Source organism: Streptomyces avicenniae (assembly GCF_000719135.1).
In the GTDB taxonomy this organism is placed as follows: Bacteria; Actinomycetota; Actinomycetes; order Streptomycetales; family Streptomycetaceae; genus Streptomyces; species Streptomyces avicenniae.
Genome location: NZ_JOEK01000017.1, coordinates 113,211 through 167,038, shown reverse-complemented (window position 1 = coordinate 167,038; position 53,828 = coordinate 113,211). Strand labels below are relative to the sequence as shown.

Genomic DNA, 53,828 nt, shown 5'->3' with positions numbered 1-53,828 from the left:
GGACGCGGCCGGTGGCGTCCTCGTCGTCGTCCTCGGCTTCGCCGCGTCGCACGCCATCGACCGCGCCCTGACGGCGCGCGCGGCGGCGGCCGAGGTGGGGGAGCCGCCTGACCGCGCGGACCGGCTTCCCGTCAGGGCCTGACCGGGCGCGGGTCGTTGCCTGACGGCCGCGGCCCCGGGGCGAGGCGCGCGTGCCGGTCGATGGCGGCGCGGACGCCGTCGAAGTGCTCCTTGGTCCGTGCGGGCACCGGCTCGTGGACGGTGGCCCAGCTCTCCCAGAGCCCGCCAGGCACCAGCAGCGGCCCCGCGTGGTCGCTGCCCAGGACACCGTCGAGGTGGAGCAGCGCGCCGATCGCGAGGTACTGGTCGAAGCGGCGGTCGGGCCGACGGAGGTAGTGCTTCAGGTAGGCCAGGAGCAGGGCGGCGTCCTTGCGCGTGCCGAGCAGGGCGAGGGCGGAGCAGTGGCTCCACCCGGCGTCGTCCCGCTCCTTGGCGGTGCGCAGGAACGTGCCGAGCCGGTCGCGGAACCGCTCGCGGCGGTCCACCCCGATCATCCACGCCGCGACCGTGCGGGCGTCCGGGTCGGGCGACCTGAGCAGAAGCTCCACCTCGGCGTCGGTGATCCGCCGCGCGTCACGGCCGAGGTCCTGGAGGAACGGGGCCAGCTCCTGGTCCGGCAGCGCGTCGAGGTGGCGGAGGACCAGGTACCTGGGGGAGTCGAACTCGGGCGATCCGTCCACGTAGCGGCGCAGCGCGGCGGGTTCAGGACCGTCCACCGACGGCGGGAGGGGCATCGCGCGATCCTGTCACGGCCGGGCCGGGGCCCCGTCACAGGGCCCCGGCCCGGCCGGTCGCGCGCCCGCCCGTCAGGCCAGGCGGTCGTACGTGTCCGCGCGGATCGCGTGCTCCAGCGCCTCGCCGCGCGCGAACCGCTCGATCTCCCGCACCACGATCGCCCCCTGCGTCCTGCGCGAGTGCCGCGTCGCCGCGCCGATGTGCGGGGTCAGCGTCACGTTCGGCAGCGACCACAGCGGGTCGCCCGGCGGCAGCGGCTCCTCGTCGAACACGTCGAGCGCCGCCGAGATCCGCCCCGTGCGCAGCTCCGCGACGAGCGCGGGCCCGTCGATCAGCGCGGACCGCGCCGTGTTGACGAGGACGCCGCCGTCCGGGATCAGCGCGAGCCGCCGCGCGTCCAGCATCCCGCGCGTCTCGTCGGTGACCGGCGCGTGCAGCGCGACGACGGGGCACGTCGCCAACAGCTCGTCGAGCGGCGTCAGGACCACGCCCAGCCGCTCGGCCTCCGCCTGCGGCAGGTACGGGTCGTACACCGGCACGGTCGCCCCCAGCGCCCGCACCAGCTCGACGTACACCCGCCCCACCCGGCTCGCGCCGATGACGCCGATCCGCGTGTCCGCGACCGTCGTGCCCAGCGGCACCGCCTGCGCGGCGGCCCAGTCCTGCCCGCCGCGCATCGCCCGCTCCACGCCGTGCAGCGACCGCAGATGGCCGATCGTGAACCACAGCGCCAGCTCCGCGACCGACCTGGCCATGCCCGCCGCCGCGTGGCTGAGCTGCACCCCGTCCGCCACCAGCGACCTCGGCACGAGCCGCCGCACCGTCCCCGCGCTGTGCGCGACGAGCCGCACGCGGCCCAGCGCCTCGCGCCGCTCCGGCAGCGGCGGCGTGCCCCAGCCCGTCACCAGCACGTCGGCGCGCTGGCGCACGGCCGGGTCGCCGCTGCCGTCCGTCCGCAGCACGACGCCCACGGCGTCGAGCCTGGCGCGCAGCGCCGCGTCGAACAGGTCGTCGGCCAGCTCGTCCCGCAGGTCGAGGGCGATCGTGATCCGTCCCGCCATGCCCGTCACCGCCACGCCGCGACCGCGACGGCGGCCACCGCGTCCATGTCCAGCACGGTGTCCGCGCGGCCACTCGCCCACACGACGCGCACCCGCCCGCCGTCCACCTCGACCCGCGCGCCCGCGTCCTGCGCGGACGGTGCGGCCGTGGCCTCCTCCGTGTCCAGCGACGCCAGCGCGACGTACACGCCGTCGCCCGCCGCGCCGTACAGCTGCGGCACGACGGCCCACGCCCCGTACGCCGTCCCCGCGGGCGCGATCTCGGTGCGCGCCTCGGTCCAGCCGTGCAGCGCGGTCAGCCGCGACGCCAGCGGCGCCCCGTCCACGACCGCCGACACCGCCACCGACGCGTCGCCCAACTCCGTGACCAGCGACTCGGGGTCCGCGCCCGCCACCGCCCAGCCCGACAACCGCACGGGCACGCCAGGCGGCACGTTCCACAGCCGGTGCACGCGCACCTCCCACGCGCCGTCCACCGCCACCGCGCTGTCGATGCGCACCGAAGGCAGCACGGGCCCGCCGGGCGCGTCCGGGCTCGCGTCGAACGGCGCGAACTCCGCGAACCGCGGGCTGTGCCAGGACGCGGCCCAGTTCTCGCCGCCCCCCGCCATGTGGATGCGCCGCCGCACGCTCCAGAGCCCCCGGTAGCGCACGGCGATGTCGTTGTCCGGCGCGTTGTGCAGCGGCGTCGGCCCGGTCCTGGTCGAGTACGCGAGCCGCGCGTACAGCGGGTCGGGCGCCCCGGAGTCCGCCTGGTGCGGCTTGATGTGGTCGCTGCCGTGGTTGTGGACGCGCACGAGGCCGTCCCGCGCGGTGCGCTGCACGAGCAGCCCGGTGGGGACGACGCCGCGCACGAAGTCCTGCCGCTCGTACTCCGGCGCCTCCTCCGTCGCCGTCCACAGGCCGTGGTCCGCCGGGAGCATCAGCGCGGCGAAGCCCTTGGACGCCCAGTAGGGCGAGCCGGGACCCGAGTAGCGCTGGAGCGTCGGCTCGGTGTGCGGCCCGTGCCAGCCGAGGGTGAAGACGCCGTCCGTCGTCGCGCCCCGGTCGAGGAAGTAGCGCAGCCCGGCGGACAGGACGCGCCGCGACTGGCCGTGGCCCAGCGGCGTGCGCCCGGTGTACGCGCCCATCGCGACGGCGGCCAGCGTGCCCGTGCGGTACGTCAGCGACCGGCCGTAGTGCAGGGGCGCGCCGTTGCGGTCGAACGTGGGGGCGTAGCTGCCGAGGAACTCCTCCAGGCGGTCGCCGAGGCGCGTCAGCAGCGCGTCGTCGCCGCGCAGCCCGGCGTGCAGCAGCGGGTAGAGGTGCAGGGCCCAGCCGACGTAGTGGTCGAACGCCTGCCCGTCGCCGTCCGAGTACCAGCCCTCGCCGCGGTACCACTGCTCGATCAGGCCGAGGCCGCGCTCGATGACGTACCGCGTCTCGTCGTCGGGCCGCCCGACGCCTTCGAGGAAGCTCGCGATGGTCAGCGGGAACAGGTACCAGTTGTTGGACGAAGGCTCGTGCCGCAGCGCGTGGCGCAGCCAGGCGTCGAGCCGGTCGCGCTCGTCGGGGGAGAGGCGGTCCCACGAGTCGGCCTTGGTCAGGTGCATGCTCAGCGCGACGGACGCCGCCTCCACGTGCGGCTGCCCGTGCCGCCCGATGTGGCCGATGACCGGCCAGGAGTCGGTGTCGTCGCGGCCCGGGTGCCTGGTGCCCGCGACGACGCCCTCCAGGTAGCGGTCCAGATGGCCGTACGGGTCCGCGCCGCCCTCGCCGACGTGGCGGAACGCGGCCAGCAGGAACGTCCTGGCGAAGCCCTCGATGCCGTCCGTCCGCACGCCCTGCTGGGACGTCGTGCCCGGCAGGTCGATGCGCGCGCCGCCCGGCGAGCGGTAGCGGGCCGCCGACAGCAGCAGGTCGTCCGCCGCGGCCAGCCAGTGCGCGCGGGTCAGGCCGGTGTACGGGCTCAGCTCGCGGTCCTCCGGCGGCGACGGCACCCGGGTCAGCGCGGCGGAGAAGCGGTCGAGTCCTGGCAGTTCGAGCGGCGTCGGGGTCATGCGGGAGGTTCCTCCGGGAGATCGGTCAGGAGCGGCGCGGCCCAGGACCGCGCCGTGGTCAGTGCCTCGTCGAGGCCGGGCAGCTCCGGGTGCCACATCAGCTCCCATTCCAGGGAGAGCGGGCCCGCGTAGCCGTCGGCGCGCAGGGCGGCGGCGAGCGCGTCCACCGGATAGCCGCCCGCGCCCAGTGGGACGGGGACGGGATCGGCGGCCGAGCGCACGTCCTTGATCTGCGCGTACGCCAGCCAGGGCCGCAGCAGCGCGAGGCTTTCCGCGGGCGTCTCGCCGTGCGCCCAGGTGTGGGCGGTGTCCCACACGACGCCGCAGCCGTGGCCCGGCGCGCGCCGGTCGAGGTGGGCGAGGAAGCGGGCGGCGCGGTCGGCGCGTGCGTGCGAGTCGTGCGTCTCGAGGGCGACGGTCACGCCCGCCGCGGCGGCGCGCGGCGCGACGCGCGCCAGGCGTTCCAGCGCGCGCCGCTCCCCCTCGGTCGGGGTGTCGCCGCCGTGCGGCTCCTCGTCGTTCATGAAGACGCGCACGGCGCGCGCCCCGGACGCGGCGGCCAGCTCGACGTGGGCCAGCAGCGCGTCCTCCTGGTCGTCGCCAGGCCCTGCCGACGGCACGCACAGCCGCACGTAGCTGTTCAGCGCGAGCAACGCCACGCCGGACGCGTCCAGTTCCTCCCGCACCCGGGCCACCCGCGCGGCGGGCAGCCCGGTGTGCAGGATCTCGCCCTCGGCGGCCCGCAGTTCGACGTACGGGCAGCCGTGCCGCCGTGCGAGTGCGATCACCTCGGCCAGCGGCGCGCCGGGGCAGCCGAGCGTCGCGAAGCCGAGCCGGTCGCGCGCCGCGCGGGGCGCGGGCAGCGGGGTCATCCCTTCAGGCCCGTGTTGGCCAGGCCCGCGATGAAGTAGCGCTGGCCCAGGACGAACAGCAGGATCATCGGCAGCGTCGCCACCGCCGACATCGCCATCAGGAACGGCCACTGGATGTCGCCGCTCTGCGCGAACGTCGCCAGGCCGAACTGGAGCGGGCGCAGGTCCTCCGAGGCGGTCGCCACCAGGGGCCACAGGAAGCCGTTCCACGCCGACTCCATGTTGAACAGCGCGATCGTCACCAGCGCGGGCTTCGCCAGCGGCATCATGATCCGCAGGAAGATGCCCAGTTCGGACACGCCGTCCACGCGGGCCGCGTCCGCCAGCTCGCCTGGCAGCGAGATGAAGAACTGCCGCGCGAGGAAGACGTACATCGGTCCCGAGACGAACGGGATGATCAGCGCCCACCAGGTGTTGATCCAGCCGGTGCCGCCCGTGCCGAAGATGTCGTTGCCCCCGGCCAGCGGGATGTGGCGCACGACGTGGAACAGCGGCACGATCAGGACCTGGAACGGCACCGTGAGCAGCACGATGAAGTAGTTCAGGAACGTCCTGCTGCCCTTCACCGGCAGGTGCGCCAGCGCGTACCCGGCGGCCGTGGACAGGATCAGCACCGGGATGGTCTGGCCGATCACGACGATGACGCTGTTGCGGAAGTAGGTGCCGAACGGCGCCGCGTCCAGCGCGTCGGTGTAGTTGCGCCACTGGATGCCGTCCGGCAGCCAGGAGAACGCCTCCACCTCGCTCATCGACTTGAAGGACGTCAGCACCATCCACAGGAACGGCGCGACCATCAGCAGTCCGCCGACGGTCAGGGCGACGTAGAGCAGGGCCCGCCCGACGCGGGCGCTCGGGGGCCGGTGCGAGACCGGCTTCTGGGACGGCCGCCCGGCCGTCCGCGCGGGCGCCTCGGTGAGTGTCGCCATGTCGCTACACCTCCTTCCGGTCGCGCTGGGTGAGGCGCCCGATGTAGACGAAGGCGCCGACGATGAGGAGCATCACCACGGTCTCGGCCGCCGCGTAACCGGTGTCGAGCCGCTGGAAGGCGTTGAGGAAGATGTCGAACGCCAGGACGTTGGTCGCGTTGGCGGGACCGCCGTTGGTGGTGACGAACACGAGGTCGAACACCTGGAACGAGGAGGCGATCGAGGTCACCAGCACGAAGAAGTGCGCCGGGGCCAGGGCGGGCCAGGTCACGTTCCAGAAGACCTGCCAGCGGTTCGCGCCGTCCAGGCGCGCCGCCTCGACCAGCTCGGGCGACACGTTCGACAGGGCGGCCAGGTAGAGCACCATCTTGGCGCCGAGGCCTTGCCAGATGCCGATCGCCATCAGCGCGGGCAGCGCCGAGTCGGGATCGGTCAGCCAGCCGGAGCGTGACAGGCCGAGGAAGGACAGCACCTCGTTGCCCAGGCCGCTCGACGGGTTGTAGATCCACAGCCACACCGAGGCCACGGCGACGGTCGAGGTGACGACCGGTATGTAGAAGAGGGTGCGGAAGAGCGCGCGCCCCCTGATGTTCTGGTTCAGGCCGATGGCCACCAGGATGGCGATGGCCATCGCCACCGGCACGACCGCGATCGTGTAGAGGACGGTGTGCCCGACCGCCTTCTTGAACAGCGGGTCGTCCAGCAGCTCGGTGTAGTTGGACAGGCCGATCCACGAGCCGCCGCCGATCACCTTCGTGTCGGTGAAGCTGAGCACGACGACGGTCACGGCCGGGATGGCGATGAAGACGATGGAGTGGAGGAACGCGGGCGCCAGCAGGAACCAGCCGGCTCGGGCCCTTGCCCTCTCCACCCCGCCACGGCGGCGGCGCCGCCGGGCCGGTGAGGAAGCGTTGACGACAGACACGGGGGAAAGCTCCGAACCGGTGGTCATGTTCTGGTCCGAGAGAGGTCGGCCAGTGCGGAGAGGGCGTCTTCGGGGGATGTCTGGCCGAGGAGCGCCTCGTCCAGGGCCCAGCCGCCCGCGGAGCGGAACTCAAGGAAGTTGGTTCCGCCGTATTCCATGATCGCGGAGTCCAGGTGGTCCACCGCGTACGTGCTCGCGGGGTTGCCGCGCACGAAGTCCGAGTCGGCGGCGGCCTTGTCCACCGGCACGCCGACGTCCATCACGGAGATGGCCTCCTGGGTCGCCGGGTCCTGCATCGCGCGGATGAACGCGGCGGCGGCGTCGGGAAGCTCCGACTGCGCGCCCATGGCGGCGATCCGGCCGCCGGTGAACATGGCGCTCTGCTCGTCCTCCAGGCTGAAGTACACGAGGTCGTCGCACTTGTCGGCGCCGATCCCGCCCTCGCCTTCGGAGCAGTCCACGTACGGGCTGGCGAAGCCCATCCCCGCCTGGCCCGCCGTCACGAGCGCGGTCTGCGCCGTGTTCTGGTAGCCGTACTGCGAGGAGCCGTCGGCGATGAGGTCGCGCATCGTGCTCAGCGCGCGTTCGCCCTCGGGGCCGTCGAACCGCGGCTCGGTGTCGTCGAACAGCGTGCCGCCCGCGGCGCCGAGGAAGGCGACGAACTGCTGCCGGTAGCCGCTGGGCTTGGCCCAGAAGTCGAAACCGGCCTGCGTGATGTTGCCGTCCGCGTCGTGCTCGGTGAGCGCCTGCGCGTCCGCCACCAGTTCGTCGAAGTCCCGCGGCGGGCTGTCCGGGTCGAGCCCGGCCGCCTCGAACGCGCTGCGGCTGTACGCCAGCACGCGGGGGTTGGCCACGATCGGGACCCCGTACAGCTCGCCGTCCTGGAGCATCGGCGGGATGAACGAGGGGTACACCGTCTCTTCGAGCTGCTCGGTGCTGAAGCCGTCGTCCTCCAGGCTTCCGATGGCACCGAGTCCGGCGAGCGGCTGGATCCAGCCGACACCGGCGGAGATCACGTCGTAGGTCGTGCCGGCGGCCAGCGAGGTGGCGATCTTGGCGTTGAGGTTGTCGTACGGGACGAAGTCCGCCTCGACCTTCACGTCGGGGTACGACTCGTGGAATATGTCCACGATGTCGTCGTAGACGGCCTGACCTTGATTGTTCGCCGGGAAGTTGGCCAGCAGAACACGGAGAGTGTCGGAGTCTCCGCGGTCCGCCGAGCAGCCGGTCAGCGTCGTGGTCACCGCCGCGAGGGTGGCGAGCACGGCGGCCAAAGCCCTGCCTGACATGCAGTTTCCACCTTCCCAGGGGTGGCGCTTGCCCCATAGCAAGCGCTTTCCGTGGAAGCTAGCACCACGCTTCCCGGGTTTACAAGGCCGTAGCACTCTCGACTTTTACACAGTCCTTTCGATTACTGTGTGACACTGCATGGGGAGAGGTAGGGGCGGGATCGCCCCACCTGGCGGGGCCTCGGACGGCGGTTTCCGGCCGTTTCGAGCCGCGCCGCAGCCGATGCCGGATCCGGTGGGCGGGCCGGCCGAGACAGCGAGGGAGGCGAGGGCGCGATGCGGATCACCTCGGCGCTCACGACCGTGGGGAACGCCCTGATCCTCCAGCTCACGTTCCTGGTCTGCGCGCTCCCGCTGGTCACCTACGGTCCGGCCGCCGTCGCCCTCCAGCGGCAGCTCGCCGAGCAGCGCGACGGGCGGGTGACCGGCGTCGGGAGCTACCTGCGGGAGTTCCGCGCGGCCTGCCGTGAGGCGTGGCCGCTGGGCGTCCTGGTCGCCGCCGCGTCCCTCGGATTCCTGGCGGGCATACCGTTCTGGTACGCCGTGGACGGCCCGCCCGGCGCCGTCGGGCTCGTGCTCCTGGTCGCCCTGCTGGGGCTCGCCGTCGCCTGCTGGCTGGGGCTCCTCCAGGCCGCCGAGCAGCGGCGCGGCACGCACTGGCGCACCTGGCTCGCGCCCGCCGCCGGGCACCTGGCGACCCGGCCGCTGCACTCCGCGTGGGCCGTCGTCCAGTTCCTGACCTGGCTCGCCCTGATGGCCTTCGCGCCCGCCCTGGTCCTCGTCGGCGCCGGGCTGATACCCGCCCTGATCGTCCACTGGACGCTCGGCCAGGACCGGGCCCGCGCCCGCGAGCTGTCCGCCGACTGACCCCGCGCGTGCTCCGGGGAGCGGGTCGCCCATGCCAAGAATTGAACTCACCAGTTCAGTTCAGCTAGCCTGTCGGTTCTCGACGGACGCCTGGCCGGTTCATCCGCCGCGCGTCCCCGCCGACCGGAGGGCAGTTGCGCATGAGCAGGACCTACGTGATCCAGGGCGGCACGGACGGGATCGGCGCCGCCCTCGCCAGGGCGCTGTTCGCGCGCGGCGACCACGCGATCGTGCTGGGCACCGACGCCCGCAAGGGCGCGCTCCTGCTGGCCGAGGCCGCCGACGCGCCCGGCGGCGCCTCGTTCGTGCAGGCCGACCTCGCCCTCGTCGCGAACAACCGCCGCGTCGCCGCCGAGCTGGCCGAGGCCCACCCCGTCATCGACGGCCTCGTCCTGTGCGCGCGCTTCTTCCGCAGCCGCCGCGCCGTCACGGCCGACGGCTTCGAGGACAACTTCGCGCTCTTCTACCTGAGCCGCCTCCTCCTCGGCGAAGGGCTGCGCGCCCCGCTGGAGCGCGCCGCGCGCCCCGTGATCGTCAACGCCGCGGGCCCCGGCCACCCCACCCCGATCGACTGGGCCGACCTCCAGAGCGCCCACGCCTACGACGGCGTCCGCGCGATGTTCCTGACGGGCCGCCTCAACGACCTGCTCGGCGTCACCTTCGCCGAACGCCACGGCGACCGGATCGCGTACGTGCTCTTCCACCCGGGCACGACGGCCACCGGCTTCCGCGGCGCCTACGACGCGCCGACGGCCCGCTTCATCGAGCAGCAGAAGGCGCTCGCCAAGCCCGCGACCGACGTCGTCCCCCCGCTGCTGCGGCTGCTCGACGCGCCCCCGGCCGCCCCGCTCAGCGCCTTCCACCTGGACGCCCCGCTGCCCCTGCGCCCCGACCTCTTCGCGCCCGCCGACGCGGCACGCCTCGCCGAGCTGACCGACGCCCTGCTGCGCGAGATCCCCGCCCGGGGGCCGCGCTCCACGCCGCGTGACGACGGGCCGCCCGCCGTTTGACCTGGTGCGCGCTCCAGGGGGCACGCTGGGAGGCATGAACGAGCTGATCGTCCCGGAGGTCCCGGTCGAGGTCCCGGACGGCGGGCTGTCCATCGGCGACGCCGCGACGGCCTGCGGGCTGAGCATCGACACGCTGCGTTACTACGAGCGGGAGGGGCTCACCCTGTCACCGGCGCAGCGCAACGCCGCCGGGCAGCGCCGCTACGGCGCGGACGACCTCCGCTGGCTCGCCGGTCTCGTCATGCTGCGCGGCACGGGGATGCGGATCGGCGACATCCGCCGCTACACCGAGCTGGCCCGCCGCCCCGGCACCGAGGCCGAGCGCCTGGCGATCCTCGAACGGCACCGCGAGCACGTCCTCGCCCGGATGGCGCAGACCGGCGCGCACCTCGCGGCCGTCGAGCGCAAGATCGCCGCGTACCGGGCGGTCGGCTCCCCGACCGGCAAGGAGAACAGCTGATGAGAACCACCGCACTGGGCAGCCAGGGCCTCACCGTCTCCCGGCAGGGCTTCGGCGCCATGGGGATGAGCGCCTACTACGGCACGGCGGACGAGGCCGAGTCGGTCGCCACGCTGAACCGGGCCGTGGACCTCGGCGTGACGTTCATCGACACGGCCGAGGCGTACGGGCCGTTCGAGAACGAGAAGCTGATCGCCCGCGCCCTCGGCGCGCGCCGCGCCGAGATCGTCCTCGCCACCAAGTTCGCCACCGACTTCGACCAGGAGGGCGCGGCACGTCGGCTCGACGGCCGCCCCGAGCACGTGCGCCGGGCCGTCGAGCGGTCGCTGCGCCACCTGGGGACGGACGTCATCGACCTGTACTACCTGCACCGCGTCGATCCCGGCGTGCCGATCGAGGACACCGTGGGCGCCATGGCGGAGCTGGTCGCGGCGGGCAAGGTCCGCGGCATCGGCCTGTCCGAGGCGTCCGCCGCGACCATCAGGCGCGCACACGCCACGCACCCGCTGACCGCCGTCCAGTCCGAGCTGTCTCTGTTCAGCCAGGACCTGCTGACCAACGGCGTGAAGGACGCGCTGGACGAGCTGGGCATCGGCCTCGTCGCGTTCTCGCCCCTCGGGCGCGGCTTCCTCAGCGGCGCCATCCGCAGCGTGGACGACCTGGCCCCCGACGACGCCAGGCGCGGCCTGCCCCGCTTCTCGCCGGAGAACATCGCGGCGAACCTCGCCCTCGTGGACAAGGTGCGCGACCTGGCCGCCGCGCGCGGCGCCACCGCCGGGCAGATCGCCCTCGCCTGGGCCACCGCGCAGGGCGCCGTCCCGATCCCCGGCACCAAGCGGCGGACGTACCTGGAGGAGAACGCGGCGGCCGACGTGATCGATCTCACCCCGGACGAGCTGCGCGCGCTGGCCGACGCCGTCCCCGTCGAGGCCGTCACCGGCGCCCGCGACACCCCCTCCGGCCTGGCAGCCACCGGCCGCTGACCTGCTCATCGACGGCGACGTTCCGCGAGGCGAACGCGCCGGTTGCGGACCCTGCCCCCGGCTCGTGAGCTCGCCGGGGCCGTCTCCGACGTCGCCCGCGACCAGCTGACCGGCCTCCGCGCGACGGGGGCTTCGCGAAGCGGCTCGTCGGCGCCGACGAGATGGTCCCGTCCACCACCCTCCGGCAGACGCTCGCCGTCTTCCCCGCCCTCCACAGGACGCTGCCCCTCGTCCACGACCGCGTCCGCGAACAACCCACCGACCGGGGATGTCAGTTGTTCGTGCAAGGGGAGCTGTCCGGGGGCGGCACATCTGACACGTCGGCAGCGGGGCCACACACCGTCAGGCCCGGACGGCGACGGCGCCCTCCTCCTCGGCGCCTCCCCGAAGGGCGAGGCGCGCTGTCGGCGTCCGATCAAGCGCGGGAAGGACTTCACGCAACGCCGATAACCGCCAGGGCCCGGGAACTCCCTTGCCGCCGCCCGCCCCTCATGGAAGAGGCCCGCTCGCTCTCCTGGTGGAGGCGGCAGGCCAAAAGGGGGTGTGGGGCGGGTGGGACTCGAACCCACGGCCGACGGATTATGAGTCCGCTGCTCTAACCGGCTGAGCTACCGCCCCGTGACGGCGTGCCGCGTACATCTGTACGCGCCGTCTGCCGCAGCATAGCTGCTCATACGATCTCCCGCCCGGGGCGGGTGCGTCGTACACAGCAAGGGACTACGGGTACGGGGTGATCGGTTCCCGGAGTTCGGGGAGAGATGCGTGAAAACAGCAGAAGGGCCCCGGATGGGGCCCTTCGGTGTAATCCCTGACGATGCTCCCCCGACTGGACTCGAACCAGTAACCTGCCGGTTAACAGCCGGCTGCTCTGCCAATTGAGCTACAGGGGACTGCGCCGCTCGGGTCCGAAGTCTCCGGGGACCGGGGATCGCCCTCGCCGCGCCGCTTACATTAGCGCATCCGCGGGGGTGCTTCGAAATCGGTATCCGGGACATCCGGTTGCCAAGGGCGCGGCACGCCGCGCGAGGATTCGGACCAAGCGAGAAGAGGAGCATCCCATGCGCAAGCTGACATTCATCGCCGGTGCCGCGGTCGGATACGTGCTCGGCGCCCGCGCCGGGCGGGAGCGGTACGAGCAGTTGCGGGCCGCCGCGCGGCGGTTGGCCGAGAACCCCGCCGTGCGCAACGGCGTGGACACCGCGGCGCAGAGCGGGCGGCAGGCCGCGGCGCGCGCGGCCGGTGCGGTGGCGGAACGCGCGGGCGACCGGCTGCCCGACCCCGTCACCAACCGGCTCCGCGCGGTCGGGGAGCGGCGCGGCTGACCCGGCGTCCGGCGCCCGGCGCGCCCCGTCCGGTGCCGGACGATCCGGTCGTTGCCCGCCATGAGCGCGGTGACTACCTTGTCATCGGCAGGAGCGGTGGTCGGCCCGGGACGCGGTGGGCGTGACGCCGGGCGACGGAGCGGCTCGGCCGTGACGGGCCGTGGTGGGTGTAGGGAAGAGACCATGATCGAAATCGCGGTGGCCGCGCACGCCGAGCTGGGCGCGGGGCCGACCTGGGACCCGGTGGCGCGGCGCCTGATCTGGGTGGACGTCCTCACCGCCCGCGTCCATCTCTCCGACCCCGCCACCGGCCGCCAGACGGTGCTCGACACGGGGCAGCACGTCGGCGCCGCCAAGCCGCGCGAGGGCGGCGGCCTGGTGGTCAACCTCCGTGACGGCGTGGGCCTGTACGACGCGTCGGGCGGGTTCTCCTGGCTGGCCGAGGACGCGGTGCCCGGCAGGCGGGGCAACGGCGCGGCGGTCGCCCCCGACGGCGCCCTGTGGGCCGGGACCGTGCGCGACGACGAGGAGAAGGGCGGCGGCGCGCTCACCCGCGTCGCGCCCGACGGCACGGCCGAGACGGTCGTGCCGGACGCGACCGCCGCGGGCGGCACCGGCTGGAGCCCGGACGGCTCGCTGATGTACTGGACCGACAGCCCGACCCGCCGCATCGACGTCTTCACCGTGACCGACGACGGCCGGGTCCGTGACCGCAGGCCGTTCGTGGACACGGCCGACCTCACCGGCTCGCCCGACGGGATGACCGTGGACGCCGAGGGCTGCGTATGGGCCGCGTTCCGCAACGGCGGCGCCGTCCACCGCTTCACCCCGGACGGCGCGCTCGACCTCACGGTGGAGGTGCCCGTCTCGCGCCCCACCGCCTGCGCGTTCGGCGGCACCGACCTGACGGACCTGTACATCACCACCGCCCGCACGGGTCTCGCGCCGGGCGCCGAGCCCGCCGCCGGTTCGGTGCTGGTGCTGCCCGGCGCCGGGCAGGGGCTGCCGCAGCCCGCCTTCCGCGGCTGAGCCGCCCGGCACTCGACCCTCCGTCGGCAGATCGTCTGTCAGTAGATTATTTGCGTGCCGCTCATCGACTTTATATGCTCACCGATCATCTGCGGACAGACAGTCCGCGCCAAGATGGAGGTCTGGCATGGACAAGCCGGCTGGCCGCCGCGGGGCGGCTCTGCTGCTGCTGTGCACCGCGGTGTTCCTCGACTCGATGGACCTGTCGCTGATGGGGGTCGCCCTCCCCGCCATCGGACGCGACCTCGCGCTCTCGGAGGGCACGCTCCAGTGGCTGGTGTCCGGATACGCCGTCACCTACGGCGGGTTCCTGCTGCTGGGCGGACGGCTGGCCGACCTGTTCGGCCGCCGCCGTGTCTTCCTGCTGTCCCTGGCCGTCTTCGCGGCGGCGAGCCTGGTCGGCGGCCTGCTGTCGGACGGCTGGCCGCTGGTCGTCACCCGGGTCGTCAAGGGGCTCGCCGCCGCGCTGACCGCCCCCGCCGCCCTGTCGCTGATCACCACGACGTTCCCCGAGGGAGCCGCCCGCAACCGGGCCCTCGGCGTGTACGCGCTGGCGGGCGCCAGCGGCTACAGCGGCGGGCTCATCGCCTCCGGGCTGCTCACCGAGGTCAACTGGCGCCTCGTGTTCTTCCTGCCGGTGCCGATAGCCCTGCTGGTCCTGGCCCTCGCCCCCTCGGTGCTGCCGGGACGCGACCGCCCCACCGGCGCCCGTGACTTCGACGCCGTCGGCGCCGCCACCGTCACCGGGGGCGTGCTCCTGCTGGTCTACGCGCTCACCGAGACCTCCTGGCAGGCGGGCCTCGGCGCCGCCGCGCTGCTGGGCGCCTTCTTCGCCGTCGAACGGCGGCAGCGCCACCCGCTCGTCCCGCTGCGGGTGTTCAGGTCCCCGGCGCTCACGACCGCCAACCTCGCCGCGCTCGCCTGGGCCTGCGCCACCATCGGTTGGCAGTTCACCGCCGTCCTCTACCTCGAACAGGTCCTGGACTACGGCCCGTCGGGCACGGGCCTCGGCATCGTGCCGATGGGCCTCGCCATCGTGGTGACGGCCAACCTGGCCGGGCGGGTGATCGCCCGCTGGGGGCTCGGGCGCACCGCCGCCGTGGGCATGCTGGTCCAGGCCGCCGGGATCCTGCTCTTCCTGCGGGCGGGCGACTCCGCCGACTACGCGACCGTGCTGCTGCCCGCGCTGCTGGTGCACGGCATCGGGAACGGCCTGTCCTTCCCGAGCCTGAACATCGCCGCCGTGGGCGCCCTGCCCGCCGAGCAGCAGGGCCTCGCCTCCGGCCTGATCACGTCCTCCCTCCAGATCGGCGCGGGCATCGGCGTGGCCGTGCTCGCCGCGCTCATGGCGGCGGGCGGCCCCGGCATCGACGGCTACCGGCTCGCCTTCCTCGCGGCGGGCTGCTTCTCGCTCGTGGGCGCCGTCCTGGCCTACGCCGGACTGCGCCCCGCCCGCACCACCACCGCCACCGCCGGTGAGGCACCCACCCCCGCGTGAACGGCCGTACGCGCGCCCCGGCCGGGGTCCGCGGGGCCATGATGGGTGAACCAGCGTTCACCCGCCCCCCCCGACCCCAGCCGGAGGCACGCCATGACCGCCACCCCGCCCGCCACCACCCGTGCCTGGCATCTCGTCTCCCGCCCGCACGGCTGGCCGGCGCCGGAGAACTTCGCCCTGCGCGAGATCCCCGTCCAGCCCCCGGGCCCCGGCGAACTGCTCGTCAGGAACGTCGTCATGTCCGTCGATCCGGCCATGCGCGGCCGGATGAACGACGTGAAGTCCTACGCCCCGCCGTTCCGGCTCGACGAGCCGATGTACGGCGGCGCGGTCGGCGAGGTCGTCACCTCGGAGGACCCCGACTTCGCCCCGGGCGACCACGTGCTGCACCAGTTCGGCTGGCGCGAGCACGCGACCCTGCCCGCCCGGCAGGCCACGAAGGTCGCCGCCGCGGACGGCGTGCCGCTCAGCTCCTACCTCGGCGTCCTCGGCACGACCGGCCTCACCGCCTACGCCGGGCTGCTGGAGACCGGCGGGCTGCGCCGGGGCGACCGCGTCTTCATCTCAGGCGCGGCCGGGGCGGTCGGCAGCCAGGCCGGGCAGATCGCCCGCCTCAAGGGCGCCGCACGCGTCATCGGCAGCGCGGGCTCGGACGACAAGGTGCGGGTGCTGCTGGACGAGTACGGTTTCGACGCCGCGTTCAACTACCGCAACGGGCCGGTGGCGGAACAGCTCGCCCAGGCCGCCCCTGACGGCATCGACCTCTACTTCGACAACGTCGGCGGCGACCACCTGGAGGCCGCCATCGGCGCCCTGACGGTCCACGGACGCGCCGTCATCTGCGGCATGATCGCCCACTACAACGCCACCGAGCCCCCGGCGGCGCCGCGCAACCTCTCCCAGGTCATCGGCAAGCGGCTGCGCCTCGAAGGCATGCTCGTCCTCGACCACCTCGCGCTGCGGCCCACGTTCGTCGAGGAGGTCGGCGGCTGGCTGCGCTCCGGCGCGCTGGTGAGCCACGAGACGCGGCGTGAGGGCATCGACCGGGCCGTGGACGCCTTCCTCGGCATGCTGCGCGGCGAGAACACCGGGAAGATGGTCGTGGGCCTCTGACCGGACCCTCGGGTCATTTCCGGCCAGCGGGGCCGGAATCCGGACAGGCGATCGGTGGCTCCCCGACCGGTGGGCAACACCTGGCGTTCACACGGCGCGAACAGAGTGCGTGCGGCAGAAGTACAGCCATGAACCACTGGGAGCGCGCCATGGGGCACGGACACCACCACCACGACCACGACCACGAGCACCCGCACGGCCACGACCACGAGCACCCGCACGGCCACGACCACGGTCACAGCCACGACCACGACACCGGCCCGCTGCCCGCGGCCTTCGACACCTCCGTGCCCGACAGCGAGCTGACGCCCGACCAGCTGTCCCGCCGCGGCATGCTGCGCCGCGCCGGTCTGCTGGGCGCCGGTGTCGCGGGCGCGGGCGTCCTCGCCGGAACGGGCGCGGGCGCGGCCTCCGCGCACGGCCGGGGCAACGGTGGCGGCGGCAACCGTCTCCAGTGGCTCGCGGGCGACCACCACATCCACACGCAGTACAGCCCCGACGGCCAGTACCGCGTCGTGGACCAGGTCGGCAACGGCGCCCGCTACGGCCTCGACTGGATGGTCATCACCGACCACGGCAGCGTCACGCACAACCGCATCGGCGTCGAGAAGGTCAACCCCGACATCAAGCGGGCGCGGGACACCTACAAGGACACCCTGGTCTTCCAGGGCCTTGAGTGGAACATCCCGGCCGCCGAGCACGGCACCGTCTTCGTCCACCCGGGCGACAACGAGGTCGAGGTCCTCAAGCAGTTCGAGGCCGGTTACGACGGCAGCGTCATGAACGCCTCGGCGAACACCCCGGCCAACGAGGCGCTGGCCATCTCCGGCCTGAACTTCCTCGCCCGCCAGGTCCAGCGCCGCAAGGTCAAGGACGCCCTCATGCTCGCCAACCACCCGGCGCGCCAGGGCGTGGACTCCCCGCACGAGATCCGGGGCTGGCGCGACGCGCAGCCGAGCATCGCCGTCGGCTTCGAGGGCGCGCCGGGGCACCAGGCCGCCGGTATCCCCGCCCCGCACGGCGCCGGGAGCGGCCGTGGCTTCTACAGCGGCAGCCCGGGCGCCAACTCCTTCCCCGGCTACCCGGCCGAGAGCTACCGCACCTGGGGCGGCTTCGACTGGATGACGGCGACCGTCGGCGGCCTGTGGGACAGCCTGCTGTCCGAGGGCAAGCCCTGGTGGATCACCGCCAACTCCGACTCGCACGTCAACTACGCCGACACCTCGGACCGTCCCGACGACACGAACTTCGACCGCGACGGCTTCCACGGCGCCCCGGTCTACCGGGGCAGCGGCCTGAACCTGACCGCGGGCGACTTCTGGCCCGGCCAGTACAGCCGCACGCACGTCGGCGCCTACGGCTTCTCCTACGCCGCCGTCATGCAGGGCATCCGCGAAGGCCGCGTCTGGGTGGACCACGGCGGGCTGATCTCCGGCCTGAAGGCCGAGCTGCGCTCCGGCAGCCGCTCCGCGACGCTGGGCGGCACGCTCCACGTCCGCCGCGGTTCGCAGGTCGAGCTGAGCATCGAGATAGCGCTGACCTCCTTCCCGAACGCCGCGCAGTTCGTGCCCAAGCTGGCCCGCGTGGACGTCATCCGCGGCCTCGTCACCGGCCGCGCCCGCGACCGTGACACGTTCCACGCCCCGGAGACCAAGGTCGCGAAGTCCTGGGAGGTGGACAAGGAGCAGGGCGTCCTGCGCCTCACCCACCGCCTCGGCCGCGTGGACCGCCCCGGTTACGTCCGCCTGCGCGGCACCGACGGCAAGCGCAGCCAGCCGGGCCTGAACGGCGCCGCCGTGGACCCGGCGGGTCCCGCGCTCGACGTCCTCGGCGACGCCGACCCGTGGCTCGACCTGTGGTTCTACTCCAACCCGATCTGGGTCGTCACCGAGTGACCGCCGTCGGCCTCACCGGCGGGATCACCACCCTCCAGCGGGCCGACCACCTGCTGCACCGGCTGGCGGGGCACCTCCCGCTGCCGGTCGGCGCGTACGCCTCGACGCACCTGGTGCGCGACCCGGACCCGGGCGTCGCCCTGGCCCTGGTGCTCCCCGGCGCCGTCCCCGGCCGTCTGGCCGGGGCGGCGGCCGAGGAGGGCCTGACGGTCGTCACCGACGCGCCGTGGCTCACCGACGCGGCGCGCCGCACGGCGGGCAGGGCGGTCGTCTTCCCCGGCTCCGACACGCTGACGGGCAGCCTCACCCTGGCCGACCTGTACGCGACCACCGCCGTGGACCGCGCCGAGGTCCTGGGCGGCGGCGTCCCCGACCCCGAGGCGTTCCTCGACACCCGCGACCACGTCAGGCCGCAGTGGGAGGGCGACGGGCTGCTGCTGCGGCTCATGCCCGCGCGCGGCGGCCGGTACGTGCCCTTCGAGATCCCCGACCCGCATCCGTGCTGCGGCGGGCACGGCTGACCCAACCCGGGGTCAGCGCCGCCCGCCGAGCAGGCCAGGCAGCGAGGCGAGGGCGGCGTCCAGCCCGGACACGGGCAGGCCGCCGCCCTGCGCCACGCCCGCGTTCCCGCCGCCACGACCGTCGCCCGCCGCCCGTCGTGCGCGCCGACCGCGACCACGCCGGGCTCGTGCCCAGGCAGCCGCCCGAGCACGGCCTCGGCCAGCGGGCGCGCCCCGGCCGCCCCCACGTTCTCCACCGCCGTCACCAGCAGCACGCCGCCCACCGGCCGCGCGGCGGCGGCCAGTTCACGGGCCCGCGCCGCCGTCGCCCGCCCGGCGAGGCGCACGGCCCTGCGGTCGGCCTCCTTCAGCCGTTCGAGCAGCGCCCCGACGCGCTCGGCCAGTTCGGCGCGCGGCGCCCGTACCTGCGCGCGCGAGGTAGGCGAAGCCCTCGAAGCCCGTCGCCGCCTCCAGCCGCCGCAGCCCGGCCCCGACCGACGACTCGCCGGTCAGCGCGACGACGCCGATCTGCGACGCGTGCGCGACATGCGTGCCGCCGCACAGCTCCCGCGACCACGCGCCGCCGATCTCCACGACCCGCACGTCCTCGCCGTACGTCTCGCCGAAAAGCGCCAGCGCCCCGATCCGCCGCGCCTCCGCCAGCGGCATCCGCCGCACCTCGCCCTCCTGCCTGGTGGCGGCCGACAGCGCGCCGCGCCACGGGAGGTCGAGCCGCAGGTAGCCGGGCCGGTTGTACGCGCCGGGCTGGAGGGCGGCCGGGCCGAGCACCTGGCGTACGGCGGCGTGCAGGACGTGCGTGCCCGAGTGGGCCTGCCGCGCGCCGAGCCGCCACTCGGGGTCAACGGCGGCCGTGACCTCGTCGCCAGGCGCCAGCTCCCCGGCGAGCACGCGCACCTGATGGGTGACCAGGCCGGGCAGCGGGCGCTGCACGTCCAGCACCTCGGCCTCGGCCGACGCCGCCGTGAGCCGCCCGGCGTCGCTGTCCTGGCCGCCCGACTCGGCGTGGAACGGCGTGCGGTCGAGCACCACCGTGACGCTCCGCCCCTCGGCCGCCGACGCCCTGTTCCGCGGCCATCTCCAGCGTGAGATCGACGGGGAAGCCGTACGTGTCGTGCAGCAGGAACGCCCGCGCGCCCGGCAGCGTCGTGCCGCCCGCGCGCCGTACCTCGGCGACGGTCGTGTCCAGCATGGCCATGCGTTCGGCGCCCATGCCGGTGTCGATGCTGCGGCGTGGCAGGTCGCCGAGGATCGGGAAGCCGGTCCTGCCCGCGCCTTCGCCGCGCTCGTACTCCATGAAGACGAGGTTCCAGAACTCCATGAACCTGTCCTCGTCCACGGCCGGGCCGCCCTCGGGGCCGAACGCCGGCCCCGGTCGTAGTTACAGCTCGGAGCACGGCCGCAGGGCCCCGGCACGCCCATCGACCAGAAGTGGCCCTCGTCGCCCCGGCGCACGATCCGCTCCGGCAGCAGCCCGGCGATCCGCCGCCACAACTCGGCCGCCTCGTCGTCCGCGTGGTGCGCGGTCGCCGAAGGAGAAGTTGCCGTTCATCTGGAAGAACGAGCCGTGCCGCGTCGTGCGCCCGACCTCCTCGACGCGGTGAGCACGGTCAGACGGACCTTCCCATGGCGGCGGCCGGGGCCGGGTGGAGCGCGGCCCGTTCGAGGGGCGCCGAGGGATCGACGGTGACGGCCAGCGGGTCGGGCGCGGGCGGTTCCCCCGCCCGTACCAGGAGGTCGCCGACGGCGGCGATCATCGCGCCGTTGTCGGTGCACAGCGACGGCGGCGGCACGCGCAGGGCGATCCCCGCCGCCGCGCAGCGCGCCGCGGCCAGGGCGCGCACCCGCGAGTTGGCCGCGACACCGCCCACGACGACGAGCGTCCCCACGCCGTGCGCGCGGCAGGCGGCGACGGCCTTGCGCGTCAGCACGTCGGCCACGGCCTCCTGGATCGCGGCGGCGCCGTCGGCCAGCGGGAGCGGCGTGCCCGTGGCGTGGTGCCGTTCTGCCCAGCGCGCGGCGGCGGTCTTCAGCCCCGAGAAGGAGAAGGCGTACGTGTGCGCCGCCTCGCCGCCACCGCCGCTGCCGCCGCCCGTCAGTGGCCTGGGGAACGCGACCGCCGCCGGATCGCCGCCGCGCGCGGCCAGGTCGATGGCCGGTCCGCCGGGGTAGGGCAGCCCGAGGACGCGGGCCACCTTGTCGAAGCACTCGCCCGCCGCGTCGTCCAGCGTGTCGCCGAGGTGGTCGATACGGTCGCGCGCCAGGTCGCGTACGAGCAGCAGCGACGTGTGCCCGCCCGAGACGATCAGCACCACGCACGGGTCGGGCAGCGGCCCGTGCTCCAGCGTGTCGGCCGCCACGTGCCCGGCGAGGTGGTGCACCCCGTACAGCGGCACGTCCAGCGCGTACGCCAGCGCCTTGGCCGCCGACACCCCGACGTGCAGCGCGCCCGCCAGGCCGGGCCCCGCCGTGACGGCGACGGCCCCGACGTCCCGCAGGCTCAGGCCCGCGTCGGCCAGGGCGCGGTCCACCACGGGCGTCATCGCCTGGACGTGCGCGCGGGCCGCGATCTCGGGGACGACGCCGCCGAACCTGACGTGCTCCGCCATGCTGCTGGCGACGGCCTGCCCGAGCAGGCGGCCGTCCCTGACCAGCCCTGCGCCCGTCTCGTCGCACGACGACTCGATGCCGAGCACCACAGCGCCACCCATACGCGCCCGCCTCCTGCGCTCTGTTTGTTGTTGCACATTCTATGCAACAAGGCCGGAGGCGGGGGCGCGCGGGGTCAGCGCACGGCGAAGGCGTACACCGTCGCCGAGGAGTACGTCTCGCCGGGGCGCAGCACCGTGCTCGGGAACGCCGGGTGGTTCGGGGAGTCGGGGAAGTGCTGCGTCTCCAGGCACAGCGCGTCGCCCTGCCGGTAGGCGCGGCCCGAGGGGCCGGTCAGCGTGCCGTCCAGGGAGTTGCCGCTGTAGAGCTGGAGGGCCGGTTCCGTCGTGGCGACGGTCAGGACGCGGCCCGAGCCCGGGTCGTAGAGCGTCGCCGCGTGCTCGGGCGCCGCCGTGACGCCCTTGTCGAGCACGAGGTTGTGGTCGTAGCCCTGGGCGCGCAGCAGTTGGGGGTGGCCCGCGCGCAGGTCGCGGCCGAGGGGCTTGGCGCGGCGGAAGTCGAACGGCGTGCCCGCGACGGGGGCGACCTCGCCGGTCGGGATCAGCGTCCCGTCCACCGGCGTGTAGTGCGCCGCGGCCAGCCCGAGGCGGTGGTCGGCGACACTGCCGCCGCCCTCGCCGCCGAGGTGGAAGTAGACATGGCTCGTCAGGTTGACGACGGTCGGCGCGTCGGTGGTGGCGCGGTAGTCGATGCGCAGCTCGCCCTCGGGGCCGAGCCGGTACTCGACGCGCACGCGCAGCGTCCCGGGGAAGCCCTGGTCGCCGTCCTGGCTGGTCAGCCGCAGCGTGAGCCCGTGCTCACCGGCCGGTTCGACGTCCCAGACGCGGCGGTGGAAGCCGTCGCCGCCGTGCAGGGTGTTCGGCCCGTCGTTGACCGGCAGCCGGTGCTTGTCGCCGTCGAGCGTGAAGCTGCCCCCCGCCACCCGGTTGGCGTAGCGGCCGATGAGCGCGCCGAAGTAGGGCGAGACCGTCGTGTACGGCTCCAGGTCGTCGAAGCCGAGCGACACGTTGGCCGACTGCCCCGCGCGGTCGGGGCGTTCCAGCGTCTGCACGATGCCGCCGTAGCTCAGCACCCGCAGCAGCGTGCCGCCGCGCTCCAGGGTCCAGCGGTGCACCTCGGTGCCGTCGGCCAGTGTGCCGAACACCTCGCGCCGTGGCGCGCTGCCGGGGCCGTCGGGGGTCGTGGACATGGGGCGCTGCTCCTTCGGGGGACGACGCGGGAGGCGGGGCGACGGGGGGTACGTCACGCGCGGTGGTCCGACCGTAGCGCCCCCGTGTCCGCCGCCCCGAGGCGCCCCCTGACCTGGGGACGCCCCCGCGCCGCTGTCCTTGTCCACCCTTCCGGTGATCCCGCGGGGGCGCGGCGCCCCCGCCCGGGTCACTCGGCGGTGACCTGCGCGTAGGCCAGCGCCGCCAGCTCCGACTGCCCCTCGCGGCTGGGGTGGAACCAGTCCCAGTCGCTCAGGTGGTCGGGCGTGAACGGGTAGTCGAAGACGGCGCCCCCGTCGTAGCGGCACAGGTCGTCGGCCGCACAGACCTCTTCGAGCACCGTGTTGTACTCCCGCACCCGGTCCCGTACCTCGTCGCGCCGCTCGGTCGCCGCGACCTCGTCCTCCCCGTCGGCCGCCAGCATCGACGGGCAGATGTCGGCCAGCCGCCACACGGCCCGTGCCATCGTCGAGCCGTTGCCCTCGCTCCACAGGCGCAGCAGGTCGGGGACGCTCGACATGTACACCTGGGTGTCGGGCAGCTCCTCCCTGACGATCTCCATCGACCGCTCCAGGTCGGCCCGGAAGTCGGCGGTCGGCGTCATGCCGTCCAGGTCGGCGGCGCAGGCGTCGTTGGCGCCGATCAGGACGGTGACGAGCGCGGGGTCGTGCGCCACCGCCTCGCGGACCTGGGCGGGGAGGTCGGCGGCCCGCGCGCCGGTCTCCGCGAGGTTCCACGTCCGGGTGGTGAGCGCGGCCTCGTCGCCGTCGAGCAGTTGGCTCGCCAGGCTGGCGACCCCTGCGTCGGTGCCGGTCGCCCAGGACACCTCGGGGCAGTCGGACAGGACGGTGCAGGCGTCGAACGCGCGGGTGATCGAGTCGCCCACGGCGGCCACCGAGTCCGGGCGCGTGTCCCACACGGGGCCCTGCCTGGCGGCCTCGTCGGGCGACCGTCCGCCCGAGGGCGTCCCCTCGCCCGAGGCCGTGCAGGCGGCCAGCGTCAGGGCCGCGACGACGGCCAGGGTGACGGCGTGCGGGCGGCGGCTGACCTGCATACGGGTACCTCGGAGTCGTGGTGAGGGCGGCGAACCGGTGACGGCGGGGCGGCGGGTGTGCCGCCGGGGGGTAGCTTGGGTCCTTGCAGTGACGGACGCGCTGGGCGATGCGTGGCGGGTGTCTCGGACAAGAGTAAAAGATGACTCCACGTCACCGACTGTCCATTTCGACCGAAAAAGCCATAAAAGCGGCAATGGTGTGGATGTGGTCGCGCGGTATTCCGGGAGCACGGGGGGCGCTCCGGGGGCCGCCGCGGCGCTGGTGAGGCGATGACGGGCGCAGGTACGCGAAAGTGGAGGTCCCGGTGACGACACGTGGTGTTCTGTTTGTGCACTCCGCCCCCCGCGCGCTGTGTCCGCACATCGAATGGGCCGTCGCCGGTGTCCTCGGCGCCCGCGTCGGGCTCGACTGGACGCGCCAGCCCGCCTCGCCGGGCACGTGGCGCGCCGAACTGTCCTGGCAGGGCGAGAGCGCCACCGCCTCCAAGCTCGCCTCCGCGCTGCGCGGCTGGCACCTGCTGCGCTTCGAGGTCACCGCCGAGCCCTGCCCGACCGCCGAGGGCGAGCGCTACAGCTGCACCCCGCAGCTCGGCATCTACCACGCCGTCACCGGCATCCACGGCGACATCATGATCCCCGAGGACCGGCTGCGGGCCGCCGCCGCCCGCTCGGCGCGCGGCGAGAGCGACCTGCACGCCGAGGTCGCCCGCCTCCTCGGCAAGCCGTGGGACGACGAGCTGGAGCCGTTCCGGCACGCCGGTGAGGGCGCGCCGGTCCGCTGGCTGCACCAGGTGGTCTGAGCCTCTAGCGTGCGGCCATGACACCACAGCTCTCCGTCAGCGTCCTCGGCACCGGCATCATGGGCGCCGCGATGGCCCGCAACCTCTGCCGCGCCGGGCACGACGTCCACGTCTGGAACCGCACCCGCGCCAAGGCCGAGCCGCTGGCCGAGGCGGGCGCCGCCGTCGCCGACAGCCCGGCCGAGGCCGTCGCGGGCGCGGACGTCGTCCTCACCATGCTCTACGACGGCGACGCGACCCTCGCCGCCGTCCGGCAGGCCGCCGGGGCGTTCCCGTCAGGGGCGGTGTGGATGCAGAGCACCACGACCGGCCCTGACGGGCTCGAACCGCTCGCCGCGTTCGCCCGCGAGCAGGGCCTCACCTTCGTGGACGCGCCGGTGCTCGGCACCCGGCAGCCCGCCGAGGACGGGAAGCTCGTCATCCTCGCCGCGGCCCCCGAGGCGGTCCGCGCGCGCCTGGCCCCCGTCCTCGACGTGCTGGGCGCCCGTACGGTCTGGGCCGGGACGGAGCCAGGCGCGGCGTCCCGGCTCAAACTGGTCTGCAACAGCTGGATCTTCGCCCTCACGCACGGCGCGGCCGAGGCGCTGACCCTCGCCGAGGGCTTCGGCCTCGACCCGCACCTCTTCCTCGACGCGGTGGACGGCGGCCCGATGGACGTCGCCTACCTGCGGACCAAGTCGGCCGCCATGCTGTCGGGCGACCTGACGCCCAGCTTCCAGGTGGACACCGCCGCGAAGGACAGCCGGCTCATCGTCGCCGCCGCCGAGGCCGCCGGGGTGCGGCTCGACCTCGCGCGCGGCGGCGCCGACCGCTTCCGCCGCGCCGCGGAACAGGGCCACGGCGGCGAGGACATCGCGGCGACCTACTACGCGAGCTTCGACGGGCCGAAGTCCTGACCCGCCGGGGCTACGCGCGGCAGGCCGGGTCGTGCGCGGGGAGCCGCCCCGTGCGCAGGTAGGCGTTGACGCGCCCGTCCACGCAGGCGTTGCCGTACTCGCCGTACAGGCCGTGCTGACGGGCGCCCGTCACGGTGAGCAGCCGCGCGCTCGGCCACTGCTCGCGCAGCGCCAGCGCGCCGGAGTAGAGGGTGCGCGGGTCGCCGGTGGCGGAGACGAGCAGGGCGGGCACGTCGTTGTCGATCACGGTCGGCGCCTCGGCGGGCCGCTCCCAGAACTCGCACGGCGTGATGTTCTCCGCCATCGGCCCGGTGAGGGGGGACCGCGCGCGCGACGCCTCGACCGCGCGCCAGTAGCTCGCGACGCCCTGCCGCTCCGCCACGTCGCCGCACAGGATCGCGGCCATCCGGCTGGACGGGCCGGAGCCCGCGCCGGTCAGCAGGAACTCCAGCTGCCCGGCGAGCGCTTCCGACGGCTCGACCGGCTCCCGGTCCGCGGCCCGCGCCAGCACGCGTACGGTCGCGGCCAGGTCGGCGCGCCGCGCGTCGAGGTCGCTGGCGAGGCCGCCGACGAGGAGGGCGGGCAGGACGTGCTCGTCCAGCGTGTACGTGTCGCCGATCCGCAGGGGCTCCTCGGCCGCGGCGTCGGCGATGCGCTCCACCGTCGCGAGGACCCGCTGGCGCGTGGCGCCCAAGCCGTACGTGCCGTGCCGTGCGGCCGTCCAGGACGCCCACGCGCGCAGCGCCGCGTCGTTGGCCGCCTCGGCGCCGCGCAGCAGGTTGGGCCGGTAGCGCTCCGGGGGGTTGGCACTGTCGAGCACCATGCGGTCGGTGCGGCCGGGGAAGAGCTGGCTGTAGACCTGGCCGAGGTAGCCGCCGTAGGAGTAGCCCAGGTAGGAGAGGGTGTCGGCGCCGAGCGCGGCGCGGATGACGTCCATGTCGCGCGCCGTGTTGCGGGTGGTGACGTACGGCAGGACGTCGCCGTGCGCGCGCTCGCAGCGCTCGGCCATGTCGCGCGCGGCGGCGACCTCCGTGCGGTACGCCGCCAGGTCGGAGCCCGCGGAGCGCATGAAGGCGGAGCCGTGGTCCCAGCCGCAGTCGAGCGGCGTGCTGCGGCCGACGAAGCGCGGGTCCATGCCGATCAGGTCGAAGCGGTCGGCGACGTCCCCCAGCACCTCCGCCTTGGTCAGCGGCATGTGGAGGCTAGGACCGGCCGGGCCGCCGTCGTTGAACAGCAGCGGGCCGACGCGGTGGGCCGTGTCGGTGGCCTTCAGCCGGGAGAGGGCGACGGTGAGGGTACGGCCGTCGGGGTCGGCGTAGTCGAGCGGCACGGTGACGTCGGCGCAGTCGGCGCCCGCGGCGTCCAGGGCGGTGCCGAGTTCGTCGTCCTCGCCGAGGGCGCAGGCGTGCCAGTCGAGGTCCTGGCCGTGGAAGCGGGCCAGCGGGTCGCGGTCGCCCGCGGTGGCCGTGGCGGTGGTGACGGCCGACGCGGTGACGGCGAGCGCCGCCGCGCAGGCCGCAAGTACTTTGACGTAGCGCGTTGTTGACATGCCGGGCACGCTAGGCGCGCCCGGCACCCCGGCGCCTCGGGGAAGATCCCGGAACCGGCCAGGAAGATCCCCGGAGCGATCCCCCACCGCCGACCCCGAGAAACAGCCGCCCCAGGCGTCACACATCACAGGTCACGCGATCCAGCGCGGCCCCCGCGCGGCGGGGCGCGGCCCCGGGCCTTCGGCGAGCGCGGCGGCCAGCCGCCGTACGGCCTCCCGCAGCGTGTCGGGCGGCAGCGTGTACGGGACGCGCAGCCGCTGTTCGAAGACGCCGGGGTCGGCGCCGAAGTACGCGCCGCCCTCGATCCGCACCCCGTACTCCCCGGCGCGTTCCGCCAGCGCCGAGGAGACGGGCTCGCCCAGGTCCACCCACAGCGACAGCCCGCCGGGCGGCAGGCGCCAGCTCCAGTGCGGCAGGTGCTCGGCCAGCGCCCCCGCCAGCGCGGCGCGCCGCTCGCGCGTCCGCTCCAGCCGGGGCGGCAGCAGGGCGTCCGTGCCGGAGAGCAGGTCGAGGGCGAGCAGCTGGTCGAGCACGGGGCCGCCCATGTCGGTGGCGACGCGCTGCCCGGCCAGCTCCGTGACCAGCCGCGCGGGCGCCCGCAGCCAGCCGACGCGCAGGCCCGCCCAGTGCGTCTTGCTCATCGAGCCGACCGTGACCACCTGGCCGGTCGCGCCCGGCGCGGCGTGCGAGGCGAACGGCGCCGGGGGCGGCACGTCGAGCGCGAGGTCCGTCAGCGTCTCGTCGATCACCAGCCAGCTGCCGCAGCGCGCGGCGGCCCGCAGGAGGCGGGCGCGGTGCTCGTCCGGCATGAGGTGGCCGGTCGGGTTCTGGAAGTCGGGGACGAGGTAGGCCAGCGACGGCACGGCCTGCCGGAACGTCGCCTCGGTGATCCCCACGTCCCAGCCGTCGTCGGCGACGGGCACCGGGACGAGGCGCAGCCGGGCGCGGCGCAGGGCGTCCAGGGCGTTCGGGTAGGACGGGTTCTCCGTCAGCGCGCGGTCGCCCGGCCGGGCGAGCAGCCCGAGGACGAGCGACAGCGCGTGCTGGGCGCCCGAGGTGACGAGGATCTGGTCGGGCAGCGTGGCGAGGCCGCGTCGGGTGAACCGTTCGGCGAGCGCGGCGCGCAGCCCGGGGAGGCCGTAGGGGTGGTAGCCGGGGGTGTGGGCGTGCTCGGCCAGCAGGGGCGCGACGCGGGCGAGCGCGGCGGTGAGGGCGCGTTCGGGCAGTTCTGGCGCGGCCCGTGCCAGGTCGATGGCGGTGTCGGGGGCGCCGAGCAGCCGGGTGACGCCGCGCGGGGCGTGGTCGCCTGGCAGGTCGGTCCATGTCCCGGCGCCCCGGCGGCTGTACGCGAAGCCGCCCTCGCGCAGCAGGTCGTACATGGCGGTGACGGTGGCCCTGCTGGTGGCGAGGGCGGTGGCCAGGTCGCGTTCGGCCGGCAGGCGGACGTGCAGGGCGATCCGTCCGTCGAGGATGAGCGCGCCGGTCGCCCGTGCGAGGGAACGGTACGCGGGCCGCGCGTCCGCCGCGTCGGCCAGCAGGGCGGCGAGCTGCCGGGCGCCCAGCGTGCCACCGGTCCGTGCGGCCATGCCACCTCCACCTGATTGGCCGGGTATCGCGGGCCGATCACTCTACAGACTGCCGGAAGTGGCCTGGTCGGGTCGCGGGACGGTGGGGAGGCGGCTGTGGGGCGGACGACGGTGGCGGGCCTGGGGTACGTGCGCCTCGGCGAGCGCCCGCTCCGGCGGCTGCCGCAGCTGTTCGCGGGCCTGGCGCTGTACGGCCTCAGCCTCGCGCTGCTGGTGCGCGCGTCGCTCGGCGCCAACCCGTGGAGCGTCCTCTACGACGGGCTGACCCGCCGTACGCCGTTGAGCTTCGGCGCGATCAGCGCGGTCGTCGGGGTGCTCGTGCTGCTGCTGTGGGTGCCGCTGCGGCAGCGGCCGAGGTTCGGGACGGTGGCGAACGTCGCCGTGCTCGCGTTCGCCTCCGACCTCGGACTCGCCCTGCTGCCGCGGGACTTCGGGCTGCCCGCGCGCTGCGCCCTGCTGGTGGGCGGGGTGCTGCTGAACGGGCTGGCGGTCGCCGTCTACGTCGGCGCGCGCTGCGGCCCCGGGCCGCGTGACGGGCTGATGACCGGGCTGTCCGCCGTGATGGGGTGGTCGGTGCGGCGGGTACGGACGGGACTTGAGGTCGCCGTGCTGGCCGTGGGCTGGCTGCTCGGCGGGGGAGTGGGGCCCGGGACGCTGCTGTACGCGCTGGCGGTCGGGCCCGTCGTCCAGCTCTTCCTGCCGTGGTGCGCCTACCGGCGCGGGGTCACCCGGCCAGGAGCCGGTCGATGGCGCGGCGGGCGCGCACGGCGGCCGACCGGTCGCCGTTGAGCTGGATCGTGTGGTTGAGGCTCATCATCACGCCGTACAGCTCGAAGACGAGCTGCGCCGGGTCGGTGTCGGCCGGGAGGTCCCCGGCGCGGACGGCCGCGCGGATCTCGGCGGTCAGCCGTCCGTCCCAGGCGTGGAACTGCCGCTTCATCAGCGCGTGGACGGCCCCGGCGCGGCCGTCGTACTCGAACGTCGCGCTGACGAACAGGCAGCCGCCGGGGAAGACCTCGCGCTCCAGGTAGGAGATCCAGGCGGCGCACACCGCGCGCAGCCGCGGCAGCCCTGGCGCGGCCGGTTCCGCGGGCGCCCAGATCTCCGCGTTGAAGATCTCGGCCGCGCGGCGCAGCGCGGCGATCTGGAGCGCCTCCTTGGTGCCGAAGTGGCCGAGCAGCCCTGACTTGCTGAGGCCGAGGTCGGACGCGAGCCGCCCGATCGTCAGCCCTTCGAGCCCTTCGAGCGACGCGAGGTCCACGCTGCGGTCGATGATCCGGTCACGGGTGCGGAGGGCTTCGGCGGCCGAGCGGCGCGGACTCATGCGCCCACTATAAGGCGGCCCCGCTATACCGACCGATCGTTCGGTCGCTATAGTGCGGCGCATGACGCGCATCCTGGCCCTGGGCCACCACCAGCCCGCGCACGTGCTGACCAACGACGACCTCGCCGCCATGGTCGAGACCGACGACGCGTGGATCCGGCAGCGCACCGGCATCGTCACCCGGCGCATCGCGCGCGAGGAGACCGTCACCGACCTCGCCGCCGGGGCCGCCGGGAAGGCCCTCGCCTCCTCCGGGCTCGACCCCGCCGACATCGGCCTCGTCACGGTCGCGACATGCAGCGCCATGGACCGCGTGCCGTCCGTCGCCGCGCAGGTCGCCGGGCGGCTCGGCATCCCCTCCGCCGTCACGTTCGACCTCAACAACGCCTGCGCCGGGTTCACCACCGCGCTCGCCACCGCCGACCACACGGTCCGCGCGGGCGCCGCCCGGCACGCGCTCGTCGTCGGCGCCGAGAAGATGTCGGACGTCACCGACTGGACCGACCGCGCCAGCTGCATCCTCCTCGGCGACGGCGCGGGCGCGGCCGTCATCGGCGGCGACGACGCGGGGGAGGCGGGCGACGGCGACGGCATCGGCCCCGTCGTCTGGGGCTCCGACCCCACGCGCAAGGACACCGTGCTCCTGAACGACGACTGGCACCCGCGCTTCACCCAGCAGGGCCAGGCCGTCTTCCGCTGGGCCACCACCGAACTCGCCCCCGTCGCCCGCGCCGCCTGCGAGCGCGCCGGGATCGCCCCGGCCGCGCTCGGCGGCATCGTCACCCACCAGGCGAACCTGCGCATCATCGAGTCCCTGGCCCGCCAGATCGGCGCGCCGGACGCCGTCGTCGCCACCGACGTCACCGAGTCGGGCAACACGTCGGCCGCCTCCGTGCCGCTCGCGCTCGCCAAGCTGGTCGAACGCCGCGCGATCCCGGCCGGGGCGCCCGTGCTGCTCTTCGCGTTCGGCGGCGGCCTCTCCTGGGCGGGCCAGGTCGTCCGCTGCCCGTGACACGCCGCGGCCCCGGGGGCGTGGCAGGCATGCCCCCGGGGCCGCGCGGGTAGCGGAAAAGGCGCGGACGGCCCACTCCTTCCCGCTGGGCGCGCAGCGGGGGGAGGGGCCGTCCGCAGTCTCGGGGACGGTCAGACCGTCCGCATGGCCAGCACCACGTTGTGGCCGCCGAAGCCGAACGAGTTGTTGATCGCCGCGATCGTGCCGCTCGGCAGCACCCGGGCCTCGCCCCTGACGACGTCGGCGTCCACCTCGGGGTCCAGCTCGTCCAGGTTGATCGTGGGCGGCGCCAGCCGGTGGTGCAGCGCGAGGACGGTGGCCACCGTCTCGATGCCGCCCGCGCCACCGAGCAGGTGACCCGTCATCGACTTGGTGGCCGAGATCGCCACATGGTCCAGCTCCTCGCCCAGCACGCGGCGCAGCGCCTTGACCTCCGCCACGTCACCCTGCGGGGTGGACGTCGCGTGCGCGTTCAGGTGGACGACCTGCTCCGGCTTCAGGTCGCTGGAGTCCAGCAGGTTCTGGAGCGCCGTCGCGATGCCGCGGCCGGTCGGCTCGGGCTGCGCGATGTGGTGCGCGTCCCCGGACAGGCCCTGCCCCAGGATCTCGCAGTACACCCGCGCCCCGCGCCGCGCCGCGTGCTCGGCGGACTCCAGCACGACGACCCCGGCGCCCTCGCCGAGGACGAAGCCGTCACGTCCCTTGTCGTAAGGGCGCGAGGCGCCCTGCGGGTCGTCGTTGTTCTTCGACAGCGCCATCATGTTGGCGAACGCGGCGATCGGCAGCGGATGGATCGCCGCCTCCGTGCCGCCCGCCACCACGACGTCCGCGCGGCCCGTACGGATCATCTCGACCGCGTAGCCGACCGCCTCGGCGCCCGAGGCGCACGCGCTGACCGGCGCGTGGGCGCCCGCCTGCGCGTTGATCTCCAGGCCGACGTTGGCCGCCGGGCTGTTCGGCATGAGCATGGGCACGGTGTGCGGGGAGACCCGGCGCGCGCCCTTCTCCTTCAGCACGTCGTACTGGTCGAGCAGCGTCGTCACGCCGCCGATGCCCGAGGCCACCACGGCGCCCACCCGCGTCGGGTCGGCGGCGGCGTCGTCGCCCGCCCGCGCCGTGAAACCGGCGTCCGCCCACGCCTCCCGGGTCGCCAGCAGGGCGAACTGGGCCGAGCGGTCCAGCTTGCGCGCCACCGGCTTCGGCAGCCGCTCCAGCGGCTCGACCGCGACACGCGCCGCGATCTTCACCGGGAGCTCCTGCGCCCACTCCTCCGTCAGGACACCCACGCCGGACCGACCGGCGACCATGCCCTCCCACGTCGTCGCGCTGTCGCCACCCAGCGGTGTGGTGGCGCCGACACCGGTGACAACCACCGTTCGATTGGTCGCGTTCACGGTAATTCGTTCTCCGCTAGTCGGGGTTGATCGCAGCGTCACCCCACGCGGGTGACGACAGCGCTTGCGTGCGAGCCGTCACGGACAGGCCGTGACGGGGAGACCACTCAGCTCTGGTGGTCGGTGATGTAGCCGACCGCGTCGCCGACGGTCTTCAGACCCTTGACGTCGTCGTCCGGGATCTTGACGCCGAAGCGCTCCTCGGCGGCGACGACCACCTCGACCATGGACAGCGAGTCCACGTCCAGGTCGTCGGTGAACGACTTCTCCTCGGTCACCTCGTCGTTCGGGATACCGGCGATCTCGTTGACGATCTCGGCGAGACCCTCAAGGATCTCTTCCCTGCTGACAGCCATTGCGGCGCTCCTTCTGTGTTGCGGTGGGGTACCGCGTTGTGTGGTGATCCGCGGGGGCGCGGATCTGCTTAGGGGAGGGTAACGACCGTGGCGGCGTACACCAGACCCGCCCCGAAGCCGATGACGAGTGCGGTGTCGCCGCTCTTCGCCTGTCCGGTCTCCAGCATCCGCTCCATCGCGAGCGGGATGGAGGCGGCCGACGTGTTGCCCGTCGTCTCGATGTCGCGGGCGACCGCGACGTGGGCGGGCAGCCCGAGCGTCTTCACCATCGAGTCGATGATCCGCATGTTGGCCTGATGCGGTATGAAGACGTCCAGCTCGTCCGCCGTGATCCCGGCCGCGTCCAGCGCCCGCTGCGCGACCTTCGCCATCTCGAAGACGGCCCAGCGGAAGACGGTCTGCCCCTCCTGGCGCAGCGCAGGGAACTTGACGTTGCCCTGCGAGTCCACCGGCAGTTCTGCGACGTCGCCGAGCGCGAACCGGTCCCAGGGCACCGTCTGCGCGATGACCTGCGCCTTGTCGCCCTCGGAACCCCACACCGTCGGGCCCATCGCCGGTACCTCGGACGGGCCCAGCACGACCGCGCCCGCGCCGTCACCGAACAGGAAGGCCGTGGAGCGGTCCTCCTTGTCGGTCAGGTCGGACAGCCGCTCGACGCCCACGACCAGCACGTGCGTCGCGCTGCCCTCGACGACCAGGCCCTTGCCCACGGTCAGGCCGTAGCCGAAACCGGCGCAGGCGGCCGAGATGTCGAAGGCGGCGGGCTTCCCCGCGCCGAGCCGGTGCGCGATCTCGGTGGCGACCGACGGCGTCTGCATGAAGTGCGACACGGTCGAGATGACCACCGCGTCCACCTGCTCCGCGGTGATCCCCGCGTCGGCGATGGCCTTGCCCGAGGCCGCGAGCGCCATCTCGGCGACGGTCTCGTCCTCGCCTGCCCAGTGCCGCGTCACGATGCCCGAGCGGGAACGGATCCACTCGTCCGAGGAGTCGATGTGCTTGAGGATCTCCTCGTTGGGCACCACACGGACCGGCCGGTAGCCGCCCACGCCCATGATCCGGGCGTGGGGAGCGCCGCGGCTCGGCTTCAGTTTGGCGGACATTCCCACTCCTATTCGGCGGTGTCCGCGGCGTGCTCCGCGAGCAGCTCGCGGGCCGCGTCCAGTTGATCCGGGGACTTGACGGCCAGCTGCGCGACACCCTTCAGGTTGCGCTTGGCCAGTCCGGCGAGCGTGCCGCCGGGGCACAGCTCGATCAGCGCCGTCACGCCGAGCCCGCGGAACGTCTCGGTGCACAGGTCCCAGCGGACCGGGCTCGACACCTGCGTGACCAGGCGGCGTACGACCTCCCGGCCGTCGCCGACGACCTGGCCGTCGGCGTTGGAGACGAACGGCACGCCCGGGTCGGCGACGGTGACGTCCTGGGCGGTGGCCTCCATGGCCTTCACGGCGGAGGCCATGTGGTGCGTGTGGAACGCGCCCGCCACCTTGAGCGGTATGACGCGGGCGCTCTCCGGCTTGTCGGCCGCCAGCGCGGCCAGCTGCTCCAGCGTGCCCGCCGCGACTATCTGGCCGCCGCCGTTGTTGTTCGCCGGGGTGAGGCCGTGCTGCTCCAGCTTCGCCGCCACCTCGTCCGGGTCGCCGCCGAGCACGGCCGACATCCCGGTCTCCGTGACGGCCGCGGCCTCCGCCATGGCGGTCGAGCGGCTGCGGACCAGCGCCATCGTCCCGGCCTCGGTCAGCACCCCCGCGACGGCCGCCGCGGGCAGCTCGCCGACACTGTGCCCGGCGACGGCGCCGAGCCTGGACGCGGCGGCGAAACCGTCGCCGAGCAGCGCGTGCGCCGACAGCAGCGCACCGGCCACCAGCAGCGGCTGGGCGACGGCGGTGTCACGGATCGCGTCCGCGTCCGCCGCCGTGCCGTAGTGGACGAGGTCGATGCCCGCGATGTCCGACCAGGCGCGCAGCCGGTCGGTGACACCGGGGAGTTCGAGCCAGGGACTGAGGAAGCCAGGCGTCTGGGAACCCTGGCCGGGAGCGACGAGTACGAGCACGCTCTCACTCTCTCCCGGCCATGGGGTGCACCGCCGGTGGCGACGAGAACCAAGAACGGTCAAGGGATTTGTAGACCTCGAACAAACGTCATGCCGGATGCGTCTCGTCGGCCAGTCGCCCCAGCATGAGCGCGACGCGGAGAGTGAAGGCCGACCTGACGTCGGAGGGTGGCCAGCCGGTGACGTCCGTCACACGCCTGAGGCGGTAGCGCACGGTGTTGGGGTGGACGAACAACATCCGCGCCGCCCCCTCCAGGCTGCTCGCCTGCTCCAGATAGACACTCAGCGTCTCCAGCAGCGCCGAGCCCGCCTCCTGGAGCGGTCTGTAGATCTCCTCCACCAGCAGCGTCCGCGCGGCCGGGTCGCCCGCCATCGCGCGCTCCGGCAGCAAATCGTCCGCCAGTACGGGGCGCGGCGCGTCCGGCCACGCGGCGCACGCCCGCAGCCCCGCCGCCGCGGCCTGCGCCGACCGCGTCGCCTGCAACAGGTCGTTCACCACGGGCCCCGCCACGACCGGGCCCGACGCGAACGGGCCGATCAGCGCCTTGGCCGCCTGCACCGGGTCGTCGCTGCCCCCGGCGATCACCACCAGGCGTTTGCCCAGCACACCGGTCAGCACCTGCAACTTCGCGTAGCGGGCCGCCCGGCGGATCGCCTCCACCGTCAGCTCGCTGTCGCCGTTCGGCGCGTTCCCGAGGACGACGGTCACATGGTCGGGCGAACTCCAGCCGAGGGCCGCCGCGCGCGACAGGTCGCTCTCGTCCGCCTCGCCCGACACCACCGCGTTCACGACCAGCGATTCGAGGCGCGCGTCCCACGCACCGCGCGCCTCGGCGGCCTGCGCGTACACCTGCGCGGTCGCGAACGCGATCTCCCGCGCGTACACCAGCAGCGCGTTGCCGAGCGCCACCTCGCCCCCGGGCGGCGCCAGCTCGTCCACCGCCGACTCGACGACCTCGATGGTCGTGCGCACCATCTCCACGGTCTGCCGCAGCGTGATGGCCCGCGTCAGCTCGCGCGGCGCCGTGCCGAACACGTCGGTGCTGATCGCCTGCGGCATCCCCGGGTGGCGGTACCACTCGGTGAACGCGGCGATACCGGCCTGCGCGACCAGCCCGATCCACGAGCGGTTCTCCGGCGGCATCGCGCGATACCAGGACAACTGCTCGTCCATACGCGCGATAGCGGCGGCGGCGAGCTTCCCGGAGGACTGCTCAAGACGGCGCACGGTCGCGGCGTGCGCTTCCTTCTCATCGGCATCGGACACGGGACCAGCCTGCCTCATTTCTCCGCGACCCATACCCGGCGGGGGTGACCCCGGGCGGGAACCGTACGGATTCCGTGCCCCGCGCGCCGCTCCCTCCCCGCGCCGCGCACGGCTTCGCCACGGGCGTACGGGCGTGTACGGCGTGTCCGGGACGCGGCGGGCGCCGGTCGGTACGGTGGGGCCCATGCTTCAGGTGACGCGGGCGGGCGAGCGCTACCGGGGCGGCGAGCCGTCCGCCGGGATCGACACCCGGCACGCGTTCTCCTTCGCCGGTTTCTACGATCCCGCGAACATCCGCTTCGGCCCGCTGACCGCGTGCAACGAGGAACTCCTCGCCCCTGGCGCCGGGTTCGCGCCCCACCCGCACCGCGACCTGGAGATCGTCACGTGGGTGCTTGAGGGCGAGCTGACGCACGAGGACGGCGAAGGGCGCGCCACCGTCGTGCGGCCAGGCGACGTCCAGCGCCTCACCGCCGGGGCGGGCGCGGTCCACGGCGAACGCAACGCGGGCGCGGTGCCGCTGCGCTTCCTCCAGATGTGGCTGATCCCCGACGACCCCGGCGGGCCACCGGAGTACGAGGTCGTGCGCGGCATCGCCGACGGGACCCCGTACGCCCTGCCGCGCACGGCGGCCGAGCTGCACGTACGGCGTCTGCCCGACGGGGCGCGGACCGCCGTGCCCGCCGCGCCGCGTGTGTACGTGCATGTGCTGCGGGGCGCCGTGCGGCTCGCGGACGGCGGCGAACTCGCCCCGGGGGACGCCGTGCGGCTGACGGACGGCGGTGAACTCGCCCTCCAGGCGCGGGGGGAGACCGAGGTGTTGATATGGGAGATGGGCGGGCTGGGATGACGGGCGGCGGCGCGGTCGGTTCCGGCGGCACGGTCGCGTTCGGCGGCGATGTCGCCACCTACTACGCCGCCTACCGGCGCGGCTACCCCGAGGCGCTGCTCGACCGCGTCGGCGCCGCGCTCGGCCTCTCGGCGGTGGACGGCACCGTGCTCGATCTCGGCTGCGGCACCGGCCAGTTGGCCCTGCCCATGGCCCACAGGGCGCGGGCCGTCATCGGCATGGACCCGGAGCCCGCCATGCTGCGGCTCGCGGCGGAGGCAGGGGCGCGGCAGGGGCTGGCGAACGTGACGTGGGTCCTCGGCGCTGACCGTGACGTCCCGGCGCTCGGCGCCCTGCTCGACGGCCCGCGCCCGCTCGCCGCCACCGTCATCGGCACGGCGCTGCACTGGATGCGGCCCGCCGAGCTGTTCCCCGTCCTGCGCGCCCTGACCCGGCCGGGCGGCGGCGTCGCCGTGCTGTCGGGCGGCGCGCCGCTGTGGCTGCACGGGACGGACTGGTCGCGGGCGCTGCGTGCGTTCCTCGAAGACCACTTCGGCCGCGAGCTGCGCGCCACCTGCGGCACGGACGACGCCGATCTCGCCCGCTACCGGCGGGAGTTCGCGGACGCGGGCTTCGCCTCCGCCACGCTCCTTGAGCACGCGTACGAGGACCTGCTGACGTTCGACCGGCTCGTCGGCGGCCTCTGGTCGGCGTTCCCGCCCGACGCGCTCCCGGCCCCGGGGGACCGCCCTGCGTTCGCCGCCCGGCTGCGCGCGGCGCTGCCGCCAGGCGACCGGTTCGCCGAACCGGTACGCGTCACCGCCCTCGTGGCCACAGTCGGCCCGGCGGAACGTTAGGGCACCAGGACGATCTTGCCCTTCACCCTGCCGGTCTCGCTCAGCTCGTGGGCCTTGGCCGCCTCCGCCAGCGGCAGGACGTGAGCGACGGCGGCCCGCAGGCTCCCGCGTTCCACCAGGGCCGTCACCTCCTCCAGATCGGCGCCCGACGGCGTGAACCCCGACTCGGCGAACCGCAGGCCGCGCGCCTCCGCCTGCTCCCTGACGGCCGTCCGGTCGGGGCCGGTGCCCCGTACGTCCACGAGGAGGCCGCCCGGCGCGAGGGTGTCCAGCGACCGGGGCCCGTAGGCGTCGCTGATCGGGTCGAGCACCACGTCGATGTCCCGCACGGCCGCCGCGAAGTCGGCCGTCGTGTAGTCGATCAGCTCGTCGGCGCCCAGGCCGCGCAGGAACGCGTGCCCGTCGCGCCGGGCCGTGCCGACGACGTACGCGCCGCGCGCCTTGGCGATCTGCACGGCGAGATGGCCGAGCCCGCCCGCCGCCGCGTGGACGAGCACCCGCTGCCCGGCGCCGACGTCCGCGACCCGCGCGAGCGCCCGCCAGGCGGTGAGCGCCGCCACCGGCAGCGCCGCCGCGTCCACGTGGTCCATGCCCGCCGGGACGGCGGCCAGCGCCTCCACGGGCGCGACGGCGTACTCGGCGTAGGAGCCCCGGGGCGGGAACGCGCAGCCGTACACCTCGTCGCCCGGCCGGAACCGCGCCGTCCCCTCGCCGACCGCCGCCACCACGCCCGACACGTCGATCCCCAGCGTGAACGGCGGGTCGCCTGCCCTGCGCACCAGCCCCGAACGCATCTTCCCGTCCGCCGGGTTCACCCCGGCGGCGTGGACGCGCACCAGCGCCTCGCCGGGGCCCGGCGTCGGCACGGCGGACTCGACGGCCTCCAGCACGTCGGGGCCGCCGTAGCCACGCTGACTGATCGCACGCATGCGGGTGGTCATGGGAACACGCTCCTCGGGTCGTGATCACCATCCTCGGCGGCGACGGTTTCCGTTGTGAAGAAGGCACCTCGGTGATATCCAGGTACCTCATGGATACCGATACAGGTCAGGCCGCCCCTGACGGCGGCGCCACGTACCGCCGCGACTGCCCCTCGCGCACCGTGGTCGAGTCGCTGGCCAACAAGTGGGTCCTGTACGTCCTGGGGGCGCTGCGCCTCCACGACCGGCCGCTGCGGTTCAGCGAACTGCGGCGCCTGCTGGACGGGATCACGCAGAAGATGCTGACGCAGACCCTGCGCGCGCTGGAGCGCGACGGCCTCGTGCACCGCACGGTCTACCCGACCGTGCCCCCGCGCGTGGAGTACGGGCTCACCGAACTCGGCGTCGAGGCGGGGGAGTTGACCAGCGCCATCAGCGCGTGGTCCGTGGAGCACGCCCAGCGCATCCTGGCGGCTCGCCGGGACTTCGACGCGCAGGCCGCCCTGCCGCCCCGCCCCGTCCGCTAGCCGCTCCCCGCCTCGGCCCCCGTCGCCCGGACACCTCGACACGGGCGCGAAACGCCCGCGACATCAACAAAATGTGTAAGCGGCCTACGGTCTCGCCCAACGTTCGTCATGACGTCGGAGGAGTCCCGATGACCGAAGCGCCGGATCGTGCCCGAGTCCATCCCGTCGATGAGCGCCTGCCGCCCGCCCAACTCGCCGCGTTCGGGCTGCAACACGTGCTCGCCATGTACGCCGGGGCCGTCGCCGTCCCCCTCATCGTCGGCGGGTCGCTCGGCCTCTCGCCCGCCGACCTCGCCTACCTCATCACCGCCGACCTGCTGATCTGCGGCGTCGCGACACTGCTCCAGTGCGTCGGCTGGTGGCGGTTCGGCGTCCGGCTGCCCATCATGCAGGGCTGCACGTTCGCCGCCGTCACGCCGATGGTCCTCATCGGCCAGGACGGCGGCCTGCCCGCGATCTACGGCGCCGTCATCGTCACCGGGCTCGCGATCATCCTGCTCGCGCCGCTGTTCGGACGGCTGCTGCGCTTCTTCCCGCCGCTCGTCACCGGCACCGTCATCCTCATCATCGGGCTGAGCCTGCTGCCGGTCGCGGGGGAGTGGTCGGCGGGCGGCGTGGGCGCCGAGGACTTCGGCGACCCGGACAACCTCGCCCTCGCGGCCGGGGTGCTCGTCGGCGTGCTCCTGCTCCAGCGGTACGCGCCGCCGTTCGTCGCGCGGATCGCCGTCCTCGCGGGCATCGTGCTCGGCACCCTTGTCGCGATACCCCTCGGCCACACGGACTTCGGCGGCGTCGGCGACGCGGACTGGATCGGGATCAGCACCCCGTTCCACTTCGGCGCGCCCGAGTTCCAACTCGGCGCGATCCTGTCGCTGTTGGTCGTCGGGCTCGTCATCATGACGGAGACAACGGGCGACTTCATCGCGGTCGGCGAGCTGACCGGCCGCGAGGTGACACCCGAGCGGCTGGCCGACGGGCTGCGGGCCGACGGCGTCTCCACGCTGCTCGGCGGCGTGTTCAACACCTTCCCTTACACCGCGTTCGCGCAGAACGTCGGCCTCGTCGGCATGACGCGCGTGCGGAGCCGGTGGGTCGTCGCGGTCGCGGGCGGCATCCTCGTGGTGCTCGGGCTGCTGCCGAAGCTGGGCGCGGTGGTCGCCGCCATCCCGGCGCCGGTGCTGGGCGGGGCCGGGGTCGTCATGTTCGGGACGGTCGCGGCCAGCGGCATCAGGACCCTGGGCAAGGTGGACTTCGGGAACGGCCACAACCTCGCGATCGTCGCCGTCTCGGTGGGCGTCGGGATGCTGCCGGTGGGCGTGCCGGAGATCTACGCCGAGTTCCCCGACTGGTTCCAGACGGTGATGAACAGCGGCATCAGCGCCGGATGCGTCACCGCGATCTCCCTCAACCTGCTGTTCCACCACCTGCCTTCGCGTCCCAGGACCGCCGGGGGCGCCGGGGTGTGACAGGTGCCAGAGGGTGCCCAGCGCGGCGGCGAGGGTGAGGGCTATGAGGAGGGCGAGGAGGGTGGGGCTGCCGGGCCAGGGTTGTTGCTGTTCTGCGTGCTGGGGGTGGGGCGGGCGTAAGTCGCTGGGGTGGTGCACGTGGGGGCTTTCTGCCGGGCCCTGCGGGCCGGGGCTTCCGGCCCGCAGGGTCGAGGTGTTCAGTCGTCGCTGAAGATGCGGAAGGCGAGCTGGATCTCGTCGGGCGGGGAGATCGCGGCGTCCACCGGGGCGGGTGCGGCGGTGTCGAAGCCGTCGGGTTCCTCGCCGAGGGCGACGAGTGCGCGCCGGTAGAACGTCCACCAGCGGCGGTCGGCGGCGACCAGCACGCGCCGCGCCGTCCCGGCCGGGACGAGCGCGGCGACCGCGCCCGCCGCCGCGCCGAGCATCCCGGCGGTCATGGCCTGGTGGACGAGTCTCATGTCTTCTCCTGACGCACGGTGCCCAACTCCCTGGTGGACGGGCGGTATGGCGGGCTCCTCGCCCTGCTCGACCAGCGCCCGCCAGCGGCGTCCCAGCAGCGAGCGGGGGCCACGGCACCACCACCGGCGGTGGGGGAACGGGCTGCCTGGCGGCGCGTACAGGCCGTCCCCACCGGGGCCAGGGGCGACGGTCTCGACGTAGTCGGCGACGGCGCCGTGCAGACGCTGGACGCACGGGCCGCAGCCGTACAACGGCGCCTCGGCGGGCGGCGTCGCGGTGGTCACCACCCCGAGGCGGACGACGAGCGTGACCCGGTGCCCGCACCACAACCAACACGCGCCGATCACCCACGCGTTGCCGTCACCCGGGACGGCGTACGGCACCCCCGTCAACACGCCACCGCGGTTCCACGACGACCGGCAGGAACGGCGAGCGGTCCTCCACCCGCACGGTCACCCGCCCACCGTCCGGCAGTACCGACAAACGACAGTGCGGATCACCGACATGCCGCACCACGTTCGCCAGCAACTCACTCAACCCCATCCGCGCCAGATCCACCGCGGCATCCGACGCACCCCACGCCCGCAACACCAACGCAAGCGTCCGCCGCCACGTCTCGATCCCCCGCGCCTCGGCGAATAAGTCCCAGGCATAGGTGAGAGGTCGATTCTCTACGAATTGGGGTGCCATGGAACCTCCGGAACTGCGTCCCTCTCGACCTCGGCGGAAAGCGAATACTTCCTCGCACGGGCCATGGGGACACGCACCTCATCATGGGTGAGTGGGGGAACGGAACGGCTCGTCGGTGACGCGCTGTATTCCGTCTCCATGACAATGCTGCATCGGAGTGCCAACCAGCAACTTTGGAACCCGAGTTAGCATGAATTACCTCACCGGGCCCTGCGGATGACGCACCCGACGCGTCCCGGGCGCACCTCTCTCTTCCGTCATGACACCGAAAGGCTGTGAACTGACACCATGCCCAACGTCCGAGCCATCCCGACCTTGCGGAGACGGCGACTCGGGGACGCCTTGCGTCGGCACCGCAACCAGGCGGGCCAGAGTCTGGAGACGGCCGCGCGTGCGATGGGGTGGGACGAGAGCAAGTTGTCCCGCATCGAGACGGCCAAGGCGCGGATGGCGCCGAAGGACGTGGCGCCGCTGCTGATGCTGTACGGGGTCGAGGAACGCGAGGTCGTCTCGGCCCTGGAAGGGCTCGCGAGGGACGCCGGTCATCAGGGATGGTGGTCGGCGTACGGCGACGTCGTTGACCTCAGCTATCGGGACTTCATCACGCTGGAGACGGACGCGGTGAGTATGCACGTCTACTCACCTGGCCTGATCCACGGCCTGTTGCAGACGGGCGCGTACGCGCGCGAGATCATCACCGGGATCACGACCAGCCGGACGCAGGAGGAAATCGCAGCTCTCGTCGAGGTCCGCAAGGCGCGACAGTCCATCCTCACCGCGAGGCAGGGAGGGCCGCTGAAGCTCTGGGCCGTCGTCCACGAAGGAGCCCTGCACCAGAGGTTCGCCTCTCACCCCAACCTCATGCGGGATCAACTCCGCCACCTGCTCGACGCGGCGACCCTCCCGAACGTGACCGTGCAGATAATGCCACTGACTGCCACGCCACATCCTGGGATGCTTGGGCTGTTCGAGATCGTTCGTTTCCCCCACCCCTGGCCCACACTCGTCAACGTCGAGAATCTGCGCGGCGGGAACTTCGTGGAGGGAACGGACGACGTCAAGGTGTTCGAGGCCGCTTTCGAACGAGTCGTCGCGACGGCGCTGTCCGTGGACGACTCGCGCGAGAGGATCAGAAGAATCATGGAAAGGTGCGCGACATGAAGCCCGTCGTCAAGGAAGAGCTTTACGCGGTTGACCTGAGCGGAGCGACGTGGCGCAAGTCGTCACGGAGCAGTGGGGCGGAACATTGCGTCGAGATCACGGATCTCCCCGGTGGCGGTATCGCCGTCAGGGACTCCAAGAACCCGGAGCGCGATGACCTGCGGTACACCGCGGAGGAGTGGCAGGCATTCCGCCTCGGCGTCATCGAGGGTTCGCTCTGATCGGGATCAACGAACAGAATGACTAATGCGCGTTCGCCGCAGGCCCACGGCCTGCGGCGACGCGGTGAGCCGACGTCGTCGGTCGAGCTGCGGCGGAGCCCGCCCACTCGACCTCCTCGCCTGCGTCCTGATAATCGAAGGTGAGACGTTCGGAGCGGCAGGCAGGGAGGCCCGGATGCACAAACCCCGCTGCACGAAGGCGCTTGGCGTACGTCGTCCTACAGCGCCGGTAACGGGGACTGCGTCGAGGTGGCGGACGGCGTTCGTGGCGTCGTGCCGGTGAGGGACAGCAAGAGCCCCGACAGCGTGATCGTGGTGTCTGCGGCGGCCTGGAGGACGTTCACGGCTCACCTCACGCACTGAGCCGGACGCGGACGTGCGGGGCTGAGGATCCGAGGCGTCGGGAGGGCGCGGTATGGAGCGAGAGGAACCACGCGACCTCACGTGGCTTGCCTCCTCCCACAGCGGCGGCAACGGCAACTGCGTCGAGGTGGCGGACGGCGTTCGTGGCGTCGTGCCGGTGAGGGACAGCAAGAGCCCCGAGACCGTGATCGTGGTGTCAGCGGCGGCCTGGAGGACATTCACGGCTCACCTCACGCACTGAGCGGGGCTTCTTCGCCGGTGCCTCGGCCGGTGTCCGGAACGCGCCGCTGCCCATTTCGCCGACTCTCGTGCGTCCCGATAATCGAGCGTGAGACGTTCGGAGAGTTCGGGAGGGCTGCATGACCCGGCATCAGTCTCGTGACACTGCCTGGCGTACCTCGTCATACAGCGGCGGCAACGGCGATTGCGTCGCGGTGGCTCGGTACTCCGAGTCCGACCGGGCTGTGCGGGACTCCAAGGACCTGGCGGGCCCGATGGTGACGTTCGGAGTGACCGGGTGGGCAGCGTTCATCGACTGGACCAAGAACGCCGCGTCCGCCTGACGCGCTCGTTGTTGTGGTCCCGAAGCGAGGGGAGTCCCGGATGACGTCCTATGGCGTCCTCGGACGGTGGCATAGGAGCAGCTACAGCGCTGGCAATGGGAACTGCGTCGAGGTGGCCCGGTGGGTCCGCGCTGGGCGGGCCGTGCGGGATTCCAAGGATGCGGCGGGTCCGATGGTGACCTTCCGCGAGACCGGGTGGACGGCGTTCATCGAGTGGACCACAGGGACGCGTCCGCCGCTGTCTGCCCGACGCGGAGCCTAGCGGCGGTCGTGCGGCGAGCTTGCGTCGCCGAACACCTCCGCCCAGGTGTACCGCTTGCCGTCGTCGTCGTAAGTCCGCGCGCCTATGGCCTGTTCGATGGCATCTTCCGCTGCCTCGTAGTCCTTCATCGACACGACTGCCGCGATGCGCTCCCCCTTGCGGGTGACGACGGTCGCGCCTCCATCAGCGGCGCGATCCACCAACAAGTCGAGGAGTCGGAGGAGTTCGGACTCCTCGACCATGTCGGGAAGCAAGGCATCAGACGCCGTTCGCGGGACGTCGCCGAACGAGTTGGCTAATGGACCACGCGATAGGCGAGGTAGACGACAAGCGAGTTGAAGGTGCGGGTCTCCACGAATTCGAGGTTCACGTGGCGCTCCTCCCGGGGCAGGAACGGGATGCCGCCGCCGACCAGCACGGGGTAGATCCTGGCCCGGTACTCATCGATCAGGTCCAAGGCCGCCGCCTCGGCCGCGAGGGCCGCGCCGCCGATCGCGATGTTGCCCTCTCCCGGCTCGGCCCGCAGCCGCTCGATCTCCTCCGCCAGGCTGCCGGAGGCCAGGCGGGCGTTGCCCTGGACCTCGGACAGCGTGGTGGAGTACACCACCTTCGGAAGACCGTTCCACAGCGACGCCCATTCGCGCTGGTCGTCGTTCAGCGAGGACGTCTGCTCGGCGGTCTCCCAGTAGAGCATCGTCTCGTACAGCCGCCGTCCCATCACGTAGGCCCCGACCTCGCGGGTCTCCTCGATCCAGGAGCGGAAGACATCGTCGTTGGGGTCCGTCCACTGGAAGCTGCCGTCCGGCCCGACGATGTATCCGTCGAGTGAGACGTTCATCGAATAGGTGACCTTGCGCATCAGAAGTCCTCTCGGTAACGGGCTCACCGGTACGACCGCCCGAGGCCACAGAACTCATCGCCACTCACCAGGCTTTTTTCAGGCCGCGCGCCGAACGACGCCGTGGACGACAGCTGCCACCGCGGCTCGACATGACCACGCACACGATCGCCGCTAGGGCTCCCGATTGTCGTGACACCGCCGACCGCCACGCTGTGGCCACGACGCCGCCTGCGGCACCAACTGCTCAAGGCGCCAGGGGCGGATCGGGCTATCGTCCAGCGGCCTGTGAATCCCGTTGCAAGCGAGTGAGGTTCACTGCTGATCGGCAGGTCGGCCGATCAGCTTGTGGGCGCGAGCCTGCCCGAAGAACTTCACCGTGATGACTTTCTCCGCTTACGGGGCGTCCGGCACGTGAGGGATCTCGCGCTCATCCAGCCACATCCGGACGTGGCTCGTCCGACCGTAGACGAGAGCGGCAGTTACCCAGCCGAACGGAATTTCGACCTACGGCGTCCGTCGCAACATGCGCGGACTCAGGTCCGGTTTCGTGGCGAACCCGACATCGTCGGCGATATCGGCCGCCATGCAGCGTTCATGGTCCGCCGTCCATCCTTTAGGATGATGGACTCTTTGTATGCGAATGCCCGCCGTGCGTCATATTTGATCGGCCGCGAGGTGACCTTGCGGTGGGTCCCGCCTCGGCCCGCAGGCCCCGCTTCTTGCGGTAGGACCATATTGCGTGAGTCGCTAGCGCCAGAATGGCGACGCAAGCAAGAAGCCGGGTGGTATTCCACGTTGTTACTGCGACTCGGCTCGCACTCTCCGCCTCGGCGGAAAGCCGCAAAGAGGTTTCGCAAAAGGCCGCGAGTGGAACGATCAGCTGGAAGAAGAAACCCCCGAGTCCGGGCGTCCGTGCCAGATTGCCCAAAATTCCGACGGGCGCCCCCAGGACAAATGCTGCCGCACCCCAAAAGGCTATCTGCGAAAATGGCACTCCGGCTGAGGAGGAAATGATTTCTGCGCCCTCCGGGATGGCTGGAGTCGATCTTTTGGATAGGTAGTACGTGACTACACCTGTGGCCAGCCCGAGGGATGAGAGTAATGCTGACTCAATTTTGGTTCGGAAAAAATACCCAACGAAGAATGCGTAGCAGACCCATGGCCAACCGCCGGAGAAGGTTGTGCTGACGGCAACCCAAATAGGGTCACTCCATCTTCCGGTAATTGGGCCCGCCAGTCCAAGTAGTAGGCTGGCTCCAAGGCACGTGGCGATTGCTGCGATACGCATGACTTGAGGGCGTAAGCTCACTTGTTCTCATTTCCCGGTTCGGCTTGGCTGAAAAGTGGTGCCACCCCGAAGCCTCGGCCGACAGGGCATCGGGTTGGCACACCAAGCTACCCCACGCGCTGAGTAGTTAAGCGCTCAGCGCCACAATCAGCTCCTAGGCGATGCCGTAGTAGGTGGAGCAGGTGTAGGCGAATCCGGCAATGACGGCGGTGTTGGAGATGTCCCCGGCGTCGGCCCACTCCTTGTCCGTGACGCCGGCCATTACCGCGGTGGACGAGTGGCGCTTCGATCTGTGGTAGTAGTTCGAGTAGCAGCGCTTCCTGGGCTCGAAGCCGTTGACCGTGGTGGTGTGCCAGCCGTAACACCACTCCCCGCCGGAGCTCGGGCTGATGCATGCCTCAGCCATCGGGCTGACGTCGCCCTCTGAAGTGTCCACCGAAAGCTCGACCACGCCCCATTCAGAGACGTTACCGAGACCTGCGGGCGGCTCCGTTCCGTCGCCGCGCTTGTGGACGGTGAGCGTGCCGACTTCGGTGCCGTTCGCGGTCAGGGTCACGGTCTGAGGGCCGTCCGCAACTGCGGGCGCCGTCAGGCACGTCACTGAGATTGACGCAGCCACCAAGCAGATACCTAAAGATCTACTGAGCTTACTCAAGATTTCCCCTCCCCTGACTCCCTTTGTGGGAGTTTCAGCTCGAACCCTAAAAGCGGCAGAGGGTGGCCGTCAAGGAATTTATGCAAAGTCCTCTTAAGTGCATGCGGGGCTAATTCGGCACGAGGTGGCATAGATGTCCGCCGTGTGGCATCGGGTGGTTAATGCCCGGAAACTGATCAATGTGTCCCCTGGTGCGCTGGAAGAGGAACTCTTGATTCCGTGTTTGCTCCAGAGATTGGGCATTGATCATTTCAAGGGTGTCGAGAACGATATGATCAGCGCGAAGGTGGAAGGAGATTCCTTCCTTCCATGCTTAGCGTGGCGCAACGGCCGATCCAGCCGGATCGTCTCCACCTCGCCGCACGCGCGGGGCTGTTGTCGGCTGCTCGTGCTGGCGCCGTCGTGAACTTGCACGGTCTGGCCGTGCCCGTAGGGCGCCCTTGACGGGTATCGCCCTCCGCAAGCAAGCTCGTGGAACACCGTAGAATTCGCGAGCTGGAGGGCAGCCATGGCGTTACGGTTCATCGCGAAGGATCCCAAATGCGCGATCACTACGACGACCCTGGCGAAGCCCCGCGCGTCCAGGCGTGGAAATCCGGCTACAGGCCGGACCCCGCCGATCGCGCGACATGGTGGCGTCCGTGGCTGGACACCGTGACCGAGGCCGTGCAGCGCGGAGTTGAGATCCGCCGGGCCAGAGTCGTGTCCGAGCCTGTCAGCGCGTACACCCCCTTTCTGTACGACGGGACGTTCGCCAATATCGCGGCTGGCGAGGAGATCCGGTGGCTGCCCCGCCGGAGAGCATCGGCAATCGCCATGCCTGGCAACGACTTCTGGTTGTTCGACGGGCAATTGGTCCGCTTCGGTTACTTCTCCGGCGAGGGCGTCTACCTGGGAGACGAGGTCACCGACGAACCGGCTGTTGCCGAACTGTGCGCCCAGGCGTTCGAGGACGTGTGGCGTGAGGCCGTGCCGCACGATGAGTACCAGGTCTGATCCGGAGCTGCCGAAGACATGCCCGCACTTCCCTCGTCGAGTGTCCAGGCTGCTCGGAGGGCTGTTGCGGACCGGCTGCGAGAGATCCGCCGGGAAGCGAACCTGACGGCCACGGACGTCGCTGGCCGGACCGGCTGGTACAAGTCGAAGGTGTCCCGGCTGGAGAACGCCGTGACCCCTCCGTCCGACGACGACATCCGCGCCTGGTGCCGCGCGTGCCGAGCCGACGGGATGGTCGCAGACCTCATCGCGGCCTCCCGTTCGGCCGACACCATGTACGTGGAATGGCGTCGGCTGCAACGGACCGGGCTGCGCCGACTCCAGGATTCCTACATCCCGCTTTTCGAGCGGACAAGGACGTTCAGGATCTACTGTTCCAACGTCGTCCCTGGCCTCCTCCAGACAGGTGGTTATGCCGCCGCTCTCCTGGGGGCGATCGCCGCTTTCCGCGGGACCCCGGACGACGTGACCGCGGCGGTCGCCGCACGCCTGGACCGTTCGCGGATCATCGGCAGAGGAGACCGCCGGCTCGCGCTGTTGGTCGAGGAGGCGGTCCTGCGGCATCGAGTCGGCGGGGCGGACGTCATGGCGGGGCAACTCGGCCACTTGCTGTCCGTCATGGCCTATCCGTCCGTGTCGCTCGGGGTGATCCCGTTCTCCGCCGAGCGGCGGATGTGGATGATCGAGACCTTCAGTGCCTACGACACGGACCAGGTGCAGGTGGAGACACTCACCGCACAACTGAACGTCACGGCTCCCTCGGAAGTGGAGCAGTACCTCAGGGCGTTCGGTGAGTTCTCCAAGCTGGCCGTGCACGGCGCGGCGGCTCGTACGTTGATCACCTCGGCGATCGACGCTCTCGGGTGAATGTGTAGAACTCCGTGGAACCAGCTCGATTCCCGATGCTTCCCTTCCCTACCGTGGTGTCCGACGGGTGACGTGTGCGGGCCGAACCGAACGCGGCAGGCAGAACCGCGATCCTCTCCGTGCGGCACCGCGGCACTCGCAGGTACAGCGAAAGGCGTGTCATGAAACGACTGGTCGCCCGGCTCTGGCGGCTCATCCGTGGACCTCTCCAGTGGCGGATTCTGTGGTTCGCGCACGCCAAGTTCATGGTTGGTGTCACCGGCGTCGTGCGGAACGACGCCGGGCAGGTGCTGCTGCTCAAGCACCGTATGTGGCCCCCGGAACGGCCTTGGGGACTTCCCACCGGCTATGCGGTGAAGGGGGAGGAGTTCCCGCTCACCGTCGTGCGCGAGGTGAAGGAGGAGACGGGCCTGGAGGTGAAGCCCGGTCGCCTGGTGAGCGTGACGAGCGGCTACAAGCTCCGCGTGGAGGTGGCGTACGAGGCCCTGCACACCGGGGGAACCCTGTCGATCGACAAGTTCGAGATCCTGGAGGCACGGTGGTTCAGCGTGGGCACCCTGCCGGAGGGGATGCAGGATTCTCACCGGCGTCTCATCCTGGACGACCGTCCGTCCTGACGCCGCCCGCTCCGAACGAGATCCTGGTCGGTGCGCAGGTCGCGGCTCTTCTCGATGACCGGCGCGCCGACCGGTCCGAACTCACCGCCAGACATCCTGATCACACCTTCCGCCCGGTCTCCGACATGGACCTCGGCGCCTGAGCCCCGGCATGCCTCGACTGGCACTTGACCGGGCCGAGGCGTATGGCTCGGCTTCATGTGTGATGCGGGGCAGAGGTGTTGGGTGTGGCTTGGTGTCTGGGGCCAGTAGGTAGGGGAGAACGGCGGCGGCGGTTGGTTCTACCCTGCCGTCCTGGAGATTCGGCGTCCGCCGCTGGGGGACGCGGGACACAGCTGAGATGCGGATGAGGAGGAGGGCAACGCCTATGGCCGCGTTTCAGCCGACGGCCGCCTGGGGTACGCAACGCACCACTTCTCCACACCCTGCCACCGGGGCGCTGGAGTCGGCGAAGGTAAAGCTAAGTAAAATCACCACCGGTCCCCGGTAAACCCGCAGGTCACTTACTCTGCTCCCCGCACGCGCGGGGCTGTTCCCCGACGGCCACAGACGAATGCGCCAGCATCTGGCTGCTCCCCGCACGCGCGGGGCTGTTCCCGGCTCGATGCTGCTCACGCGCATGACTTCGCCCTGCTCCCCGCACTCGCGGGGCTGTTCCCAGCCCCGCCGCGCGGGCCGCGTCGATCCCGACCTGCTCCCCGCCCGCGCGGGGCTGTTTCCGGCGATGAGCCGTGGCCCGCAGTCGCCGAGGTGCCCGTCCCGCGCGCCCGGGGGCTCGTGGGGGATCAGGGGATGTGGTGGTCCTGCGGGGTCACGGGAATGTGGTGGTCCAGCGGGGACACGGGGAGGTGGTTGTCCGGGGGGACGTGGACTCCTGTGCCCACGGAGGACTCCGCCGCCGTGGCGGTGGGTGCGGTGACGACTGCGGCGGCGGCGAGCGCCAGCGGCAGTGCCGCGAGGGCGAGCTTGGCCCGGTTCGTGATCATGGATTTCCTCGGATGATCTAGAGGGCCTACATGGGGCTGTTGTTCAGCCTAAGGGCGGCCTGCTGCCGTCAACTGGACTGACACCGTTGACCGTTGTTGCCTGTTGGTAGAAACACCCCGTCCGTCCCGGCCGACGAGTCGCCGCCCGCGCGGCTACGCGTCCCGCCGCCGCAGCAGCAGGCCGCCGACCAGCAGCGCGGCCGTCGTCCACGCCGCGAGCACGCCCAGGCCCTCCCACGGGCCGATGGGCATCCCGGGCAGATCGACGGTGGCCTGCACCGCGAGTCCCGCGGTCATCGGCGCGATCCGCTGGAGCTGGTCCTGCCATTCCGGGTCGTTGACCACCTGGCCGACGACCGGGAAGAGGTAGAGCAGCCCGAGCACGATCCCGATGGCGGTCCCCGCCTCCCGTACGGCCGTCGCCACGCCGAGGCCGAGCCCGGCGATCAGCCCGAGGTAGAGGACCGAGCCCACCGCCGCGCGCAGCGTCGGGCCGTCCGCCAGGGACAGCGGCGCGTAGCCGTGCGCCTCGGTGAATCCGTTGCCGGGCAGGATGTGGCGGGCGGCGAGGAGGGAAGCCAGCACGGCGACCGTCCCCGAGGCCAGGACGACCGTGGTGACGACCGTCGCCTTGGCGCCGAGGACGGCGAGCCGGTTCGGCACGGCCGTGAGCGTCGTGCGGATCATCCCGGTGCCGTACTCGCCGCTGACGACCAGCACCGCGAGGACGGCGACGACCGCCTGCCCGACCGTGACGCCGGTCATGGCGAGCCTGACGGCGTCCTGGCCGCACCCCGCGTCCGGGCACCTCACGGCCCTGGCCGTGCCGCAGCCGACGCCCACGGTCAGCGCGACGGCGAGCAGGCACAGCCAGCCCGCGCCCCCCGCGGTGCGCAGCTTCGTCCACTCCGCGCGCAGGGCCATGACGAAGCCCCCGCGCCCCGCGCCGTCCGTCCTGCCCGCCGTCCGCGCGCTGTTCAGGAGACTCATACGTCCCTCCCGCGCAGCCGCACCACGGCCAGACCGAAGGCGAGCGCCGCGTAGCCGAGCAGCACGGAGAAGCCGACCCACGGGGCCAGCGGGTAGTACCCGGTCGCGGGCTCGTAGACGCTGAGCACCTGCGCGTAGTACGGCAGCGTCTGCTGGACGGCGAAGCCCGCCGCCGGAGTCACCCGCAGCAGCCACTCCGAGGCGCCAGGCGGCAGCACGCCCGAGGTGGCGAGCAGGAACGGCAGCACGATCGACGCGACCACCAGGGCGACCGCCGTGGCGCTGCGCCGCAGCAGGGTCCCGACGCCGAGGGCGAGCACAGCGACGGTCGCGCAGAGCAGTCCCGTGCCGACCACGACGCGCAGTTCGGTCGCCGACGTCACGGGAAAGACGCGGAACCCCCTCCCCAGCGCGCCGCGTTCGCCGATGGGCAGAGTGATCGCGGCGGCGGCCATGCCGACGGCGAACGCGACGCCCCCGACCACCAAGGCCTTGGCGCCGAGCACCCGCCCCCGTGACGGGATCGCCGTGACGGTCGTCCGCAGCAGGCCGGTCCGGTACTCGCCGGTGATGAACGCCGTGCCCACGGCGATCAGCACGACGAGCCCCGCGAACGTGCCGACGAGGAAGTTCTCGACGGAGTAGCCGCCGCCCATGACGGGCCCGCCGACGACCGGCGCGATGTCCCCGGCCCCGGTCACGGTGAACCCGTCGCCGGCCTGGGTGAAGCCGCCCCGGGTGGTGCCCGAGTAGCTGCCGGACGTGCCCGCGTCGCCGCCCACCTGCGTGCCGCTCCACGCGCCCCCCGACCAGTCGCCCGCGAGGTCGGGGGCGCCGAAGACGCCGGTGGCCACGGCGGGCCCGAAGCCCGTGCCCGCCGCGGTGTCCTGCATCGCCTGCGGTGACGCCGCGAAGAACCCGGCCCGCACGGTGCGCGGGAGGCCGGGCAGCTCGACGCTGTCGATCTCGGTCCAGCGGGAGCCGTCGGCGGAGGCGTAGCCGGTGAGACGGTCGCCGGAGCGGACCAGACGCAGCCAGCGCGCGGCGTCCTCGGCGACCGCGCCGGACGGGCCCGCCGTGTCGCGCGTGAAGTCGGCCTGCATACGCACCCCGTGGCCGCCCGTGGCCATCACCGCCGCGTACGGGGACCCCTGGGTGAGGCTCTCCTTCATGATGATCCCGGCCTTCGCCCAGGGCTGGGCGCCTTCGGTCGGCGCCTCGCCGATGCCGGTGTCGGCCACGCCGGTCAGGGACCGCAGCGCGACGGTGAGGCCGCCGTCGCCCGTCAGCTCCTTGTGGACGAGGTAGAAGTTGTCGTTGACGGCCTCCCCGCCGGGGCCCTTCGGGTACGCGACGGGGCCGGTGCCAGGGCCGCCCGGGCCAGGCGCGGCCGTGCCGAGCAGGCCCACCGCGATCGTCACCAGGACCGCCGCAGCCACGGCGAGGACCCAGCCCCGTACCGTACGGAACTTCGTCCACTCGGCGCGCAGCGTCGCGAGGAATCCGCCCCTGCCCGCGCGGCGCGTGGCCGGGGGACGGGGGGTGAGGTCGGTCGTCATCGGGTGACCTCCCCGGCCGGGACGCCCCGGTACTCCACCGCGTCCCGGGTCAGCTCCATGTACGCCTCTTCGAGCGTCGCCCGGTGCGCGGACACCTGCGAGAACGGCACCCCGTCCCGGGCGAGCAGCGCCACGATCCGCTCGTCAGGCAGGCCCGTGACGCCGAGCGTGTCCGGGCCGGTGGCGACCACGGCGGCGCCCGCGTCCCGCAGCACCCGGGCGGCCTGCGCGGACGCGGACGTCCGCAGGACGACCCGGCCGCCGGACGCCGCGGCGAGCAGCTCGGCCACGCCGGTGTCCGCGACGACCCGGCCGCGTCCGATCACCACGAGATGGTCCGCGGTGCCCTCCAGTTCGCCCATCAGGTGGCTGGAGACGAGGACGGCCCTGCCCTGCCGCGCGAGCGTGGCCAGCACGCCGCGCATCCACACGATGCCGTCGGGGTCCAGCCCGTTGAACGGCTCGTCCAGCATGACCACCGGCGGGTCCCCGAGCAGCGCCGCCGCGATCCCCAGGCGCTGGCGCATGCCCAGCGAGAAGCCGCCCGCCTTGCGCCGGGCCGCCGGGCCGAGACCCGCCAGCTCGACGACCTCGTCCACCCGCCCGGCGGGCAGCCCTTGCGAACGGGCCAGCCACAGCAGGTGGTTGCGGGCGGTGCGGCCGGGTTGCAGCGCGGACGCGTCGAGCAGCGCCCCCAGGTGCCGCAGCGGGCGACGCAGGCCCCGGTACGGCACCCCGCCGACCAGCGCCTCTCCTTCCTCCGCCGCGTCCAGGCCCAGGATCACGCGCATGGTGGTGGACTTCCCGGCGCCGTTCGGGCCCACGAAGCCCGTCACCCGTCCCGGGCGCACGGCGAACGTCATCCCGTCCAGGGCCACTTGTGACCCGAAGCGTTTGCGCAGACCGATGACCTCGATCGTCGCCCTCGTGGCGTAGCCG

58 protein-coding genes, 2 tRNA genes and 1 pseudogene (2 of these 61 cut by a window edge) are annotated in these 53,828 nt (G+C 72.8%); 29 read left to right on the top strand and 32 right to left on the bottom strand.

Annotated elements, in window-relative coordinates:
• On the top strand, positions 1 to 142 hold the 3' end of the coding sequence (locus IF27_RS26280; RefSeq protein WP_052852269.1) for a phosphatase PAP2 family protein. Its footprint begins 1,775 nt before the window's first position; the window shows 142 of its 1,917 coding nt (coding positions 1,776-1,917); the start codon falls outside the window, past its left edge; it ends in the stop codon at positions 140 to 142.
• Here the strand turns inward: IF27_RS26280 and IF27_RS26275 are convergent.
• The 7 genes from IF27_RS26275 to IF27_RS26245 form a co-directional block, all read right to left on the bottom strand.
• On the bottom strand, positions 132 to 794 hold the full coding sequence (locus IF27_RS26275) for a DUF6000 family protein (protein WP_052852268.1): 663 nt from the start codon (positions 792 to 794) through the stop codon (positions 132 to 134). The two genes, IF27_RS26280 and IF27_RS26275, sit on opposite strands and share 11 nt — an antisense overlap.
• A gap of 72 nt (positions 795 to 866) precedes the next feature.
• Positions 867 to 1,856, bottom strand: a complete 990-nt coding sequence (locus IF27_RS26270; RefSeq protein WP_190233111.1) for a hydroxyacid dehydrogenase — start codon at positions 1,854 to 1,856, stop codon at positions 867 to 869.
• Between the two features lie 5 nt (positions 1,857 to 1,861).
• On the bottom strand, positions 1,862 to 3,895 hold the full coding sequence (locus tag IF27_RS26265; protein ID WP_052852266.1) for a DUF2264 domain-containing protein: 2,034 nt from the start codon (positions 3,893 to 3,895) through the stop codon (positions 1,862 to 1,864).
• On the bottom strand, positions 3,892 to 4,767 hold the full coding sequence (locus IF27_RS26260; protein WP_052852265.1) for a sugar phosphate isomerase/epimerase family protein: 876 nt from the start codon (positions 4,765 to 4,767) through the stop codon (positions 3,892 to 3,894). Before IF27_RS26260 ends, IF27_RS26265 begins: the two co-directional genes overlap by 4 nt.
• Positions 4,764 to 5,693, bottom strand: a complete 930-nt coding sequence (locus IF27_RS26255; RefSeq protein WP_052852264.1) for a carbohydrate ABC transporter permease — start codon at positions 5,691 to 5,693, stop codon at positions 4,764 to 4,766. The genes IF27_RS26260 and IF27_RS26255 overlap by 4 nt, the downstream gene beginning before the upstream one ends.
• A 4-nt stretch (positions 5,694 to 5,697) precedes the next feature.
• Positions 5,698 to 6,564 carry a carbohydrate ABC transporter permease gene (locus IF27_RS26250; RefSeq protein WP_223291226.1) on the bottom strand — a complete coding sequence of 289 codons (867 nt, stop codon included), beginning with the start codon at positions 6,562 to 6,564 and terminating at the stop codon, positions 5,698 to 5,700.
• 77 nt (positions 6,565 to 6,641) lie between these two features.
• A complete protein-coding gene (locus IF27_RS26245) occupies positions 6,642 to 7,907 on the bottom strand; it encodes an extracellular solute-binding protein (protein WP_110946252.1) in 1,266 nt (421 codons plus the stop codon).
• Positions 7,908 to 8,183: 276 nt separating this feature from the next.
• On the opposite strand from IF27_RS26245, the gene IF27_RS26240 reads away from it, so the two are divergent.
• The 4 genes from IF27_RS26240 (at position 8,184) to IF27_RS26225 (ending at position 11,227) form a co-directional block, all read left to right on the top strand.
• Positions 8,184 to 8,774: a hypothetical protein gene (locus IF27_RS26240; protein ID WP_052852261.1), complete on the top strand. Its 591-nt coding sequence runs from the start codon at positions 8,184 to 8,186 to the stop codon at positions 8,772 to 8,774.
• A 140-nt stretch (positions 8,775 to 8,914) separates the two neighbouring features.
• Entirely contained in the window at positions 8,915 to 9,784 is an 870-nt protein-coding gene (locus IF27_RS26235) for an SDR family NAD(P)-dependent oxidoreductase (protein WP_052852260.1), read from the top strand.
• A 34-nt stretch (positions 9,785 to 9,818) separates the two neighbouring features.
• Positions 9,819 to 10,244, top strand: a complete 426-nt coding sequence (locus tag IF27_RS26230) for a MerR family transcriptional regulator (protein WP_052852259.1) — start codon at positions 9,819 to 9,821, stop codon at positions 10,242 to 10,244.
• Positions 10,244 to 11,227 carry an aldo/keto reductase gene (locus tag IF27_RS26225; protein WP_052852258.1) on the top strand — a complete coding sequence of 328 codons (984 nt, stop codon included), beginning with the start codon at positions 10,244 to 10,246 and terminating at the stop codon, positions 11,225 to 11,227. Before IF27_RS26230 ends, IF27_RS26225 begins: the two co-directional genes overlap by 1 nt.
• A 544-nt stretch (positions 11,228 to 11,771) precedes the next feature.
• Here IF27_RS26225 and IF27_RS26220 read toward each other — a convergent pair.
• Positions 11,772 to 11,845, bottom strand: a tRNA-Ile gene (locus IF27_RS26220).
• A 199-nt stretch (positions 11,846 to 12,044) separates the two neighbouring features.
• Positions 12,045 to 12,117 (bottom strand) — tRNA-Asn (locus tag IF27_RS26215).
• Between the two features lie 168 nt (positions 12,118 to 12,285).
• On the opposite strand from IF27_RS26215, the gene IF27_RS26210 reads away from it, so the two are divergent.
• The 6 genes from IF27_RS26210 to IF27_RS26185 all read left to right on the top strand — a co-directional run bounded on the left by IF27_RS26210 (position 12,286) and on the right by IF27_RS26185 (position 18,605).
• On the top strand, positions 12,286 to 12,549 hold the full coding sequence (locus IF27_RS26210) for a hypothetical protein (RefSeq protein WP_052852257.1): 264 nt from the start codon (positions 12,286 to 12,288) through the stop codon (positions 12,547 to 12,549).
• A 183-nt stretch (positions 12,550 to 12,732) separates the two neighbouring features.
• Positions 12,733 to 13,578 (top strand): SMP-30/gluconolactonase/LRE family protein, encoded by an 846-nt coding sequence (locus IF27_RS26205; RefSeq protein ID WP_052852256.1) that lies wholly within the window; start codon positions 12,733 to 12,735, stop codon positions 13,576 to 13,578.
• 127 nt (positions 13,579 to 13,705) lie between these two features.
• Positions 13,706 to 15,076, top strand: a complete 1,371-nt coding sequence (locus tag IF27_RS26200; protein WP_052852255.1) for an MFS transporter — start codon at positions 13,706 to 13,708, stop codon at positions 15,074 to 15,076.
• A 93-nt stretch (positions 15,077 to 15,169) separates the two neighbouring features.
• Positions 15,170 to 16,189, top strand: a complete 1,020-nt coding sequence (locus IF27_RS26195) for an NADP-dependent oxidoreductase (RefSeq protein WP_052852254.1) — start codon at positions 15,170 to 15,172, stop codon at positions 16,187 to 16,189.
• A 149-nt stretch (positions 16,190 to 16,338) separates the two neighbouring features.
• On the top strand, positions 16,339 to 18,084 hold the full coding sequence (locus tag IF27_RS26190) for a PHP domain-containing protein (RefSeq protein WP_052852253.1): 1,746 nt from the start codon (positions 16,339 to 16,341) through the stop codon (positions 18,082 to 18,084).
• Positions 18,081 to 18,605, top strand: coding sequence for a hypothetical protein (locus IF27_RS26185; protein WP_223291225.1), 525 nt, complete (start codon positions 18,081 to 18,083; stop codon positions 18,603 to 18,605). Before IF27_RS26190 ends, IF27_RS26185 begins: the two co-directional genes overlap by 4 nt.
• A 285-nt stretch (positions 18,606 to 18,890) precedes the next feature.
• Here IF27_RS26185 and IF27_RS31675 read toward each other — a convergent pair whose 3' ends face one another.
• The 5 genes and pseudogenes from IF27_RS31675 to IF27_RS26160 all read right to left on the bottom strand — a co-directional run bounded on the left by IF27_RS31675 (position 18,891) and on the right by IF27_RS26160 (position 23,534).
• Positions 18,891 to 19,631, bottom strand: coding sequence for an alanine--tRNA ligase-related protein (locus IF27_RS31675; RefSeq protein ID WP_223291224.1), 741 nt, complete (start codon positions 19,629 to 19,631; stop codon positions 18,891 to 18,893).
• Positions 19,632 to 19,721: 90 nt separating this feature from the next.
• Positions 19,722 to 20,096, bottom strand: a pseudogene (locus tag IF27_RS32100) (alanine--tRNA ligase-related protein); the annotation flags it as partial.
• Positions 20,097 to 20,212: 116 nt separating this feature from the next.
• A complete protein-coding gene (tsaD, locus tag IF27_RS26170) occupies positions 20,213 to 21,313 on the bottom strand; it encodes a tRNA (adenosine(37)-N6)-threonylcarbamoyltransferase complex transferase subunit TsaD (protein WP_052852250.1) in 1,101 nt (366 codons plus the stop codon).
• A gap of 74 nt (positions 21,314 to 21,387) precedes the next feature.
• On the bottom strand, positions 21,388 to 22,461 hold the full coding sequence (locus IF27_RS26165; RefSeq protein ID WP_052852249.1) for an aldose epimerase family protein: 1,074 nt from the start codon (positions 22,459 to 22,461) through the stop codon (positions 21,388 to 21,390).
• Between the two features lie 188 nt (positions 22,462 to 22,649).
• Positions 22,650 to 23,534, bottom strand: coding sequence for an SGNH/GDSL hydrolase family protein (locus tag IF27_RS26160; protein ID WP_052852248.1), 885 nt, complete (start codon positions 23,532 to 23,534; stop codon positions 22,650 to 22,652).
• Positions 23,535 to 23,839: 305 nt separating this feature from the next.
• On the opposite strand from IF27_RS26160, the gene IF27_RS26155 reads away from it, so the two are divergent.
• A complete protein-coding gene (locus IF27_RS26155) occupies positions 23,840 to 24,334 on the top strand; it encodes a DUF3145 domain-containing protein (protein ID WP_052852397.1) in 495 nt (164 codons plus the stop codon).
• Between the two features lie 17 nt (positions 24,335 to 24,351).
• On the top strand, positions 24,352 to 25,230 hold the full coding sequence (locus IF27_RS26150) for an NAD(P)-dependent oxidoreductase (RefSeq protein ID WP_052852247.1): 879 nt from the start codon (positions 24,352 to 24,354) through the stop codon (positions 25,228 to 25,230).
• A gap of 10 nt (positions 25,231 to 25,240) precedes the next feature.
• On the opposite strand, the gene IF27_RS26145 is transcribed toward IF27_RS26150, so the two are convergent.
• Together IF27_RS26145 and yczR are read right to left on the bottom strand one after the other, a co-directional pair.
• Positions 25,241 to 26,779: an alpha/beta hydrolase gene (locus IF27_RS26145; protein ID WP_052852246.1), complete on the bottom strand. Its 1,539-nt coding sequence runs from the start codon at positions 26,777 to 26,779 to the stop codon at positions 25,241 to 25,243.
• Positions 26,780 to 26,911: 132 nt separating this feature from the next.
• Positions 26,912 to 28,366: a MocR-like transcription factor YczR gene (gene yczR / locus IF27_RS26140; protein ID WP_052852245.1), complete on the bottom strand. Its 1,455-nt coding sequence runs from the start codon at positions 28,364 to 28,366 to the stop codon at positions 26,912 to 26,914.
• 96 nt (positions 28,367 to 28,462) lie between these two features.
• Here yczR and yczE point away from each other — a divergent pair, with 96 nt between their 5' ends.
• Positions 28,463 to 29,155: a membrane protein YczE gene (gene yczE, locus IF27_RS26135; RefSeq protein ID WP_223291223.1), complete on the top strand. Its 693-nt coding sequence runs from the start codon at positions 28,463 to 28,465 to the stop codon at positions 29,153 to 29,155.
• Here yczE and IF27_RS26130 read toward each other — a convergent pair.
• Entirely contained in the window at positions 29,091 to 29,690 is a 600-nt protein-coding gene (locus tag IF27_RS26130; protein ID WP_052852244.1) for a TetR/AcrR family transcriptional regulator, read from the bottom strand. The genes yczE and IF27_RS26130 overlap by 65 nt on opposite strands.
• 61 nt (positions 29,691 to 29,751) lie before the next feature.
• Here IF27_RS26130 and IF27_RS26125 point away from each other — a divergent pair, with 61 nt between their 5' ends.
• Positions 29,752 to 30,702, top strand: coding sequence for a beta-ketoacyl-ACP synthase III (locus IF27_RS26125; RefSeq protein ID WP_052852243.1), 951 nt, complete (start codon positions 29,752 to 29,754; stop codon positions 30,700 to 30,702).
• Between the two features lie 131 nt (positions 30,703 to 30,833).
• Here the strand turns inward: IF27_RS26125 and fabF are convergent, their stop codons facing one another.
• From fabF to IF27_RS26100, 5 genes are all read right to left on the bottom strand, one after another.
• On the bottom strand, positions 30,834 to 32,096 hold the full coding sequence (fabF, locus tag IF27_RS26120; RefSeq protein WP_052852242.1) for a beta-ketoacyl-ACP synthase II: 1,263 nt from the start codon (positions 32,094 to 32,096) through the stop codon (positions 30,834 to 30,836).
• 107 nt (positions 32,097 to 32,203) lie between these two features.
• The gene (locus IF27_RS26115; RefSeq protein WP_052852241.1) at positions 32,204 to 32,452 is read right to left on the bottom strand and encodes an acyl carrier protein; all 249 of its coding nucleotides are present in this window, start codon (positions 32,450 to 32,452) and stop codon (positions 32,204 to 32,206) included.
• 68 nt (positions 32,453 to 32,520) lie between these two features.
• Complete coding sequence (locus tag IF27_RS26110) at positions 32,521 to 33,555, bottom strand: ketoacyl-ACP synthase III (RefSeq protein ID WP_052852240.1); 1,035 nt, start codon at positions 33,553 to 33,555, stop codon at positions 32,521 to 32,523.
• A gap of 8 nt (positions 33,556 to 33,563) precedes the next feature.
• Positions 33,564 to 34,505 carry an ACP S-malonyltransferase gene (locus tag IF27_RS26105; RefSeq protein ID WP_052852239.1) on the bottom strand — a complete coding sequence of 314 codons (942 nt, stop codon included), beginning with the start codon at positions 34,503 to 34,505 and terminating at the stop codon, positions 33,564 to 33,566.
• Positions 34,506 to 34,593: 88 nt separating this feature from the next.
• Positions 34,594 to 35,790, bottom strand: a complete 1,197-nt coding sequence (locus IF27_RS26100) for a PucR family transcriptional regulator (RefSeq protein ID WP_052852238.1) — start codon at positions 35,788 to 35,790, stop codon at positions 34,594 to 34,596.
• A gap of 166 nt (positions 35,791 to 35,956) precedes the next feature.
• Here IF27_RS26100 and IF27_RS26095 point away from each other — a divergent pair, with 166 nt between their 5' ends.
• Entirely contained in the window at positions 35,957 to 36,622 is a 666-nt protein-coding gene (locus IF27_RS26095; RefSeq protein ID WP_052852237.1) for a pirin family protein, read from the top strand.
• Positions 36,598 to 37,458: a class I SAM-dependent methyltransferase gene (locus tag IF27_RS26090; RefSeq protein ID WP_223291221.1), complete on the top strand. Its 861-nt coding sequence runs from the start codon at positions 36,598 to 36,600 to the stop codon at positions 37,456 to 37,458. Before IF27_RS26095 ends, IF27_RS26090 begins: the two co-directional genes overlap by 25 nt.
• Here IF27_RS26090 and IF27_RS26085 read toward each other — a convergent pair.
• Positions 37,455 to 38,399 (bottom strand): NADP-dependent oxidoreductase, encoded by a 945-nt coding sequence (locus tag IF27_RS26085; protein ID WP_052852235.1) that lies wholly within the window; start codon positions 38,397 to 38,399, stop codon positions 37,455 to 37,457. The genes IF27_RS26090 and IF27_RS26085 overlap by 4 nt on opposite strands.
• A gap of 89 nt (positions 38,400 to 38,488) precedes the next feature.
• Here IF27_RS26085 and IF27_RS26080 point away from each other — a divergent pair, with 89 nt between their 5' ends.
• Both IF27_RS26080 and IF27_RS26075 read left to right on the top strand, forming a co-directional pair.
• Complete coding sequence (locus IF27_RS26080) at positions 38,489 to 38,905, top strand: winged helix-turn-helix transcriptional regulator (protein WP_052852234.1); 417 nt, start codon at positions 38,489 to 38,491, stop codon at positions 38,903 to 38,905.
• 128 nt (positions 38,906 to 39,033) lie between these two features.
• The gene (locus IF27_RS26075) at positions 39,034 to 40,371 is read left to right on the top strand and encodes a nucleobase:cation symporter-2 family protein (RefSeq protein ID WP_052852233.1); all 1,338 of its coding nucleotides are present in this window, start codon (positions 39,034 to 39,036) and stop codon (positions 40,369 to 40,371) included.
• A 197-nt stretch (positions 40,372 to 40,568) separates the two neighbouring features.
• Here the strand turns inward: IF27_RS26075 and IF27_RS26070 are convergent, their stop codons facing one another.
• Entirely contained in the window at positions 40,569 to 41,225 is a 657-nt protein-coding gene (locus IF27_RS26070; RefSeq protein WP_190233110.1) for a hypothetical protein, read from the bottom strand.
• Complete coding sequence (locus IF27_RS26065) at positions 41,191 to 41,520, bottom strand: ATP-binding protein (protein WP_052852231.1); 330 nt, start codon at positions 41,518 to 41,520, stop codon at positions 41,191 to 41,193. Before IF27_RS26065 ends, IF27_RS26070 begins: the two co-directional genes overlap by 35 nt.
• A 288-nt stretch (positions 41,521 to 41,808) precedes the next feature.
• On the opposite strand from IF27_RS26065, the gene IF27_RS26060 reads away from it, so the two are divergent.
• The 6 genes from IF27_RS26060 (at position 41,809) to IF27_RS30590 (ending at position 44,090) form a co-directional block, all read left to right on the top strand.
• A complete protein-coding gene (locus tag IF27_RS26060) occupies positions 41,809 to 42,681 on the top strand; it encodes a helix-turn-helix domain-containing protein (RefSeq protein WP_052852230.1) in 873 nt (290 codons plus the stop codon).
• Positions 42,678 to 42,902 (top strand): DUF397 domain-containing protein, encoded by a 225-nt coding sequence (locus IF27_RS26055; RefSeq protein WP_052852396.1) that lies wholly within the window; start codon positions 42,678 to 42,680, stop codon positions 42,900 to 42,902. Before IF27_RS26060 ends, IF27_RS26055 begins: the two co-directional genes overlap by 4 nt.
• A 189-nt stretch (positions 42,903 to 43,091) precedes the next feature.
• Complete coding sequence (locus IF27_RS30595) at positions 43,092 to 43,265, top strand: DUF397 domain-containing protein (RefSeq protein WP_110946251.1); 174 nt, start codon at positions 43,092 to 43,094, stop codon at positions 43,263 to 43,265.
• A 52-nt stretch (positions 43,266 to 43,317) separates the two neighbouring features.
• On the top strand, positions 43,318 to 43,506 hold the full coding sequence (locus IF27_RS26050; protein WP_052852229.1) for a DUF397 domain-containing protein: 189 nt from the start codon (positions 43,318 to 43,320) through the stop codon (positions 43,504 to 43,506).
• A gap of 118 nt (positions 43,507 to 43,624) precedes the next feature.
• Positions 43,625 to 43,828 carry a DUF397 domain-containing protein gene (locus tag IF27_RS26045; protein ID WP_052852228.1) on the top strand — a complete coding sequence of 68 codons (204 nt, stop codon included), beginning with the start codon at positions 43,625 to 43,627 and terminating at the stop codon, positions 43,826 to 43,828.
• A 40-nt stretch (positions 43,829 to 43,868) separates the two neighbouring features.
• A complete protein-coding gene (locus IF27_RS30590; RefSeq protein WP_110946250.1) occupies positions 43,869 to 44,090 on the top strand; it encodes a DUF397 domain-containing protein in 222 nt (73 codons plus the stop codon).
• On the opposite strand, the gene IF27_RS26040 is transcribed toward IF27_RS30590, so the two are convergent.
• From IF27_RS26040 to IF27_RS31275, 3 genes are all read right to left on the bottom strand, one after another.
• A complete protein-coding gene (locus IF27_RS26040) occupies positions 44,087 to 44,332 on the bottom strand; it encodes a type II toxin-antitoxin system prevent-host-death family antitoxin (protein WP_052852227.1) in 246 nt (81 codons plus the stop codon). The two genes, IF27_RS30590 and IF27_RS26040, sit on opposite strands and share 4 nt — an antisense overlap.
• A gap of 53 nt (positions 44,333 to 44,385) precedes the next feature.
• Positions 44,386 to 44,949 (bottom strand): dihydrofolate reductase family protein, encoded by a 564-nt coding sequence (locus tag IF27_RS26035; protein ID WP_052852226.1) that lies wholly within the window; start codon positions 44,947 to 44,949, stop codon positions 44,386 to 44,388.
• Positions 44,950 to 46,373: 1,424 nt separating this feature from the next.
• Entirely contained in the window at positions 46,374 to 46,775 is a 402-nt protein-coding gene (locus IF27_RS31275; RefSeq protein WP_052852225.1) for a lactococcin 972 family bacteriocin, read from the bottom strand.
• 232 nt (positions 46,776 to 47,007) lie between these two features.
• On the opposite strand from IF27_RS31275, the gene IF27_RS31270 reads away from it, so the two are divergent.
• From IF27_RS31270 to IF27_RS26015, 4 genes are all read left to right on the top strand, one after another.
• Positions 47,008 to 47,280: a hypothetical protein gene (locus IF27_RS31270; protein WP_190233109.1), complete on the top strand. Its 273-nt coding sequence runs from the start codon at positions 47,008 to 47,010 to the stop codon at positions 47,278 to 47,280.
• 134 nt (positions 47,281 to 47,414) lie between these two features.
• Positions 47,415 to 47,870 carry a DUF6879 family protein gene (locus IF27_RS26025; RefSeq protein ID WP_223291220.1) on the top strand — a complete coding sequence of 152 codons (456 nt, stop codon included), beginning with the start codon at positions 47,415 to 47,417 and terminating at the stop codon, positions 47,868 to 47,870.
• Between the two features lie 18 nt (positions 47,871 to 47,888).
• Entirely contained in the window at positions 47,889 to 48,737 is an 849-nt protein-coding gene (locus IF27_RS26020) for a helix-turn-helix domain-containing protein (RefSeq protein WP_052852223.1), read from the top strand.
• 161 nt (positions 48,738 to 48,898) lie between these two features.
• Entirely contained in the window at positions 48,899 to 49,354 is a 456-nt protein-coding gene (locus tag IF27_RS26015) for an NUDIX domain-containing protein (RefSeq protein ID WP_052852222.1), read from the top strand.
• A 785-nt stretch (positions 49,355 to 50,139) separates the two neighbouring features.
• Here IF27_RS26015 and IF27_RS26010 read toward each other — a convergent pair.
• From IF27_RS26010 to IF27_RS25995, 4 genes are all read right to left on the bottom strand, one after another.
• Positions 50,140 to 50,340, bottom strand: coding sequence for a hypothetical protein (locus IF27_RS26010; protein ID WP_052852221.1), 201 nt, complete (start codon positions 50,338 to 50,340; stop codon positions 50,140 to 50,142).
• Positions 50,341 to 50,493: 153 nt separating this feature from the next.
• The gene (locus IF27_RS26005) at positions 50,494 to 51,330 is read right to left on the bottom strand and encodes an ABC transporter permease subunit (protein ID WP_223291219.1); all 837 of its coding nucleotides are present in this window, start codon (positions 51,328 to 51,330) and stop codon (positions 50,494 to 50,496) included.
• Positions 51,327 to 52,889: an ABC transporter permease subunit gene (locus IF27_RS26000; RefSeq protein WP_052852220.1), complete on the bottom strand. Its 1,563-nt coding sequence runs from the start codon at positions 52,887 to 52,889 to the stop codon at positions 51,327 to 51,329. The genes IF27_RS26005 and IF27_RS26000 overlap by 4 nt, the downstream gene beginning before the upstream one ends.
• Positions 52,886 to 53,828, bottom strand: the 3' portion of a protein-coding gene (locus tag IF27_RS25995; RefSeq protein ID WP_052852219.1) for an ABC transporter ATP-binding protein. 26 nt of this gene lie beyond the right edge of the window; 943 of the gene's 969 nt are visible here — the last part of the coding sequence; its start codon lies off the right edge, out of view — the gene reads right to left on this strand; the stop codon is at positions 52,886 to 52,888. The genes IF27_RS26000 and IF27_RS25995 overlap by 4 nt, the downstream gene beginning before the upstream one ends.

What these genes read in the sequence shown, in the direction of transcription:
- IF27_RS26275 (WP_052852268.1), bottom strand. Translation starts at nt 794, where the DNA reads ATGCCCCTCCCGCCGTCGGTGGACGGTCCTGAACCCGCCGCGCTGCGC.
- IF27_RS26270 (WP_190233111.1), bottom strand. Translation starts at nt 1,856, where the DNA reads ATGGCGGGACGGATCACGATCGCCCTCGACCTGCGGGACGAGCTGGCC.
- IF27_RS26265 (WP_052852266.1), bottom strand. Translation starts at nt 3,895, where the DNA reads ATGACCCCGACGCCGCTCGAACTGCCAGGACTCGACCGCTTCTCCGCC.
- IF27_RS26260 (WP_052852265.1), bottom strand. Translation starts at nt 4,767, where the DNA reads ATGACCCCGCTGCCCGCGCCCCGCGCGGCGCGCGACCGGCTCGGCTTC.
- IF27_RS26255 (WP_052852264.1), bottom strand. Translation starts at nt 5,693, where the DNA reads ATGGCGACACTCACCGAGGCGCCCGCGCGGACGGCCGGGCGGCCGTCC.
- IF27_RS26245 (WP_110946252.1), bottom strand. Translation starts at nt 7,907, where the DNA reads ATGTCAGGCAGGGCTTTGGCCGCCGTGCTCGCCACCCTCGCGGCGGTG.
- IF27_RS26240 (WP_052852261.1), top strand. Translation starts at nt 8,184, where the DNA reads ATGCGGATCACCTCGGCGCTCACGACCGTGGGGAACGCCCTGATCCTC.
- IF27_RS26235 (WP_052852260.1), top strand. Translation starts at nt 8,915, where the DNA reads ATGAGCAGGACCTACGTGATCCAGGGCGGCACGGACGGGATCGGCGCC.
- IF27_RS26230 (WP_052852259.1), top strand. Translation starts at nt 9,819, where the DNA reads ATGAACGAGCTGATCGTCCCGGAGGTCCCGGTCGAGGTCCCGGACGGC.
- IF27_RS26225 (WP_052852258.1), top strand. Translation starts at nt 10,244, where the DNA reads ATGAGAACCACCGCACTGGGCAGCCAGGGCCTCACCGTCTCCCGGCAG.
- IF27_RS26210 (WP_052852257.1), top strand. Translation starts at nt 12,286, where the DNA reads ATGCGCAAGCTGACATTCATCGCCGGTGCCGCGGTCGGATACGTGCTC.
- IF27_RS26205 (WP_052852256.1), top strand. Translation starts at nt 12,733, where the DNA reads ATGATCGAAATCGCGGTGGCCGCGCACGCCGAGCTGGGCGCGGGGCCG.
- IF27_RS26200 (WP_052852255.1), top strand. Translation starts at nt 13,706, where the DNA reads ATGGACAAGCCGGCTGGCCGCCGCGGGGCGGCTCTGCTGCTGCTGTGC.
- IF27_RS26195 (WP_052852254.1), top strand. Translation starts at nt 15,170, where the DNA reads ATGACCGCCACCCCGCCCGCCACCACCCGTGCCTGGCATCTCGTCTCC.
- IF27_RS26190 (WP_052852253.1), top strand. Translation starts at nt 16,339, where the DNA reads ATGGGGCACGGACACCACCACCACGACCACGACCACGAGCACCCGCAC.
- tsaD (WP_052852250.1), bottom strand. Translation starts at nt 21,313, where the DNA reads ATGGGTGGCGCTGTGGTGCTCGGCATCGAGTCGTCGTGCGACGAGACG.
- IF27_RS26165 (WP_052852249.1), bottom strand. Translation starts at nt 22,461, where the DNA reads ATGTCCACGACCCCCGACGGCCCCGGCAGCGCGCCACGGCGCGAGGTG.
- IF27_RS26160 (WP_052852248.1), bottom strand. Translation starts at nt 23,534, where the DNA reads ATGCAGGTCAGCCGCCGCCCGCACGCCGTCACCCTGGCCGTCGTCGCG.
- IF27_RS26150 (WP_052852247.1), top strand. Translation starts at nt 24,352, where the DNA reads ATGACACCACAGCTCTCCGTCAGCGTCCTCGGCACCGGCATCATGGGC.
- IF27_RS26145 (WP_052852246.1), bottom strand. Translation starts at nt 26,779, where the DNA reads ATGTCAACAACGCGCTACGTCAAAGTACTTGCGGCCTGCGCGGCGGCG.
- yczR (WP_052852245.1), bottom strand. Translation starts at nt 28,366, where the DNA reads ATGGCCGCACGGACCGGTGGCACGCTGGGCGCCCGGCAGCTCGCCGCC.
- IF27_RS26130 (WP_052852244.1), bottom strand. Translation starts at nt 29,690, where the DNA reads ATGAGTCCGCGCCGCTCGGCCGCCGAAGCCCTCCGCACCCGTGACCGG.
- IF27_RS26125 (WP_052852243.1), top strand. Translation starts at nt 29,752, where the DNA reads ATGACGCGCATCCTGGCCCTGGGCCACCACCAGCCCGCGCACGTGCTG.
- IF27_RS26115 (WP_052852241.1), bottom strand. Translation starts at nt 32,452, where the DNA reads ATGGCTGTCAGCAGGGAAGAGATCCTTGAGGGTCTCGCCGAGATCGTC.
- IF27_RS26110 (WP_052852240.1), bottom strand. Translation starts at nt 33,555, where the DNA reads ATGTCCGCCAAACTGAAGCCGAGCCGCGGCGCTCCCCACGCCCGGATC.
- IF27_RS26100 (WP_052852238.1), bottom strand. Translation starts at nt 35,790, where the DNA reads ATGAGGCAGGCTGGTCCCGTGTCCGATGCCGATGAGAAGGAAGCGCAC.
- IF27_RS26095 (WP_052852237.1), top strand. Translation starts at nt 35,957, where the DNA reads ATGCTTCAGGTGACGCGGGCGGGCGAGCGCTACCGGGGCGGCGAGCCG.
- IF27_RS26090 (WP_223291221.1), top strand. Translation starts at nt 36,598, where the DNA reads ATGGGAGATGGGCGGGCTGGGATGACGGGCGGCGGCGCGGTCGGTTCC.
- IF27_RS26085 (WP_052852235.1), bottom strand. Translation starts at nt 38,399, where the DNA reads ATGACCACCCGCATGCGTGCGATCAGTCAGCGTGGCTACGGCGGCCCC.
- IF27_RS26080 (WP_052852234.1), top strand. Translation starts at nt 38,489, where the DNA reads ATGGATACCGATACAGGTCAGGCCGCCCCTGACGGCGGCGCCACGTAC.
- IF27_RS26075 (WP_052852233.1), top strand. Translation starts at nt 39,034, where the DNA reads ATGACCGAAGCGCCGGATCGTGCCCGAGTCCATCCCGTCGATGAGCGC.
- IF27_RS26065 (WP_052852231.1), bottom strand. Translation starts at nt 41,520, where the DNA reads ATGGCACCCCAATTCGTAGAGAATCGACCTCTCACCTATGCCTGGGAC.
- IF27_RS26060 (WP_052852230.1), top strand. Translation starts at nt 41,809, where the DNA reads ATGCCCAACGTCCGAGCCATCCCGACCTTGCGGAGACGGCGACTCGGG.
- IF27_RS26055 (WP_052852396.1), top strand. Translation starts at nt 42,678, where the DNA reads ATGAAGCCCGTCGTCAAGGAAGAGCTTTACGCGGTTGACCTGAGCGGA.
- IF27_RS26050 (WP_052852229.1), top strand. Translation starts at nt 43,318, where the DNA reads ATGGAGCGAGAGGAACCACGCGACCTCACGTGGCTTGCCTCCTCCCAC.
- IF27_RS26045 (WP_052852228.1), top strand. Translation starts at nt 43,625, where the DNA reads ATGACCCGGCATCAGTCTCGTGACACTGCCTGGCGTACCTCGTCATAC.
- IF27_RS30590 (WP_110946250.1), top strand. Translation starts at nt 43,869, where the DNA reads ATGACGTCCTATGGCGTCCTCGGACGGTGGCATAGGAGCAGCTACAGC.
- IF27_RS26040 (WP_052852227.1), bottom strand. Translation starts at nt 44,332, where the DNA reads ATGGTCGAGGAGTCCGAACTCCTCCGACTCCTCGACTTGTTGGTGGAT.
- IF27_RS26035 (WP_052852226.1), bottom strand. Translation starts at nt 44,949, where the DNA reads ATGCGCAAGGTCACCTATTCGATGAACGTCTCACTCGACGGATACATC.
- IF27_RS31270 (WP_190233109.1), top strand. Translation starts at nt 47,008, where the DNA reads ATGTCCGCCGTGTGGCATCGGGTGGTTAATGCCCGGAAACTGATCAAT.
- IF27_RS26025 (WP_223291220.1), top strand. Translation starts at nt 47,415, where the DNA reads ATGCGCGATCACTACGACGACCCTGGCGAAGCCCCGCGCGTCCAGGCG.
- IF27_RS26020 (WP_052852223.1), top strand. Translation starts at nt 47,889, where the DNA reads ATGCCCGCACTTCCCTCGTCGAGTGTCCAGGCTGCTCGGAGGGCTGTT.
- IF27_RS26015 (WP_052852222.1), top strand. Translation starts at nt 48,899, where the DNA reads ATGAAACGACTGGTCGCCCGGCTCTGGCGGCTCATCCGTGGACCTCTC.
- IF27_RS26010 (WP_052852221.1), bottom strand. Translation starts at nt 50,340, where the DNA reads ATGATCACGAACCGGGCCAAGCTCGCCCTCGCGGCACTGCCGCTGGCG.
- IF27_RS26005 (WP_223291219.1), bottom strand. Translation starts at nt 51,330, where the DNA reads ATGAGTCTCCTGAACAGCGCGCGGACGGCGGGCAGGACGGACGGCGCG.
- IF27_RS26000 (WP_052852220.1), bottom strand. Translation starts at nt 52,889, where the DNA reads ATGACGACCGACCTCACCCCCCGTCCCCCGGCCACGCGCCGCGCGGGC.